Source organism: Sporosarcina sp. 179-K 3D1 HS (assembly GCF_047228905.1).
Lineage (GTDB): Bacteria > Bacillota > Bacilli > Bacillales_A > Planococcaceae > Sporosarcina.
The window spans coordinates 115,344-173,014 of the sequence record NZ_JBFEGI010000008.1; the positions used below are offsets into that span (position 1 = coordinate 115,344).

Annotated in this window: 57 protein-coding genes (1 of these 57 only partly in view); 47 read left to right on the forward strand and 10 right to left on the reverse strand. The window is 43.8% G+C overall.

The window, feature by feature from the left end; translation table 11 throughout:
- Positions 1-1,170, reverse strand: partial view of a sigma-54 interaction domain-containing protein gene (locus AB1K83_RS12000; RefSeq protein ID WP_413058430.1) — the 5' portion only. Its footprint begins 198 nt before the window's first position; 1,170 of the gene's 1,368 nt are visible here — the first part of the coding sequence; its start codon is at positions 1,168-1,170; its stop codon lies off the left edge, out of view.
- A gap of 346 nt (positions 1,171-1,516) precedes the next feature.
- On the opposite strand from AB1K83_RS12000, the gene AB1K83_RS12005 reads away from it, so the two are divergent.
- The 20 genes from AB1K83_RS12005 to AB1K83_RS12100 all read left to right on the forward strand — a co-directional run bounded on the left by AB1K83_RS12005 (position 1,517) and on the right by AB1K83_RS12100 (position 21,002).
- Positions 1,517-2,557, forward strand: coding sequence for an NAD(P)/FAD-dependent oxidoreductase (locus tag AB1K83_RS12005; protein WP_413058431.1), 1,041 nt, complete (start codon positions 1,517-1,519; stop codon positions 2,555-2,557).
- 98 nt (positions 2,558-2,655) lie between these two features.
- The gene (locus AB1K83_RS12010) at positions 2,656-2,904 is read left to right on the forward strand and encodes a ferredoxin (protein WP_413058432.1); all 249 of its coding nucleotides are present in this window, start codon (positions 2,656-2,658) and stop codon (positions 2,902-2,904) included.
- Between the two features lie 43 nt (positions 2,905-2,947).
- Complete coding sequence (locus AB1K83_RS12015) at positions 2,948-4,039, forward strand: aromatic ring-hydroxylating oxygenase subunit alpha (RefSeq protein WP_413058433.1); 1,092 nt, start codon at positions 2,948-2,950, stop codon at positions 4,037-4,039.
- Entirely contained in the window at positions 4,032-5,480 is a 1,449-nt protein-coding gene (locus AB1K83_RS12020) for an aldehyde dehydrogenase family protein (protein ID WP_413058434.1), read from the forward strand. The genes AB1K83_RS12015 and AB1K83_RS12020 overlap by 8 nt, the downstream gene beginning before the upstream one ends.
- Positions 5,481-5,492: 12 nt before the next feature.
- Complete coding sequence (locus AB1K83_RS12025; protein WP_413058435.1) at positions 5,493-6,575, forward strand: tartrate dehydrogenase; 1,083 nt, start codon at positions 5,493-5,495, stop codon at positions 6,573-6,575.
- A 122-nt stretch (positions 6,576-6,697) separates the two neighbouring features.
- Positions 6,698-8,323, forward strand: a complete 1,626-nt coding sequence (locus tag AB1K83_RS12030) for a BCCT family transporter (protein ID WP_413058436.1) — start codon at positions 6,698-6,700, stop codon at positions 8,321-8,323.
- 505 nt (positions 8,324-8,828) lie between these two features.
- Positions 8,829-9,314, forward strand: coding sequence for a dihydrofolate reductase (locus tag AB1K83_RS12035; RefSeq protein WP_413058437.1), 486 nt, complete (start codon positions 8,829-8,831; stop codon positions 9,312-9,314).
- Positions 9,315-9,358: 44 nt separating this feature from the next.
- Positions 9,359-10,201 (forward strand): DegV family protein, encoded by an 843-nt coding sequence (locus AB1K83_RS12040; protein ID WP_413058438.1) that lies wholly within the window; start codon positions 9,359-9,361, stop codon positions 10,199-10,201.
- A 68-nt stretch (positions 10,202-10,269) separates the two neighbouring features.
- Positions 10,270-11,082, forward strand: a complete 813-nt coding sequence (locus AB1K83_RS12045) for a GDSL-type esterase/lipase family protein (protein ID WP_413058439.1) — start codon at positions 10,270-10,272, stop codon at positions 11,080-11,082.
- Between the two features lie 13 nt (positions 11,083-11,095).
- Positions 11,096-11,671 (forward strand): YpmS family protein, encoded by a 576-nt coding sequence (locus AB1K83_RS12050; RefSeq protein ID WP_413058440.1) that lies wholly within the window; start codon positions 11,096-11,098, stop codon positions 11,669-11,671.
- A gap of 22 nt (positions 11,672-11,693) precedes the next feature.
- Positions 11,694-12,224 carry a peptide-methionine (S)-S-oxide reductase MsrA gene (gene msrA / locus AB1K83_RS12055; RefSeq protein ID WP_413058441.1) on the forward strand — a complete coding sequence of 177 codons (531 nt, stop codon included), beginning with the start codon at positions 11,694-11,696 and terminating at the stop codon, positions 12,222-12,224.
- On the forward strand, positions 12,221-12,655 hold the full coding sequence (gene msrB / locus AB1K83_RS12060) for a peptide-methionine (R)-S-oxide reductase MsrB (protein ID WP_413058442.1): 435 nt from the start codon (positions 12,221-12,223) through the stop codon (positions 12,653-12,655). Before msrA ends, msrB begins: the two co-directional genes overlap by 4 nt.
- Before the next feature lie 21 nt (positions 12,656-12,676).
- Entirely contained in the window at positions 12,677-12,898 is a 222-nt protein-coding gene (locus AB1K83_RS12065; protein WP_413058443.1) for a YozE family protein, read from the forward strand.
- Positions 12,899-13,086: 188 nt separating this feature from the next.
- Complete coding sequence (gene deoD, locus AB1K83_RS12070) at positions 13,087-13,791, forward strand: purine-nucleoside phosphorylase (RefSeq protein WP_413058444.1); 705 nt, start codon at positions 13,087-13,089, stop codon at positions 13,789-13,791.
- A 74-nt stretch (positions 13,792-13,865) separates the two neighbouring features.
- On the forward strand, positions 13,866-15,371 hold the full coding sequence (locus AB1K83_RS12075) for a S41 family peptidase (protein WP_413058445.1): 1,506 nt from the start codon (positions 13,866-13,868) through the stop codon (positions 15,369-15,371).
- Positions 15,372-15,425: 54 nt separating this feature from the next.
- A complete protein-coding gene (locus AB1K83_RS12080) occupies positions 15,426-16,349 on the forward strand; it encodes a CobW family GTP-binding protein (RefSeq protein WP_413058446.1) in 924 nt (307 codons plus the stop codon).
- A gap of 147 nt (positions 16,350-16,496) precedes the next feature.
- Entirely contained in the window at positions 16,497-17,369 is an 873-nt protein-coding gene (locus tag AB1K83_RS12085) for a CAP domain-containing protein (RefSeq protein WP_413058447.1), read from the forward strand.
- Positions 17,370-17,473: 104 nt separating this feature from the next.
- Positions 17,474-18,910, forward strand: a complete 1,437-nt coding sequence (locus tag AB1K83_RS12090) for a spore germination protein (RefSeq protein WP_413058448.1) — start codon at positions 17,474-17,476, stop codon at positions 18,908-18,910.
- A complete protein-coding gene (locus AB1K83_RS12095; RefSeq protein WP_413058449.1) occupies positions 18,907-19,926 on the forward strand; it encodes a GerAB/ArcD/ProY family transporter in 1,020 nt (339 codons plus the stop codon). The genes AB1K83_RS12090 and AB1K83_RS12095 overlap by 4 nt, the downstream gene beginning before the upstream one ends.
- On the forward strand, positions 19,923-21,002 hold the full coding sequence (locus AB1K83_RS12100; protein WP_413058450.1) for a Ger(x)C family spore germination protein: 1,080 nt from the start codon (positions 19,923-19,925) through the stop codon (positions 21,000-21,002). The genes AB1K83_RS12095 and AB1K83_RS12100 overlap by 4 nt, the downstream gene beginning before the upstream one ends.
- A gap of 37 nt (positions 21,003-21,039) precedes the next feature.
- Here AB1K83_RS12100 and AB1K83_RS12105 read toward each other — a convergent pair whose 3' ends face one another.
- Positions 21,040-22,386 (reverse strand): MATE family efflux transporter, encoded by a 1,347-nt coding sequence (locus AB1K83_RS12105; protein WP_413058451.1) that lies wholly within the window; start codon positions 22,384-22,386, stop codon positions 21,040-21,042.
- Between the two features lie 275 nt (positions 22,387-22,661).
- Here AB1K83_RS12105 and AB1K83_RS12110 point away from each other — a divergent pair, with 275 nt between their 5' ends.
- The 6 genes from AB1K83_RS12110 (at position 22,662) to AB1K83_RS12135 (ending at position 31,332) form a co-directional block, all read left to right on the forward strand.
- Positions 22,662-23,738: an undecaprenyldiphospho-muramoylpentapeptide beta-N-acetylglucosaminyltransferase gene (locus tag AB1K83_RS12110; RefSeq protein WP_413058452.1), complete on the forward strand. Its 1,077-nt coding sequence runs from the start codon at positions 22,662-22,664 to the stop codon at positions 23,736-23,738.
- A gap of 199 nt (positions 23,739-23,937) precedes the next feature.
- Complete coding sequence (locus tag AB1K83_RS12115) at positions 23,938-26,742, forward strand: 2-oxoglutarate dehydrogenase E1 component (RefSeq protein WP_413058453.1); 2,805 nt, start codon at positions 23,938-23,940, stop codon at positions 26,740-26,742.
- Positions 26,743-26,811: 69 nt separating this feature from the next.
- Positions 26,812-28,029, forward strand: a complete 1,218-nt coding sequence (odhB, locus tag AB1K83_RS12120; RefSeq protein WP_413058454.1) for a 2-oxoglutarate dehydrogenase complex dihydrolipoyllysine-residue succinyltransferase — start codon at positions 26,812-26,814, stop codon at positions 28,027-28,029.
- A gap of 259 nt (positions 28,030-28,288) precedes the next feature.
- Positions 28,289-28,486, forward strand: a complete 198-nt coding sequence (locus AB1K83_RS12125; protein ID WP_413058455.1) for a DUF6501 family protein — start codon at positions 28,289-28,291, stop codon at positions 28,484-28,486.
- A 57-nt stretch (positions 28,487-28,543) separates the two neighbouring features.
- Complete coding sequence (locus AB1K83_RS12130; protein ID WP_413058456.1) at positions 28,544-29,431, forward strand: ATP-binding protein; 888 nt, start codon at positions 28,544-28,546, stop codon at positions 29,429-29,431.
- The gene (locus AB1K83_RS12135; RefSeq protein ID WP_413058457.1) at positions 29,428-31,332 is read left to right on the forward strand and encodes a vWA domain-containing protein; all 1,905 of its coding nucleotides are present in this window, start codon (positions 29,428-29,430) and stop codon (positions 31,330-31,332) included. The genes AB1K83_RS12130 and AB1K83_RS12135 overlap by 4 nt, the downstream gene beginning before the upstream one ends.
- Positions 31,333-31,561: 229 nt before the next feature.
- On the opposite strand, the gene AB1K83_RS12140 is transcribed toward AB1K83_RS12135, so the two are convergent.
- Together AB1K83_RS12140 and AB1K83_RS12145 are read right to left on the reverse strand one after the other, a co-directional pair.
- Entirely contained in the window at positions 31,562-32,752 is a 1,191-nt protein-coding gene (locus tag AB1K83_RS12140) for a toxic anion resistance protein (protein ID WP_413058458.1), read from the reverse strand.
- Complete coding sequence (locus tag AB1K83_RS12145; RefSeq protein WP_413058459.1) at positions 32,739-33,401, reverse strand: 5-bromo-4-chloroindolyl phosphate hydrolysis family protein; 663 nt, start codon at positions 33,399-33,401, stop codon at positions 32,739-32,741. The genes AB1K83_RS12140 and AB1K83_RS12145 overlap by 14 nt, the downstream gene beginning before the upstream one ends.
- 404 nt (positions 33,402-33,805) lie before the next feature.
- On the opposite strand from AB1K83_RS12145, the gene AB1K83_RS12150 reads away from it, so the two are divergent.
- Positions 33,806-34,114, forward strand: a complete 309-nt coding sequence (locus tag AB1K83_RS12150) for a DUF1033 family protein (protein WP_413058460.1) — start codon at positions 33,806-33,808, stop codon at positions 34,112-34,114.
- Positions 34,115-34,312: 198 nt separating this feature from the next.
- Positions 34,313-34,513, forward strand: a complete 201-nt coding sequence (locus AB1K83_RS12155) for a cold-shock protein (protein ID WP_413058461.1) — start codon at positions 34,313-34,315, stop codon at positions 34,511-34,513.
- A gap of 72 nt (positions 34,514-34,585) precedes the next feature.
- Here AB1K83_RS12155 and AB1K83_RS12160 read toward each other — a convergent pair whose 3' ends face one another.
- Positions 34,586-35,266 (reverse strand): hypothetical protein, encoded by a 681-nt coding sequence (locus AB1K83_RS12160; RefSeq protein WP_413058462.1) that lies wholly within the window; start codon positions 35,264-35,266, stop codon positions 34,586-34,588.
- A 125-nt stretch (positions 35,267-35,391) separates the two neighbouring features.
- Complete coding sequence (locus tag AB1K83_RS12165) at positions 35,392-36,999, reverse strand: ABC-F family ATP-binding cassette domain-containing protein (protein ID WP_413058463.1); 1,608 nt, start codon at positions 36,997-36,999, stop codon at positions 35,392-35,394.
- 306 nt (positions 37,000-37,305) lie between these two features.
- Here AB1K83_RS12165 and AB1K83_RS12170 point away from each other — a divergent pair, with 306 nt between their 5' ends.
- The 3 genes from AB1K83_RS12170 to AB1K83_RS12180 all read left to right on the forward strand — a co-directional run bounded on the left by AB1K83_RS12170 (position 37,306) and on the right by AB1K83_RS12180 (position 40,435).
- Positions 37,306-37,623, forward strand: a complete 318-nt coding sequence (locus AB1K83_RS12170; protein WP_413058464.1) for a DMT family transporter — start codon at positions 37,306-37,308, stop codon at positions 37,621-37,623.
- A 9-nt stretch (positions 37,624-37,632) separates the two neighbouring features.
- Entirely contained in the window at positions 37,633-37,974 is a 342-nt protein-coding gene (locus AB1K83_RS12175) for a DMT family transporter (protein WP_413058465.1), read from the forward strand.
- 178 nt (positions 37,975-38,152) lie between these two features.
- A complete protein-coding gene (locus AB1K83_RS12180) occupies positions 38,153-40,435 on the forward strand; it encodes a prolyl oligopeptidase family serine peptidase (RefSeq protein ID WP_413058466.1) in 2,283 nt (760 codons plus the stop codon).
- Between the two features lie 100 nt (positions 40,436-40,535).
- Here the strand turns inward: AB1K83_RS12180 and AB1K83_RS12185 are convergent, their stop codons facing one another.
- Positions 40,536-40,895: a L,D-transpeptidase gene (locus AB1K83_RS12185; protein ID WP_413058467.1), complete on the reverse strand. Its 360-nt coding sequence runs from the start codon at positions 40,893-40,895 to the stop codon at positions 40,536-40,538.
- A gap of 97 nt (positions 40,896-40,992) precedes the next feature.
- On the reverse strand, positions 40,993-41,178 hold the full coding sequence (locus AB1K83_RS12190; RefSeq protein WP_413058468.1) for a hypothetical protein: 186 nt from the start codon (positions 41,176-41,178) through the stop codon (positions 40,993-40,995).
- A gap of 136 nt (positions 41,179-41,314) precedes the next feature.
- Between AB1K83_RS12190 and AB1K83_RS12195 the strand changes: the two genes are divergently transcribed.
- The 10 genes from AB1K83_RS12195 to AB1K83_RS12240 all read left to right on the forward strand — a co-directional run bounded on the left by AB1K83_RS12195 (position 41,315) and on the right by AB1K83_RS12240 (position 49,254).
- Positions 41,315-41,890, forward strand: a complete 576-nt coding sequence (locus AB1K83_RS12195; RefSeq protein ID WP_413058469.1) for a hypothetical protein — start codon at positions 41,315-41,317, stop codon at positions 41,888-41,890.
- A 32-nt stretch (positions 41,891-41,922) separates the two neighbouring features.
- Positions 41,923-42,717: an ATP-binding cassette domain-containing protein gene (locus AB1K83_RS12200; RefSeq protein WP_413058470.1), complete on the forward strand. Its 795-nt coding sequence runs from the start codon at positions 41,923-41,925 to the stop codon at positions 42,715-42,717.
- The gene (locus AB1K83_RS12205; RefSeq protein WP_413058471.1) at positions 42,718-43,419 is read left to right on the forward strand and encodes a hypothetical protein; all 702 of its coding nucleotides are present in this window, start codon (positions 42,718-42,720) and stop codon (positions 43,417-43,419) included.
- A gap of 127 nt (positions 43,420-43,546) precedes the next feature.
- Complete coding sequence (locus AB1K83_RS12210) at positions 43,547-43,900, forward strand: hypothetical protein (protein WP_413058472.1); 354 nt, start codon at positions 43,547-43,549, stop codon at positions 43,898-43,900.
- A gap of 374 nt (positions 43,901-44,274) precedes the next feature.
- Positions 44,275-44,640 carry a hypothetical protein gene (locus tag AB1K83_RS12215; RefSeq protein ID WP_413058473.1) on the forward strand — a complete coding sequence of 122 codons (366 nt, stop codon included), beginning with the start codon at positions 44,275-44,277 and terminating at the stop codon, positions 44,638-44,640.
- Positions 44,641-44,664: 24 nt separating this feature from the next.
- The gene (locus tag AB1K83_RS12220; RefSeq protein WP_413058474.1) at positions 44,665-45,894 is read left to right on the forward strand and encodes a CaiB/BaiF CoA transferase family protein; all 1,230 of its coding nucleotides are present in this window, start codon (positions 44,665-44,667) and stop codon (positions 45,892-45,894) included.
- A 60-nt stretch (positions 45,895-45,954) separates the two neighbouring features.
- Entirely contained in the window at positions 45,955-46,695 is a 741-nt protein-coding gene (locus AB1K83_RS12225; RefSeq protein ID WP_413058475.1) for an enoyl-CoA hydratase/isomerase family protein, read from the forward strand.
- 2 nt (positions 46,696-46,697) lie between these two features.
- Positions 46,698-47,489, forward strand: coding sequence for an enoyl-CoA hydratase/isomerase family protein (locus AB1K83_RS12230; protein ID WP_413058476.1), 792 nt, complete (start codon positions 46,698-46,700; stop codon positions 47,487-47,489).
- On the forward strand, positions 47,473-48,660 hold the full coding sequence (locus tag AB1K83_RS12235) for a CaiB/BaiF CoA transferase family protein (RefSeq protein ID WP_413058477.1): 1,188 nt from the start codon (positions 47,473-47,475) through the stop codon (positions 48,658-48,660). Before AB1K83_RS12230 ends, AB1K83_RS12235 begins: the two co-directional genes overlap by 17 nt.
- A gap of 21 nt (positions 48,661-48,681) precedes the next feature.
- Positions 48,682-49,254: a hypothetical protein gene (locus AB1K83_RS12240; protein WP_413058478.1), complete on the forward strand. Its 573-nt coding sequence runs from the start codon at positions 48,682-48,684 to the stop codon at positions 49,252-49,254.
- Positions 49,255-49,271: 17 nt separating this feature from the next.
- On the opposite strand, the gene AB1K83_RS12245 is transcribed toward AB1K83_RS12240, so the two are convergent.
- On the reverse strand, positions 49,272-50,183 hold the full coding sequence (locus AB1K83_RS12245) for a LysR family transcriptional regulator (protein ID WP_413058479.1): 912 nt from the start codon (positions 50,181-50,183) through the stop codon (positions 49,272-49,274).
- A gap of 230 nt (positions 50,184-50,413) precedes the next feature.
- Here AB1K83_RS12245 and AB1K83_RS12250 point away from each other — a divergent pair, with 230 nt between their 5' ends.
- From AB1K83_RS12250 to AB1K83_RS12270, 5 genes are read left to right on the forward strand one after another with little or no spacing between them, the layout of a single operon-like run.
- Positions 50,414-51,928 (forward strand): ABC transporter substrate-binding protein, encoded by a 1,515-nt coding sequence (locus tag AB1K83_RS12250; protein ID WP_413058480.1) that lies wholly within the window; start codon positions 50,414-50,416, stop codon positions 51,926-51,928.
- A gap of 27 nt (positions 51,929-51,955) precedes the next feature.
- Entirely contained in the window at positions 51,956-52,900 is a 945-nt protein-coding gene (locus AB1K83_RS12255) for an ABC transporter permease (protein ID WP_413058481.1), read from the forward strand.
- A gap of 16 nt (positions 52,901-52,916) precedes the next feature.
- Complete coding sequence (locus tag AB1K83_RS12260; RefSeq protein ID WP_413058482.1) at positions 52,917-53,756, forward strand: ABC transporter permease; 840 nt, start codon at positions 52,917-52,919, stop codon at positions 53,754-53,756.
- A 17-nt stretch (positions 53,757-53,773) separates the two neighbouring features.
- On the forward strand, positions 53,774-54,799 hold the full coding sequence (locus AB1K83_RS12265) for an ABC transporter ATP-binding protein (protein ID WP_413058483.1): 1,026 nt from the start codon (positions 53,774-53,776) through the stop codon (positions 54,797-54,799).
- Complete coding sequence (locus tag AB1K83_RS12270) at positions 54,774-55,850, forward strand: ABC transporter ATP-binding protein (RefSeq protein ID WP_413058484.1); 1,077 nt, start codon at positions 54,774-54,776, stop codon at positions 55,848-55,850. The genes AB1K83_RS12265 and AB1K83_RS12270 overlap by 26 nt, the downstream gene beginning before the upstream one ends.
- 192 nt (positions 55,851-56,042) lie before the next feature.
- Here AB1K83_RS12270 and AB1K83_RS12275 read toward each other — a convergent pair whose 3' ends face one another.
- Positions 56,043-56,291, reverse strand: a complete 249-nt coding sequence (locus AB1K83_RS12275) for a hypothetical protein (RefSeq protein ID WP_413058485.1) — start codon at positions 56,289-56,291, stop codon at positions 56,043-56,045.
- A 78-nt stretch (positions 56,292-56,369) separates the two neighbouring features.
- On the opposite strand from AB1K83_RS12275, the gene AB1K83_RS12280 reads away from it, so the two are divergent.
- Positions 56,370-57,548, forward strand: a complete 1,179-nt coding sequence (locus AB1K83_RS12280; RefSeq protein ID WP_413058486.1) for a CynX/NimT family MFS transporter — start codon at positions 56,370-56,372, stop codon at positions 57,546-57,548.
- Positions 57,549-57,671 lie beyond the last annotated feature (123 nt).

Here is a 57,671-nt window from a genome sequence, read left to right on the forward strand (position 1 = left end):
ATCGAGGATCAATGGAGGCAAATCAGCCATCTGAATGGTGGAACCGCTGACAATCACTAAACGTTCAATCAGATTTTCGAGTTGCCGGATATTCCCAGGCCATGAATAGTGGTAGAGGGCATTCAAGCATTCCGGAGCGATCACTTTATTCGATTCGTATTTCCGGTTGAATTTATTCAAAAAACTATAGGTCAGCGGGATGATATCATCTTGACGTTCACGGAGTGCGGGCATATTGATGTCAATAACGTTCAATCGATAATATAAATCTTCCCGGAAAGTTTTGTTTGTCACCATTTCATGCAGGTTTTGATTCGTGGCCGCGATAATCCGGATGTCCACTTGTTTCCTCTCATTACTTCCAACGGGAATGAACTGCTTATCTTGAATGACTTGCAATACTTTCGCTTGCAAAGGCAAGGCCAGCTCGCCAATTTCGTCCAAGAAAATGGTTCCATTGTTCGCCGCTTCAAACAGACCCACTTTCCCTGTTTTATTCGCCCCTGTAAATGCGCCACCCGTATAACCGAATAATTCGGACTCCATCAGTTCTTCCGGAATGGCCGCACAATTGACGGTCAAGAACGGACCATCTTTTCGTTTGCTCTGTTGATGTAGATAATAAGCGATCACGCCTTTTCCTGTCCCGGATTCCCCTTGGATTAATACAGTGGAATCGGTCGGAGCCACTTTTTTACAGAATTTGAGGATGCCTTTCACGCTGTGGTTATTGGTCACGATGTTGCTATACGGCTCATCCAGATAATTAGGCTCATCCACAGTGTCTTTTTTCTCAATCAACGTCTTGAAGTTTTCAATTTCAGTCGCCGTCATCACGACAAATTCGATTTCCTGCTCATCATTCAGGATGGGGATCGCCGTCGTCATCAATTCATTATGAATGGATGTTTGCTGTATGAGATGGACGGTCTCCTTCTTTGCATATACTTCCGGAACAATCGATGGTTTCCAATATCCACTATTAAACAATTCATCGTTAAACTTCCCAAGTACCTCATTCTGCTTCAAACCATAATGTTTCTCACATTTCCGGTTGACGTAGACGATTCGCTTATGAGCATCCAGTACATAGATCTCGTCGGTTGAGTAATCCAAGATTTTTAAGATGGATTCCAGTGTAATTTCATTCATGGGCGGATTGTTTTGCATCAGGCAATCCCCTTTCTATCGTCTAGTGAGTTGAATTTGAATAAAGTGCCTCATACTGTGAGTCGATTTTAACTCGAAAATAGTAAAAAAAGGTTTTTGAATACTTTGATTTGGCGCCACTATCAAATATTAAAGAGTTGGCACGGTAATTGCATATAAGTTAATAGCAGCCTTGGAGATGGAATTGCTCTAATCGACATATATTCTATCACCAATAAGCTACCTAAGGAAACAGGAGTAAAGAAGGGGGTAATGTCTATCAGGAAAGTCAATGGATACGCTTCCATTTGGGAGGAAACAAATTGAACCGCAATATAGACTGAGGTGAAACAAAGGAGGATCATCTATGGAAAATGAATTGGAACTGTTTGATATCACTATTATCGGCGGCGGTCCAGTGGGCATCTTCACTGCCTTCTATGCGGGCATGCGGCAGGCATCCGTAAAAATAATCGAAAGCTTGCCTCAATTGGGGGGACAGCTATCGGCATTGTATCCGGAAAAGTATATTTATGATATTGCCGGATTTCCCAAAGTGGGAGCCCAGGAACTCGTCGATAACCTCATAGAACAGATGAACCAATTCGATACAACGGTTTGCCTTGGACAATCTGTAGAGACAATCGAGAAAAGCGAAGATGGGTCATTTACATTGACTACGAATAAAGGAGTCCATCGTTCTAAAACTATCATCATCACGTCCGGAAATGGAGCCTTCCAACCAAGAAAAATGAATATTGAAGGAGAAGACAAGTTTTCGGAAAAAAATCTCCACTATTTCGTTACAAATCTCAATCAATTTGCAGGGAGAAAAGTTGTGCTATTCGGTGGAGGAGATTCAGCAGTCGATTGGGCACTCATGCTCGAACCGATCGCCGAGAAAGTCACAATCGTTCATCGGCGCGATAAATTCCGTGCCCACGAGCATAGCGTCGAGCTTTTACAGCAATCGAAGGTCGAGATTTTGACTCCGCATGTACCGGTGGAACTGGTAGGGGATGACAACATAGAAAAAGTTATTGTCCAAGAGACAAAGACGAACGAACTCATTGAGCTTGAAGTAGATGATGTTCTTGTCAATTACGGGTTCGTTTCATCCCTCGGGCCGATCAAAGATTGGGGGCTGACTATCGAGAAGAATTCCCTCGTCGTCAACTCCAAGATGGAAACAAATATAGAAGGTATTTTCGCAGCGGGAGATATTTGTACGTATGAAGGGAAAGTGAAATTGATTGCCAGCGGATTCGGGGAAGCGCCGGTTGCAGTTAGCAATGCCAAAATGATGGTGGACCCGACTGCCAAATTACAACCTCTCCATAGCACAAGTGTCATGGGAGAGAAAGAAAACGAAAGCGCAAAGAAAAGAGAGACCGTCCAAGCGAGATAAACCTTTCTCACAAACGATGGAAAGCGTCTGCCTGAAGCAGAAATCAGTAAGCAAGAATTCATTCCATATACATACCACCAAGGAAAGGAGAAGGAAACATGGCTTGCTTTACAATGATCGACCAGAGTACATGCATCGCTTGCGGAGCATGCGGTGTGACAGCACCAGAAGTTTTTGACTATACGGAAGAAGGCATTGCCTATTCCATCCTGGATGACAACCAAGGGATCACGGAAGTGCCCGAGGACTTGATAGAGGATTTGGAAGACGCAATTGATGGATGCCCTACAAATTCCATCAAGATATCTGACCTGCCTTTCGATTGCGTGGAAGAAAAAGTGAGTTAAAAAAAGGAATCAAATAAAATTTACCTATAGAGGAGAATGAAAAATGGCTTATAATAAAGTAATCAACAAATCAAACAGAACATTCGAAAGAACAATGACATACGACAAGTACACAGATCCGAAAGTATTGGAAAAAGAAATGGAGCTCATATTCTCCAAATCATGGCAATTGGTAGGGCATGTCAGCCAAGTCGAAAAGGCGGGCTCGTTCTTCACGGCCGAAGTTGCCAATGAGCCGCTCATCATCATTAGAGGGACGGATGAAGTAGTTCGAGCATTCTATAATGTCTGCCCTCACAGAGCAACAAAACTTGAGCAAAAGGAAGCGGGAAAAAAGAAGATTCTACAATGTATGTATCATGGCTGGACGTTCAAAACAGACGGCAGCTTGAACAAAGCGCCGAATTTCCGTGGAGAAGATGAAGCTTGCGTAAAAGATGCGTGCCTGCGTGAAGTTCGAATGGAAATCATGGAATCGCTGATCTTCGTCAATCTGGATGATAACGCAAAACCTTTGCACGAGTCCTATGGCGATTTCTTCGACAAATTAGGCGAGTTCCCGTTCCTAGCAGATCTGAAAAGGACTCATCGCAAGACACGAGTCATCAAGGCGAACTGGAAAGCGTTCATTGACAATTACTTGGAATGCGACCATTGCCATGTGGCACACCCGAGCTTCGTGGACACGCTCGACATGGATGACTACCAGATCATCACTTGCGAGAACTATTCCTTCCAGGCTTCCATTGTCAAGCCGGACAAACAATATGGAGAAGTTGACTTGAACACAGCGGAAATGCAAGGTGGATCATTCTTCTGGTTATGGCCAAACTTGATGTTGACCGTGTATCCTGGACCAGGAAACTTGGCATCCATTGAAATGATTCCGATCGATCATGAAAATACATTAGCTGTCTATACGTACTACTTCCGTGAAGATAGCTTGGATAAATTAACCCAAGAAGAGAAGGACTTGATGGCATTTGCAGAGGTCGTCCGTCAGGAAGATGTGGACCTCGTTGAATTGGAGCAAATCGGATTCCGTTCAAGAGCATTCAATAAAGGTCGATATTCCGCGTCAGAACAAGCGATTGTACAATTTCATGAAATGGTATTGGAGGCTCTCGATGAATAAGTTACTTGATAAAAAAACGTTGAGAAAGTTTTTGATCATCAATGGGGAAAACGTAGAAACTGAAAGCTACTCCCCGCTCTATTCCCCGTATTCCGGTGAATTAATCGCAGAAATTGCGATGGGAGACGAAGCAGCGACCAAGAAAGCGATTGCAGCAGCATTCGAGGCGAAAAAGGTGATCGGCAATATGCCTGCCTATGAACGGGCTGAGATCTTGGAAAACGTAGTCCGGATTCTGAAAGAGAGAACGGATGAAATCGCGGAAATCATATCAACTGAAGCCGCAAAGCCGATTGTGTTCGCAAAAGCGGAAGTGGCAAGAACGGTCGAGACATACAAATTTGCTGCGGAAGAAGCGAAAAGGATCCACGGAGAGACATTGCCGTTCGATGCAGCGAGTGGCGGAGTCGGTAGGATCGGTTATACATTAAGGGAGCCACTCGGCGTCATCGGGGCGATCACGCCATTTAACTTTCCGTTGAATTTGGTCGCCCATAAATTGGGTCCTGCGATTGCGGCAGGCAATACAGTCGTCCTGAAGCCCGCATCCCAGACACCATTATCCTCACTCTTCATCGCAGAGGTTTTTGCAGAAGCAGGACTTCCAGCAGGCGTATTGAACGTTGTGACGGGGCCAGGCGGGGTTGTCGGGGAGGCGCTCATCGAAGATGAAAGGGTCAATATGATCACTTTCACCGGTAGTCCTAGCGTAGGAATCGGAATCCGGAACAAAGCTGGGTTAAAAAAGACCACATTGGAATTGGGCTCCAACTCTGCTTTAATAATAGACAAAGATGTAGAAATCTCTGAAATCATCGATCGTTGTACGATGGGGGCTTTCTCAAACCAAGGGCAGGTTTGCATTTCCCTTCAACGCGTCTATGTCCACGAAGACCTTTATGAAGAATTCACTGGAAAATTCGTGGAAGCTACGAAAAAGCTGAAGTTAGGAGACCCGCTCGATCCGGAGACGTACATCTCGTCTTTGATTTCGAAGAAAGAACTTGAACGTACACTTAGCTGGATTGAAGAGACGAAGCAAAGCGAAGCTGTTGTTTTGACCGGCGGCAAAGCACGAGACAATATTCTGGAGCCGACGATTATCGCGAATGCGGACCACTGCTTGAAGGTTTCATGCCAGGAAGTGTTCGCCCCGATTGTTATCGTCAACAAAGTGAAATCGGTAGAAGAAGCGATCGACTATGTCAATGACTCGCGTTTCGGACTGCAGGCCGGCATCTATACGAACAACGTCAAAAATGCTCTATATGCGACGAAAAACCTCCATGTCGGCGGCGTGATTGTCAATGATATCCCGACATTCCGCGTGGATCACATGCCATATGGCGGTGTGAAAGAGAGCGGGACAGGCCGGGAAGGGATCAAATATGCCATTGAAGAAATGACTGAAATGAAATTGGTCGTTTGGAATCAAGGCTGAAGGAGCTTTGCTATGAAAAATTATAAGATTGCAGTCATTGCCGGAGACGGAATCGGTCCCGAAGTAATCGATGAGGGCATTAAAGTATTGAACAAGATAGCAGAAATGGATAAGGGTTTCAAATTCGAATTTACCCACTTTCCATGGGGCTGTGAATATTACACAAAACACGGAAAAATGATGGCATCTGATGGTATAGAGCAGTTGAAGGAGTTCGACGCCATCTACCTCGGAGCGGTTGGCTTCCCGGGAGTGCCTGACCATATCTCCCTGTGGGACTTGCTGCTGATCATCCGAAAGGAATTCGATCAGTACGTCAATATCCGCCCAATTAAATTATTGGATGGGGCACATTGTCCTTTGGCGGATGTGAAGCGTGAGGATGTCGATATGCTCTTCATTCGTGAAAACACGGAAGGCGAATATTCCGGTGCGGGAGACTGGCTCTTCAAAGGGAAAGATAATGAAGTCGTGTTGCAGAATGCTGTATTCTCCCGTACAGGGACTGAAAGGATCATCCGGTACGCATTTGAAACGGCGAGAAAACAAGGCCGGACCTTGACGAGCATCAGCAAAGCAAACGCTTTGAACTATTCCATGGTCTTCTGGGATCAAGTATTTGAAGAAGTAAGTGCTGAATACCCTGATGTGGAAACGGCATCTTATTTGGTGGATGCGGCGGCTATGCTGATGATTACGGATCCGAAGCGCTTTGAAGTCGTCGTCACCTCCAATCTGTTCGGCGATATATTGACGGATGTCGGAGCAGCCCTTGCCGGGGGAATCGGACTGGCGGCGGGTGCGAATGTCAATCCCGAGCGGGAATACCCATCGATGTTCGAGCCGGTGCATGGCTCGGCTCCCGATATCGCAGGCCAAGGGATCGGCAATCCGCTTGCGTCCATCTGGTCGGCAAGTCAAATGCTCGATTATTTCGGGTATGAGCATTACGGAAAGTTGGTCATTGACGCGATTGAACAACTCTTAGTTGAAAATGAGACGCTGACTCCAGACATGAAAGGGACGGCATCCACTTCCCAAGTAGGAGATCGTCTGATTGACATTATCGGAAATTTGCAGACAGTGAAAGCTTAAATCGATTTAATCGGTGTTATCTCGATAACGCCGATTAAAATTTAAACCAACACCCGCTCATTTGGTTGGGTGGGGGAGACCCGATCCATCCAAGAGCGGTGTTTGGAAATAGGAGCGGTAATATGAGAGATAAAAAAACTGTGTTTTATTCTTCATTGGCTGTTAGCTTAGCTTTGATCAGTATCGGTGTATTTGCTCCGAAACAGCTAGAGAACTTCTCCAATTCTTCACTTGGTTTCATCTACAACAATCTCGGTTGGTTTATTCTTGGAAGTGTTTTTATCTTCTTTGCATTCTGTATGTATATCGGGGTGTCTAAGTATGGACATATCCGGTTAGGGGATGACGACGATCGGCCAGAATATAGGACAGCCACTTGGATAGGCATGTTGTTTAGCGCATCTATCGGTATCAGTCTTGTATTCTGGGGGGTTGCGGAACCAGTTTCCTACTATATCAGTCCTCCTTTCGGTACGGGCTCTACGGAAGAATCGGCCAAAACTGCCATGCAGTTCGTTTTCCTACATTGGGGAGTTTCGGCCTGGGCATGTTATGCAGTGGTTGGTGTATCATTAGCGTTTTTCCAGTTCCGAAAAAAGCTCCCGGCATCTCTGAGCTCCGTCTTCTATCCGTTAGTTGGCGATAAGATAAGAGGGACTTTCGGAAAGAGCATTGATGTCATTGTCATTCTTTCCATTGTCATTGGGATTGCAACATCCCTTGGATTTGGGACGTTGCAAGTCAATAGTGGAATGAATTATCTTTGGGGCGTGCCGGTTGGTATTTCTACGCAAGCCATCATCATCGTCATTGTCAGCATCATTTATGTAGCTTCGACAGTATCCGGCTTGCAGGGTGCGATGCGGCATCTATCAAACTTAAATATGCTCCTGGCTTTTGCCTTATTAGGGCTCGTGTTATTCCTCGGTCCGACACAGACGATTTTCAAGATTTTGTTTCAAGGAATCGGCGATTATGCCCAGAACTTTATCAGTATGTCTTTCCGGACGGAACCTTATGGAAATGGTTCGTGGATTGCAAGCTGGACGTTGTTCTATTTTGGCTGGTGGATCGCATGGGCTCCATTGGTTGGCAGCTTTGTTGCCAGGATCTCGAAAGGCCGGACGATTAAAGAGTTCATGTTTGGCGCCATTTTCATTCCTGTGTTAGGCTCCTTTACCTGGTTCTCGGTCATGGGTGGCTCGGCCATTACGTTCATTCAGAATGCGGGTGCTACAGCTTTGGCTTCGGCAGTGGAATCGGACGTCACTTCTGCACTGTTCAAGTTTTTTGAATATTTGCCGATGAGTGTATTTTTGAGTATTTTGGCTATGGTGCTCGTCCTTGTATTCTTTATCACTTCCGCAAACTCCGCGGTATTTGTACTTGGGATGATCAGTGAAAACGGCAATCCGAATCCTTCCCATCTAACTAAGATCATTTGGGGAGTAGTCATTGCCGCCATCTCTGTCGTTTTGATCATGACGGGCGGTTTGGCCGGTTTGCAATCAGCACTTGTTGCTACAGCTATTCCCATTGCAGTATTGATGCTTGTCATGTGTTATTCCACATATGTAGGGCTACGGGAAGAAGCAGCACTTTCTACAGGGAAAGAACCTAAGGAGAAGATGGAAGTTTCCAAATCAAGAAAGTTCAAAGAAACGAAGACAGAAGTGAAAAAAGAGCTAGCGCTTCGGGTGGAAATGGAGGAACCTCGTAAAGAGGATATCATCGTTACGAACAAATAATTTGTCCTGATGTAATGATGACTCCTGTAGAGGTGAATTCAACTTATAACCATAAATGAGCCATAGAATTGTAAGCGTTAACAATAGTTGGTAAATTGAAAACAATCCCGCGGTTTTGAATCGCTTTAAGTATGTGAACAGGCAAGGGTTGTCCCGGAAAATCGACTTCTGGGACAACCCTTTTTGTTGCCTTCGACTTTCATAAAGATATCCAGTAACCCAAGATAGATTGAATTCGAACAGCGGATAAAATGAAATAGAGCAATATGTTTTTAATGAATCACCGTATTTGTATAATGTAGGTAGGTGGTCCGAATGACCGTTTCCTACCAAGAAATTTAGGGAAAGAATTATATGTTACTGATGGAGAATCTTTTTCTATTTACACTTAATTCAACCTTTAAACACTTTTGATGAATAACATTCAAATTTCTTATGTTATACTTTTCATGAATCAGAAGTAGACAAACGCTGGACGTAGTTGAGTATAGAAAGGAAGTTATCAATGATTTCATTACTTGTAGCTCATGACCCGGATCGAGTGATTGGTAAAGATAACCAATTACCGTGGCATATACCCGAAGATCTCGCTTATTTTAAAAGGGTGTCAATGGGAAAAGGCATTGTGATGGGAAGAAAAACATTTGAATCGATCGGCAGGCCCTTGCCAGGACGATTAAACATTGTCGTGACGCGTAATCGCGATTTCCAGGCTGATGGGGTCACGGTCGTCCATACATTAAATGAAGCCATCGAGAAATCGAAAGCCTACCACGAAGAGGTGGTCATTATCGGGGGAGCGGAAATCTTCCGCTTGGCGATTGGAATAGCGGATCGCATGTACATTACATTCATTCAACAACATTTCGAAGGGGACACTTTTTTTCCGCCCTATGGTGATGAATGGAAACTGACTAGCGTATCCGAAGACCTTCAATCGGCTGACGGCACGGTTTACTCCTTCCTTGTTTACGAAAAAAAACCAAATTAAAAAAGCGTCGAGGGAGGCGCATTTGAGAAAGAGGGATTCATCTTATGAGAAAGATTCATATCGTGACGGACTCCACGGCGGACCTGACGGAAGAGGATGTGGAAAAACATGGAATCCATGTCGTTCCATTAACGATTCAAATCGATAATCGGACGTATATCGATGGAGTCGATATTCAACCGGAATCTTTTCTGCGATTGATGAAAGAGGCAACACAATTACCAAAGAGTTCCCAGCCCGCTACCGGCATTTTCAAAGAGCTTTACGATGAACTTGGAAAAAACGGGGATGCAATCATTTCCATACATATGACAGGTGGCATGAGCGGAACCGTTAAATCAGCTCAGGCCGCTGCGGAAATGTCAAGTTCTGATGTGATCGTTATTGATTCGATGTTCATTTCGCATGCATTGACATTCCAAGTGTTGGAAGCGGCCGATATGGTTTCACAAGGAAAGTCGGTAGAGGAAATCGTCGATCATTTGAGAGGGGTCCGGAAAAAGACATCTCTTTTTGTCGTTGTCGATATTCTCGATAATCTCGTAAAGGGCGGCCGTATCGGGAAAGGGAAGGCAATGATTGGCTCCTTGTTGAATATCAAGCCGATCGCTACTCTGCAAGATGGCGTTTATACCCCAATTGCCAAGGCTAGAAGTCATAAGCAAGTTGTTTCGTATTTATTTAAAGCCTTCAAAGAGGAAACTGCCGGAAAAATGGTCCGTAGGGTTGGCATTTCACATGCCAATGGATTGGCGATGGCTGCACCGCTGAAGAAATTACTTGAAGACTCAGGTGTGCAGGACGTCAAGTTGACTTTTACAACGCCGATCATTAGCACGCATACGGGCGAAGGCGCGATCGGATTCATGTACTATACGGAAGAGTAATCAGCAACGTCCCGATGCAGCATGTTCAAATAATAGGATTCGAAAGATAGAAAAGGGGAAGCATTGCTATGAGAAGAGTATTCGTTCTGGTGATCGCCTTCTCATTGATTTTATCCGCCTGCACGAAATCATCGTTCAACACGGAGCCATTTGCGGAACGCGATAGGACAGCATTCACAAAATGGACGATCCCAGGGTACTTTGTTCCGGAACGGATCCGGGTGATTGGGCTCGGTGACTCCCTTACTCAGGGAGTTGGCGATGATAGGAAGAAAGGCGGGTATTTCGGCCGCTTGACGGACCGGATGAACGAATGGAAAGGGGTTAAGGAGATTACTGCAGAAAATCTGGCCAAACGAGGAAGACGGAGCGATCAATTACTTGAGCAATTCGATGAGCAGGATTTTCGTCGCGAAATCAGAAATGCAAACATCATCCTGCTGACAATCGGTGGAAATGACATCATGAAAATCGTAAAAGGCAATCTATTTGATTTGAGAACAGGACCATTTTATAAAGAGCTTGTTCATTTTGAAGAACGACTGGATGAGATTTTCACTTCAATCCGATTGCTAAATGATGATGCGCTGATCGTGGTGGCCGGACTGTATAATCCCTTTTCGATTGTGACAGATGAAGTGAATGAATTTGAAGAAATCATCCATGATTGGAATGAAGCGATTGAAATGCGCACTGTTTTGGATGAGAAGTCTTGCTTTGTACCTGTCACCGATCTGTTCGATTCAAATGTCAACATGGTCTACCATACCGATTTCTTCCATCCAAATGCAAAAGGGTATGAATTAATGACGGAACGCTATTTGGCTTCCATTGAAAAATGTGGCCTGTATGAAATGTCGGATGGAGATTTGGAGATGTAGGAGTTGAGATCGCGTGAATCCATGGAAGATTAGTTTTTTTGCATTGGCGGGCTTAATCATTGCCGCCATTATCGCACTTGTTTTATTTATTGGTAATCCCGGGGAATCAAAACCTCTTCCGGAAGCAAAGTTAATGCAAACTCCCGCAAATGTATTAACCGTCCATTCCACGAAAGAGGATCTGCAAGGGATCGCCAACACATATATCCGGAAAGCGATGAAGGGAGAACCGCTTCCCGTCACGATGGAAGTGCGGGATGATGTCATCCTCTTGTCGGAAATGACGGTGTTTTCTTACACATTGCCGGTCCAGATGCATTTTAATCCGGTTGTACAGGAAGATGGGAACTTGATACTGAAGCAGTCATCTATGGAAATTGGTCAATTAAACGTTCCACCTTCCACCGTCTTGAAAATCTTGCAAGATTCGGTCGCGTTGCCTCCTTGGATGATTGTTCGCCCGAAAGAAGAAGAATTGTTTATTGACCTTTCCAGGATTCCGGTTTCGGGAAATTTGCAAGTGAAGGCGAAAACGTTCAATTTGGCAGAGGATGAAATAATTTTGGAAATTTTTATTCCGAATGAGTGACTGACAGAAGGGAGACGTTCCAATGGCAAAAGCGTTAGCCACTTTTGCAGGTGGCTGTTTTTGGTGTATGGTGAAACCGTTCGATCGATACGAGGGAGTGCATTCCGTCATTTCGGGCTATACAGGGGGAAACATAGCGAACCCGACGTACGAACAAGTTTGCACCAATACGACAGGGCATCGAGAAGCTATTCAAATCACGTATGATGATGAAATCATTTCCTATGGCGAGTTGCTGAACATTTTTTGGCGCCAGATCGATCCGACTGATCCAGGAGGTCAGTTTTATGATCGAGGGGAGTCGTACCAGACTGCTATCTACACTCATTCCCCCGAACAACAGCGGTTGGCGGAGCAATCCAAACAAGCGCTTGAAGAATCGGGGAGATTTGATAAACCGATTGTGACAGACATTATCCCGGCAAACACATTCTATCCTGCAGAAGAGGGACATCAGCATTATTATTTGAAGAATCCAGGCCATTATAATCGCTATGCAGTCGGTTCGGGCAGGGAACGATTCAAATTGGAAACATGGGGTGAAGAGACATGAAAGAGGATTTGAAAAACAAATTAACTCCGATACAGTATCATGTCACACAGGAAAACGGGACGGAGCCGCCTTATCGTAATGAGTATGATCAGCATTTCGAGGAAGGGATCTATGTAGACGTCGTGTCCGGAAAGCCTTTATTCAGCTCCAAAGATAAATATGACGCCGGTTGCGGATGGCCAAGCTTCACGAAGCCGATCGAGCCGGAGGAAGTATCTGAGCATTTTGACACGAGCCATGGCATGCGACGGACGGAAGTGCGTAGCAAAACGGCGGATTCCCATCTGGGTCATGTATTTCCGGACGGTCCACGTGGCCCGGGCCAAACGGGAATGCGTTACTGCATCAATTCCGCGGCCCTACGGTTTATTCCTGTTAGCGAATTAGAAAACGAAGGGTATGGAAACTATTTGAAATTATTCTCAGAATAACCTAAGGAATGGAGTGGTCGAATGGATCGGTCATTTTACCGTTTTGCTCTAGCATACAGGGGTGGACCGAAAGAAGATGCAAAGGCGGTTTTTTCGGAGAGAATGTTCCACGACTCCAGCTTTCCTCGGGATGAAAAGGCATTCGACCCGATCTCACGCTATTTAGAGGAGGCAGCGGACCCCGAAATGCCTTCCGTTGTATTTGACGAGCTATATGCACTGTACGAGGATCGTTTCAGCTGATGGCTGTCCGTTAGTTATATAGTTAAAAATAGCGCTCCTTGTGGGGAACGCTTATAGTGGGCGAGGAGCGCTCAAAACTTCCATGAAGGGCTCTACTAATGCTCTTGACTATTTTGTGTCTTCATTGCATATCCTTCCATTAACCTGTATGATGAGGGAAGAAAAATTGAACGAGGGGCGACGACTATATGAGTATACATATCAATGCGAATAAAGGGGATATCGCTGAAACGATTTTACTTCCGGGCGATCCACTGCGCGCCAAGTATATCGCTGAAAACTTTCTAGAGAACGTTACACAGTACAACGAAGTCCGTAATATGTTCGGTTATACAGGGACTTACAAAGGAAAGCGTATTTCCGTGCAAGGGACGGGCATGGGAGTACCATCGATTTCGATTTACGTGACGGAGTTGATGCAGGAGTATGACGTGAAGAAACTCATCCGTGTCGGCACTTGTGGAGCCATCCAGAAGGACGTGCATGTACGTGACGTGATTTTGGCGCAAAGTGCTTCTACGGATTCGAAAATGAACGAAATCATATTCAATGGAATCAGTTATGCACCGACTGCCGATTTCGACCTCCTGCTGAAAGCCTATGAGGCAGGAAAGGAAAAAGGCCTTGAACTGAAAGTGGGTAATGTCTTTACGGAAGATGTATTTTATAATGAATATGCCCAACATGAAAAATGGGCACAGTATGGTGTGTTGGCTGTCGAAATGGAGGCCGCGGCCTTATATACATTGGCAGCAAAGTTCGGTTGCCAGGCACTTGCGATTCTGACGGTCAGCGATCATATCTTGACGGGTGAAGCGACCTCTGCAGAAGAGCGTCAAACCACATTCAATGAAATGATTGAAGTGGCGCTGGACGCCGCTATCCAAGAATAATTTCGTGGGGACCGCGCGCAAGTGGAGCGGTCCCTTTTTAAGTGGATTGATTTTTACAGAAGGTGGGGAAAGGGATGGAAGAAAAAGAAACGACAGGTGCGGAGCAAACGCCTGAACAGGAGCCGAATCGTCAACCGCCGGCTAAGCGATATATCCGATTGAAGCCCTTCTCCTTTGTCATGCTCATTTTCGGATTGGTCTTGGCATCTGCGGGAATTACCTTTTTTACATTGACCACCGGGGAAGACAAAGTGGTGGAAGTAGTAAATCCCCAAAAAACGATAGATCGGAAAGAGTTTCAAAAATTGTACGATGCCTATGATGAGATGCTTGCCAATTATTATGACAAAATTGATGAATCTGCGGTCATTGACGGTGCCATCAACGGAATGATTGATGCACTTGGAGATCCGTATTCCGACTATCTGAATGAGGAAGAAGCGAAACGGTTGAATGAAAGCATCTCTTCCAGTTTCGAAGGAATTGGGGCGGAAATCCAAGAGCAAAATGGCTATATTAGTGTCGTGTCTCCCATTAAAAATTCTCCTGCTGAACGAGCAGGTTTATTGCCTAATGATCTGATCATCGCAGTTGATGGAGAGAGCATCCAGGGGATGTCCTCTTCTGAAGCGGTGCTGTTGATTCGCGGAGAAAAAGGAACGTCTGTCACTCTTTCGATTCGACGTGGAGATGCTGCGGAACCGTTTGATATGAAAATCACCCGCGATGTGATTCCGATCGAGACGGTCTATGCTGAAATGTTGGAGGATGGCATTGCCCATATCCATATCACCAGCTTCTCTGAACATACGTATGATGAATTGTTGGCTGCGTATGAAGAGATGGAACAGCAAGGCATGAAAGGGCTCATTCTTGACGTCCGTCAAAATCCAGGCGGTAGGTTGGATACGGCCATTGATATTTCAGATTTGTTCGTCGAGAACGGAAAGATATTAATGCAGTATGAAGAAAAAGGGATGAAGCCGGAAGTCTTCCCAGCTTCCGATGGCAAAAAAATCGATCTTCCGATAGCGGTTGTTATTGATGATGGCAGTGCATCGGCTTCGGAGATTTTAGCAGCTGCGTTGAAGGAATCAGCCGATATCCCGTTGATTGGCGTCAAAACGTTCGGCAAAGGAACGGTTCAATCGCCCAAAGACTTGTCAGACGGATCCAATCTCAAGTTGACTACGGCCAAATGGCTGACGCCGGATGGCAATTGGATTCATAAAAAAGGGATCGAACCGGATTTTGAAGTTCCATACCCTCCTTACGCATCGCTCCCTTATCTCGATCCTTCGATTGAAATGAAGGAAGGCATGCTGGCACCTACCGTGAAATCAGCAGAAGAGATGCTGGAAGCGGTCGGTTATGAACCGGGTGAGATCGATGGATTATTTGATGAAAAGACGGAGCGGGCTGTCCAACAACTTCAACAAGACTTGAAATTGGAGGCGAACGGCATTCTCTCCGGCGATACGACTTATGGATTAATGGGGAAATTGCGTGATAAGATTCAGAAAGATGATCCGCAATTGGTGAAAGCGCAAGAAGTGTTGAAAGAAAACATAGCAAAATAATTAATAAGCGTCCAGTCCATCCAGGACAGGACGCTTTTTAGCGAGGTGCCTATCATGATTGATGTATATCTATTCAGCGGATTTTTAGGGAGCGGGAAAACATCGTTGTTGCTCCATATCATCCGACAGTTGAAAGAGCAAGGGAAAAAACCAGCCGTGCTCATGAATGAGTTCGGAAATCTGTCATTTGATTCCGACCAAGTACAGGGAGCAGGCGAGGTTCCATTGAAAGAATTATTGGATGGTTGTATTTGCTGTACCGGTTCGGAACAGACGGAGGCACAGCTCCAAGGATTGCTGGCAGAAAATGACGACATTGATGTCATCCTGATTGAAACGACTGGGGCAGCCCATCCAGTGGAAGCACTTGATGCCGTTTATTCACCGTTGTTCGCCGAGCGAATCCAAATCAAGGGGATTGTAACCGTCGTGGACTCCAGGCGATGGATCGATCGCAATCAATTATCTCCGCAAATGAAGGTCCTGTTCCTCGAGCAGATCCTGCATGCGCACTTGCTGCTAGCCAATAAAGCCGATTTGCTGACGGAAGGGGAGCTGGCGAGCGTTACGATGCAGCTAGCTGATTTAAATCCGAATGCGCCTATCATCCAAACCGTCAATGCGGAAATCGGGTTTGATTTGATCGAAAAAATGTTGGCGCAACAACAGCAACCTGCGTTGCCTATCCAATCGGCGAAGAATTTGCCTTTGTCTTCTAAACTTCTTACGTTTACCGAAGAGGTACAGAAAGAGAGCTTTGAAGAATGGGTCCGCTCCCTACCGGAAACCATTTATCGGATGAAGGGATATGTTCCTATCCAGGGAGTCAAAAATCCGATGCTCTTTCAATACGCCTATGGGATGGTTAATTGGCTGCCCGAATATGTCAAGATGGAACCACGTCTTGTGATCATCGGAGAAGACCTAGAGAATGTAGCCGATTTCAGGAGCGTCAACCCCGATTTGGATGAAATATAAGACGACACCGCCAAAAGTATCCAAAACCTAGTTTCCTTACTTCCTAGTGTGAAGCCTTTCTCTAGTAAAATGGAGGAAGTGGCAATGATTTCCGATATTCCGACTCTCTCGCACGTTATGATAGTTTGCGAAGGGAGGAGTAATGAGATGAAAAAATCGATTGCAGTCATCTTGCTCGGTTCGGCGCTCTTACTGCCGAACAACAATAGTGCAGAAGCTTCCGGCTTTGACGCACAAGTGAAAGTGAAAAATGCACCATATGTTCAAGTTGTGAAATGGGAGGATCTTTCATACATTCCGACTCAATTCCAAACAGGAGATTTTGGCAAAGTGCAAGCTATTCTAAATAAACTTTGCATCAACCTCCCGGAATTCCAAAAAGAATTCCCATCAACAACGACAACAGCAAAACCGGTTGAAAAAGCACCAACTAATACAACTGCAAAACCAGCACCAACAAAACCGGCTGCAGAAAAACCAGCTGAACAAGCTGCTCCTAGCAAACCAGCGGCAGCAGCACCGGTAGCAAAACCGCAACCGGCTCCAGCAACACCACAACCGGCTCCAGCAGCACCAACGCCAGCAAAACCGGTTGAACAACCTGCGAAACAAGAAACAGCAGCGCCTGCTCAAAACGCATCCGTTTCAGCAGTTGAGCAAGCTGTGCTTGACCTTACCAATGCAGAAAGACAAAAAGCGGGTCTCAAACCGTTGCAAATTGACAGCAAATTGATGAACTCAGCCCGTCAAAAATCAAATGACATGGCTTCAAATAATTACTTCTCACACACAAGCCCAACGTATGGCTCACCATTCGATCAAATGAAAGCGAACGGCGTTACATACCGTTCAGCAGCTGAAAACATTGCAATGGGTCAACGTACAGCAGAAGAAGTGGTCAAAGCATGGATGGAATCACCGGGTCACCGTCAAAACATCCTTACACCTGAATTCACACATATCGGAATCGGGTATGACCAAAACGGAAACTATTGGACACAACAGTTCATCCAAAAATAATAATCTATAGTCAAAAACACGATTGGCGCCAAGCAATGGCCCAATCGTGTTTTTTGAATAAATCCCCGCATAATCGTTGATACTTCGCCTATGAGGTGAACAGGGTGAAGGAGCAATCGAAAGAGCAGAAAATAGACGTAGTTTACATAAAAAAATTATTTCATGAATCTGTAGATTTATTCGTGCAGGAAGTCGATTGGCCGACTGGTAAAGGGATTGTTTGCTACTACTATTCTTTAGCGGACGGCAATGAAGTGAATAAACAAATTGATATCATCAGGAACCGCGCTCAATTAGAAATGCCCAATTGGGGAAAGACGGCCGTTTCAGAAATTAAGTCGTATTCAAAGGAAGAACTGTTAAAGATCGTTTGCACGGGTTCGACCGCGGTCATTTTTCCCGATTCCAAGCTGATTTTAACCATCACTGCCCAAAAAGTAGCGACCCGATCCCCTGATGAGCCGGGGAATGAACAAATTGTTCGTGGGAGTCATGAGGGTTTTGTTGAAAATATGCAGCAAAATTTATCACTCATCCGGAATAAATTGAACTCTCCCGACCTCGTCGTAAAATCAATACAAACGGGGCATAAAACCAATACGACGATAACGTATTTATACTTTGACTCTATTGTAGATCACAATGTGGTGTCGGATTTGGAAGCTCGTTTGAAAGCGATTGACGAAGATATTATTTTGAGCATTGGTCAAATCGAGGATTACTTGGAGGACTCGATCTGGTCACCATTTCCTCAATTCATGAACACGGAAAGACCTGACCGTGTCGTGCAAAATTTGGTTGAAGGGAAAATAGCAGTTTTCACAGATGCCTCATCGACCGCCTTAATTGCTCCCATCACTTTCTTTTCTTTTTACCAGTCACCTGATGATTTCAATGGGAGGGTGCTCGTCGGTTCCTTTTACCGCTTGTTGCGGTTATTTAGTCTAGTTACAGCGATTTTCCTGCCTTCCTTTTATATTTCTGTCGTTAGTTTCCATTCTGAAATCCTACCGATTGAGATCAGTAAAAAGGTGAAGCTCGCCATTAATGAAATACCATATCGGCCTGTCATAGAAGCATTAATACTCGAGTTTTTTATTGAATTGATCCGGGAGGCGAGTATCCGCCTGCCAAAACCGATTGGTCAGACGATTGGCATTGTCGGCGGATTGGTGGTCGGGGATGCGATAGTCAGTGCAGGCATCGTATCGAATTTAATGGTGATTGTCGTAGCGATGACCGCCATTTCCAGTTTCGTCGTCCCTTCCGTCGAAATGAATATGACGATCCGCCTTCTGCGTTTTCCATTCATGTTGGCGGCTGCCACTTTCGGTTTTTTTGGGATGGCCATTGGAACGCTTATTCTATTCATTCATTTATTAAATCAGACTTCCTTGAATCAACCCTATTTTTCACCTGTCATCCCTTTCGACCCGTCACGGTTCAAGCAAATTTTTGTTCGTCTCCCATTTTCCAAGTCGCATAAACAGCAGAGGACATTTTCGTTTGGAAAAACGAGAAAGGGACGAAATCGCAAATGATTACATTAACGAGAACCCAATTTTTCCTGATCTTATTTATCATTCAAACAGGAACCGTCTATATTGCGTTTCAAACGCGCTTAATCCGGGCAGCGGAGACCAACGCCTGGGTCGTGTTCTTAGTGGCGGGAGCTATTCATTATTTGCAATTGGTTTTATATGAAAAGGTATATGAACGGATCAACCCAGGGCCTTTCATCTCTTGGTTGTATATCGGGTATTGGTTTGTCATAGTCGTCACATTTCTCGCTTATATCGATTATGCATTGGCTGTCTGGATATTTCCCGATACTCCACAAATCATCATCATTGGAGTGATGGTTGGCGTTTCTCTATATGCCAATTTAAGCAGGGCAGCCACAGCCATCAATTTGCCGGTTCTTCTAGTTCCGCTGATTCCACTGCTAATTCTGGCATTACTATTTGCAATTCCCGACCTGGAATGGACCCGATTGTTTCCCATCACTTTTTCAGATGAGAAGGATTGGTTCAAAGGTCTGTTTGCCGCCCAGACTACATTTATTGGTGTGGAGATCTATTTGTTTTTGCGCAAATATGTGAAAAAGGATAGTGCTATCAAAGGTATCCCGCTTTTTATTTATCAGAACATATGGCTTTTCATTTTTTTAACCGGCCTTCTCTTCGTTCAAATGTTTTTTCCGGTGAGGGATGCCAAGATCATTGAGGAACCGATTATCTATATTTTGAAATCCCAGAAGGTGACATTCGTTGAGAGGTTGGATTTGTTTTTCCTCTTTGTCTGGATGACGTGGAGTATCGTTACGATCACGCTCTATTCGTTCATCAGCATACATGTTCATCAACTTCATGCGAAAAAAAAGAATAGCAAGCGATCTACCATCATCTATCATGTGCTTATCTGTCTGGTCCCATTGTTTTTTCTTACAAAAGAAAGAGTTGATTTCATTAGAAGTGCCATCATTTACTTCCATTTATTTTTTTCGATTGTCTTACCGGTAGTTGTCGTACTGATGAATCGGAGGAAAGCTTCATGAAAAAAAGAAGATTTTTTTTATTCATCCTGCCTATTTTACTCGTAAGCGGTTGTTGGGATGAGGAGCAATATAAAGACGTGACGATCGTGCCCCTTGTCGGATTGGAAGCGCAATCGGAAGGGGTGAAATCGATGTATGCCTTTCCGATTTTCCTCAATGGAAAGATCACGTATGCACAATCGGAAGGGGAAGGTCTGTCAACTCGGGCATCAAGGTCCGATGCCAATCACAGTTCAATGGAAGGTTTGGATTTGGCGCATCTGGAAGTGGTCTTACTCGATGGTGAATTGGCGAAAAAGGAGTTGTATACGTACATAGATATGTTTTTTCGAACGCCCCGGCATCGGTTGGGAAGCTACATCGCCATTATAGAAGGTGAGATGAAAGACTATTTCAATCCGACTGGAGTGGAAGGTGAAGTGTCGGACTATTATCCGGAACTTTTGCGTACGGGTGTGATTTTCAATATTATTCCCGACATTACGCTTCAAGGCACCGCGACCTTGTTATTTGATGATCAAATCGACCTTAGCTTACCCTATATAATAATTGAGGAGGAGAGTGGGGCTCCGAAGTTAAATGGCGTAGCCCTGTTCAGTAATCATCGGTATACAGGGAAGACATTATCCTCCAAAGAATCGATGCTTGCTAATTTGATGCGTAAAAAGAAAGGGAAATATACCCGTCTTTCATATATGTGGAAAAAAGGTGAGGAGGAAAGCCCGATTACAATCGATGTATCGAAAGTCAAACGGAAATGGGATATCACAACAAAAAAAATCGACGCTTCCTACACTCTGGAAGTAAACCTTGAGGAGTTTCCTCATGATCAACTGGATAAGAAGAAAACGATTAGTGAAATCGAGTCATTTTTGAGTAAGGAAATAGAGAAAGAATTCAATGAGGTCATTAAAAAAACACAGGAAGCGAAAAGCGATATCGTCGGATTTGGACGTCATGTACACGCTTTTCATAGGGAGCTATGGAAAAAAGGGGATTGGCAGGAAACGTATGCAACGCTCCCGATTGAGGTGAAAGTGAAAGTGAAGGTAACCAGAACTGGAATCACTAATTAAGAAAATCCCGCACCGTAGGGAATACGGGCGGGATTTTTCATTTTTCGTATTTTTTTTGAATAAAAATCAGTCGGAAGGTCAGCGTGATAGCACCAACAAGCAGGCCGGCGATCAATCCAATCCAGTAGCCGAAAGGGCCAAAGTCTGTATAAGATGCGATGACATGGCCGACCGGCAAACCGATCACCCAAAACGAGATGACCCCGACAATAAAGGTCATATTAACATCCTTGTATCCGCGGAGCGCACCTTGGATCGGAGCTTGAATCGCATCTGATAGTTGGAAGAATGCGGCATAGAAGAAAAATTGGACAGCTAAAGCGATCATTCCTTGATCGGTCGTGTATAGGGACGCTATCTGTTCTTTGAAAATCAGCAGAATCGCGATGGACAAAAAACTAAATCCGATCGCAAACGATACACCGAGAAAGCTATAATGTTTGGCATCCCGAAATCGAGCTCCGCCGACCGCTTGTCCGACGAGGATCGTAGCCCCCATTGAAATACTGAGTGGGATCATATAAAGCAACGAAGCAAAATTCAACGCGATCTGATGGGCTGAAATGACTTCGGTCGTATATTTGGCCATGAGCAATGTCACAACCGAAAAAATGCTTGTCTCGACAAAGATGGAAAGGCCGATTGGAATGCCAATCAATAAAATCTCTTTCCAACGCTTCAATGAAACACGGTCCCATTGTGAAAACAGAGTGAATGACTGGAACGGCCTTCGCTTCCATGCAATCAGGATGGCGATACAGAACACGATCCAATATGTGATCCCGGAGGCATAACCGGCTCCGACACCTCCCAGTTCAGGGAAGCCGAAACGCCCGAAAATCAGCAAATAATTGAGCACAACGTTGATAGGGGCCGATAATAAAATGATGAACATTGAAACACGTGTTGCCCCAAGTGCATCAAAGAAAGAACGCAAGACTGTGTAGGCGAAGAGGGGAAACAGGCCGATGCTCAACCCTTTCAAATAATGGGACGCAACGGATTGGACTTGTATCTCCAGAGGCATCTTGTACACAAAATAGGAGCCTATCAAGAGAAGAATTGAAAAAACGATTGCCGAAAGCAGAATAGATACGTATAATCCTTGCTGGACAGATGGTCGGACCTCTTTATGACGCTTGCCTCCAATCTGTTGAGCAATAATGGGCGTCAAACCCATCAAGATGCCTGATAGTCCGGTATAAACCGGAACCCAAAAGGAAGAACCGATTGTCACTCCTGCCAAATGGTATGTATCATATCGCGCTGTCATAAGAATATCGAAGAACGACATTAAATAGAGAGCCACTTGCGTGATTAAGATCGGTAATACGATTTTTCCAAAATGGAGTGATTTTTTTTTAAAGGGAAGTGTTGCTTCCAAAAGAGATCCCTCCTTTTTTATGAAACCAACCCCCATTGTAACACGAAACGTTTGATATAATGAGTTGGAAGAGCGGAAAACGAGGTGAGTTTTCCCATCAATTACGCCTCGGCGTAATTGCGAATCGAACAGCGAAGGGTTCGATTTGCCATATTTCTGCGTTCTTTGCAGAAATAAAGGCACCCGCTGAATTAGAGAACACTAGCATTCTTCCCTTCACTTTTAGAAGTGGAGGTCTTCGGCTGAATTCAGATAAAAATGAGGTGAATAACCTGGTGAAACGACCAGCAATCCTGTTGACGGGCGGCGGAACAGCAGGCCACGTGTCTGTGAACGAAGCGCTGATCCCGGTATTCAGTGAAAAAGGATATGACATCCATTATATAGGGTCCTATGAGGGCATTGAAAAAGAATTGATCAGCGAAGGATATCCTGAAGTGACGTACCATGCTATCCAAAGCGGGAAGCTGAGGAGATATTTTTCCATGAAAAATGTTACGGATCCTTTTCGTATTGGGGCAGGCGTTATGCAGGCTTTCTCCATAATACGCAAGATCAAACCGGAAATCATTTTTTCCAAAGGGGGATTTGTTTCGGTTCCTGTTGTCCTGGCAGCTAAACTGGCTAGAGTGCCTGTAGTCATTCATGAATCGGACGTCACGCCAGGCTTGGCAAATAAATTGGCATTGCCTTTTTCCAAGCATATCTTCACAGTGTTTGAAAAAACATTGGAGTACGTACCTGCTGGAAAAGCGACCTGCACAGGGGCTGTCATCCGACCAGAGCTTTTCAATGGTGTCCGGGAAGAGGGGCTTCGGTATATGGGCCTTAGCGGAGAAAAGCCTGTCCTGCTTATCATGGGAGGGAGCCAAGGGTCCGCCGTCATTAACGATGCAGTCCGGAATGAACTGCCCGCTATTCTTAACCGGTTTGATGTGATTCATTTATGCGGAAAAGGGAATATTGATGAAGAGCTTGAATGTATTCCTGGTTATACACAATTCGAGTATGTCACGGAAGGATTGCCCCATCTACTTGCAGCCGCAGACTATGCAGTATCGAGAGCCGGTTCGAATGCCATTTTTGAACTGTTGGCGTTGCAAAAGCCGATGCTGCTCATTCCGTTATCAGCTGCAAAAAGCAGAGGCGATCAGATTCTGAATGCATCTTTGTTCGAATCATTGGGAATTGCCCTTGTACTTAATGAAGAGGAAATCGGCACACGCCCGTTACTGGATGAATTTGTTATGTTGGAGAAGGAAAAGGAACGCTTATTGGTAAATATGAGAAAAACTGAGCAGCCCAAAATACCGGAAGACATGGCGGATATGATACTAATGTACCGAAATTAGCCCTGTTCGGCAGAACCGTATTTTTGCTTGGGATTTAAACTGTTGCATTATGGGGAAAGGAGGTGTAAGGTAATTCGGGACAAAAAGTTCAAGACTTGACGCTAAACCCTTTTAGTTCTTAGGTTTGCATGGTAATATGGATACGGATAAAAAATAATATTACACAATATGCCGAATGGCAATGTGGAGGTCATTTTAAATGTCGAACAATGTTGGCTCCTCCCCGTACGCAGAATTTACGGGTCCTAACCTTGGATATGTTATGGAGATGTACGAGGTCTTCAAAACAGATCCTGAAGCAGTCGATGCTGGACTTGCCGAGATGTTTAGACGTTTCGGTGCACCGGATCTTGGCACCACCCAACTAGACGCAGCTGTCGTAGAAGTGGCGCCGGGGAATTTTGGAAAAGTGTTGTCCGCTTATAAGTTGCTCGATGCAATACGTACATACGGACATCTGGCAGCGGATATTTATCCATTGAACGATCGTCCAAAGGATTCATCCCGCCTCGAGCTATCTTATTATGGATTAACCGAAAATGATTTGAGGGATATGCCCGCAACATTATTTTTCAAGCAAACTCCGGTAGGTATCGATAATGGACTGGACGCAGTAAATCACCTGAAATCGCTGTATACGGGGAAAATTGCCTATGAGTTTGCACATATTATCGACGAAGAGGAACGGAATTGGATTCAATCTAAAATTGAAAACGGAGAAATGGCTATCAATCTTTCCGTTGATGAGAAAAAAGATCTTTTAGAACGTTTGACGAAAATCGAAGGCTTTGAGAAATTTATTCACCGCACATTTGTCGGCGCGAAACGGTTCTCAATTGAAGGCCTTGATACGCTTGTCGTTCTGCTGGATGAACTCGTTCGCCGTTCAGAAGAAGAAAATACAAAGAAAATGTTGATAGGCATGGCTCACCGTGGCCGTTTGAACGTCCTTACACATATCTTGAATAAATCGTATGAAATGATGTTTGCACAGTTCGCCGGTGTACCGGATGAACCTTACCTCCCTGAAGATGGCTCACTTGAAGTGACCCGCGGTTGGTTTGGCGATGTGAAATATCATATGGGTGCCCTCTATAAAGGGAAATCGGGCATGAACCGTTTCTTGGCATACAACCCGTCCCACTTGGAGGTTGTCAACCCGGTTATTGCCGGACAGACAAGAGCGGCGCAAGAAATAACAGATAATCCGGGCATCCCGGAACAGGATACAAACGCAGCATATGCGATCATGATCCATGGAGATGCCGCATTCCCAGGTCAAGGAATTGTAACGGAGACATTCAACTTCAGCCGTGTCCGTGGATTCCAAACAGGCGGATCCATCCATGTGATCGCCAATAATATGATCGGATTTACAACTGAATACTATGATTCAAGATCGACTCATTACTCTTCTGACCCTGCAAAAGGTTTTGAAGTGCCTGTATTGCACGTCAATGCAGATTGCCCGGAGTCGGTAATTGCAACGGCTGCCTTTGCATTCGAATACCGGAGTAAATTCGGCAAAGATATTTTAATCGATTTAATTGGGTATCGACGCTACGGTCATAACGAAATGGATGAGCCGCTAGTCACCAACCCATTAATGTACCATGATATTCATAAGCATCCGACTGTCCGTGAATTGTATGGAGAGAAGCTTGTTTCTGAAAACATCATGACAAATGAGGAAGTAACGAAGCTTGACTCGGACGTGTACGCCGTCATGCAGAAAGCCTACGATACCGTAAAAGAGCAATCTCCGAAAGCGGAACTGATTTCGAACGAGACGCCGGACTATGTTCTAGCAGGATATCCGAGAGATTTGGAGACCGGAGTTGAAGAAGCGACAATCCGCCGGATGAACGAAGAACTGCTTACGTATCCGGAAGATTTCCACGTATTCGGTAAATTGGAGCGTATCCTGAAACGTCGGGAAGATCCGTTCAACGGAAAAGGGAAAATCGATTGGGCTCATGCAGAAGTGCTTGCATTCGGCAGCATCCTCCAAGAAGGAAATCCAATCCGCATGTCGGGACAAGATGTCCAGCGTGGGACTTTCGCCCACCGCCACCTCGTTCTACATGATGAGAAAACAGGTGAGGAGTACGTACCTCTTCACCATATTAGCGGATCGAAAGCATCCTTTGTTGCCTACAACAGCCCGCTGACAGAAGCTGGAATTGTTGGCTATGAGTTCGGGTACAATTTGGAAGACCCGCAAGCCCTATCTATCTGGGAAGCGCAATATGGAGACTTCTCCAACATGGCGCAAGCGATGTTCGACCAATTCGTCTCAGCAAGCTATTCGAAATGGGGCCAACAATCGGGATTGGTCATGCTCTTGCCACACGCATATGAAGGCCAAGGTCCTGAGCACTCTAGTGCCCGCATTGAGCGGTATTTGCAATTATGTGCGGAGAATAACTGGACCGTTGCAAACCTTTCTAGTGCAGCAAACTATTTCCATATTTTACGCCGTCAAGCGAAAATGCTCGGTGATAAGTCGATGCGTCCACTGGTTATCGCATCTCCTAAATCCCTACTTCGCCATCCATTAGTTGGGGCAGATGTGACTGACTTGACTGAAGGGCACTTCCAGACCGTCTTGGAACAACCAGGTACAGGAAAAGACGTCGATAAAGTCAAGAAGATATTGTTCGCTAGCGGTAAAATGGCGATTGATCTTGCAGAGCGGGTAAAGGATGGAAAAGGTTATGAACACTTGCACATCGTTCGCGTGGAACAATTGTATCCATTCCCATCTGAAAAGATTGCGGAAATCATTGCACGTTATCCGAAAGCGAAAGAGCTTGTTTGGGTGCAGGAAGAACCGAAAAACATGGGGACTTGGGGCTTTGCCAATAATTATATCCGCGAATTGGCAGGCAACAAGAAGATTTCCTATGTAGGACGGATCCATCGTTCCAGCCCTTCCGAAGGGGACGGGGAATCACATAAAATCGAACAGAACCGAATTATTGAAGAAGCATTGAAAAAGTGAGTCGGGCATCCGCTCGGAGAATGAAAGCTTGTGCACCGTCCAAACGGTAGATCAGAGGAGGAATATATTGTGGCAGAAATTATAGTACCGGAACTTGCAGAGTCGATTACGGAAGGAACAATCGCGCGTTGGTTGAAACAACCTGGCGAAATGGTTGAAAAGGGCGAGTTCATTGTTGAGCTTGAAACAGATAAAGTAAACGTGGAAGTCATTTCGGAAGAAGCAGGAGTAGTCCAAGCCCACTTGGCGGCGGAAGGCGACACGGTTGAAGTGGGCCAAGTCATCGCGACAGTCGGAGCGGGTTCAGGAGCTCCGGCTGCAGAATCGGCACCAGCAGCGCAAGAAACAGCTGCCCCGGCAGCTCAACCTGCAGCAGCGGCTGCTTCCGAGGAAGGAACTGCTGATCGTACAATTGCAAGCCCGGCTGCACGTAAATTGGCTCGGGAAAAAGGAATCGACCTTGCGGCAGTATCGCCAGTTGATCCAATGGGCCGTATTCGTGTGCAAGACGTGGAAGCGCATGGTACTGCACCGAAAGCCCCTGCAGCTCCAGCAGCTTCTGCACCAAAAGCAGCAGCTCAAGATGATGGCCGGATCACTCGCGAAAAAATGACGCGCCGTCGTCAAACAATTGCAAAACGTCTTTTGGAAGTCAAACAATCGACAGCTATGTTGACGACATTCAATGAGATCGACATGACGAACGTCATGGCACTCCGTTCACGCAAGAAAGACCAATTCTTTGAGCAGAACGATGTTCGCCTCGGTTTCATGTCATTCTTCACGAAAGCGGTCGTCGCGGCACTTAAAAAGTATCCTTATGTCAACTCCGAAATTGACGGAGATGAAATCCTGTTGAAAAACTACTATGACATCGGAATTGCGGTATCGACAGAGGGTGGACTCGTTGTACCTAACGTTGTCGATGCGGATCGTAAAAACTTTGCGGAAATCGAAGCATCGATCGGTGAACTTGCTGCAAAAGCACGTGACAACAAGTTGACGATTGCTGATATGACAGGTGGTTCCTTCACGATTACAAACGGCGGTGTGTTTGGTTCCTTGATGTCCACTCCAATCCTAAACGGTACGCAAGTTGGAATCCTCGGCATGCACACCATCCAAAAACGTCCGGTTGCCGTTGGCGATCAAATTGAAATCCGTCCGATGATGTATGTGGCGCTTTCATATGATCACCGCGTCATCGATGGAAAAGATTCTGTAGGATTCTTGAAGATGGTCAAAGAATTGATTGAAAATCCGGAAGATCTTCTCCTCGGATCATAAGACAAAAGCGAAGGGCGCCTGCCTAGAGGCGACAGGCATAAGGCGAAGATGTGGCGTGGCGATTTTTGCCAATCGAGCAGCGAAGGGCTCGATTTGCCGAATTTCTGCACAATAAGCAGAAATTCAGGCACGGTTTTTAGCAGCTTTGACTTATGACCCCGAGCCTCTGGCGCCCGGAGCTAGATGATACCAAAAAATCGGTCCATTTAGCTAGATGGGCCGATTTTTCCCTATTCCATATGATTGGAGGATATGCTCTATGAACTTCACCAACTGGGCAGAGGCACCAACCCTGCGAAAAGTCGTTTGCCAACACGCAGATGCAGAAAAATACGTAGTGACGAATGTACTAACCCCTGGTAAAGAATACGAAGTGAAAAACGAGACGGATGAATTCGTTTTTATCATCGATAACAGCGGGAAAGTCGGCGGTTTTTATAAAAGATATTTTGAATAATCATCTCCCGACACGGTTTGTCCGCGTCGGTTTTTTTGATAAGCGGGAGGAAAGTATATGGAGTCTATCATTGAAATCGAAAAGCAGCAACGCACGTCCCGGAAATTTGAGGAAGTAGATCGGAAGTTGATTCAAGAGGGGGGGTATGTCTCGCCAGACCCTCATCTATGGGAAGATGTTTTAATCGGCATTATATTACAAAACCCGGTTCTGTTGAAAGGGCCATCCGGAGCGGGGAAAACCAAGCTTGCACAAACCGTTTCGGACTTTTTCCAACAGCCGATGCAGAGCATTAACTGTTCGGTCGATCTGGATGCAGAAGCCTTGCTCGGATTCAAGACAATAGTCCGGCAAAATGGTGAAATGATGATTGATTTTGTAGAAGGACCGGTCGTACAAGCGATGAAAAAAGGGCATATCCTCTATATTGATGAAATCAATATGGCGAGACCCGAAACATTACCGATTCTTCATAGTGTTCTGGACCATCGAAGAATGCTGACCAATCCATTTACGGGAGAAGTGATCTACGCGCATGACAATTTCACCGTCATTGCCGCTATAAACGAAGGCTATGTCGGGACATCCCCTATGAATGAAGCCTTGAAAAACCGCTTCGTCTCGTATTCCGTTCCTTATATCGCTGGCGAACAATTGGTCCAAGTTATCCGACAAGCTCATCCTTCGGCATCCGAAAAGCAAATTTCACTGTTTTTACAAATTGCAAATGATCTGAAAAACCAAGTAGTCAATGGCTTGTTATCTGATGAAGCTGCATCGATCCGGAGTTTGCTCGATGCTCTAGGATTGGCCGCCCATATGCCGGTCGATCGGGCAATCCGTTATGCTATTGCTGAAAAACTGGAAGATCCGATTGAACGAGACCTTGTTTTGGAGTTGGTGGAGACTTGGGTGCCTGCCAGCCGAGCGGAGAAAACCGAATGACCAAAATAAATCGGTTTATTCAATTCAATGATGAGACCGTAGACGCCAAAACGTATCTATTATATGAGCGACTGGCCAGAGCATTGGCCGACGCTCCTTTTTTGGAATTGACGGAGCGCAAGCTGTTGGAGTTCCAGCCGCAAGAAGGGATCGTTTCCATAAGCGTCTTCTGGCGGCACCGGGAAGATAGGGTCGTTCATGCCGGGCGACTGTCGGATATTTATTTATTGACGTTAGGTTTTTGGAAGGAATTTGACGTAGGCGTCTGGCTCCAATTTATGAAGGATTTTCAACACCATCCTTTGCGGAAATTGGCATCGGAGCTATTGCTCATGCTGGAGGAGTTCCGGTTCATTGAATTGATCCAAAAAGAACGTCCCGGGACAAGGGCTGCATTCCAAGTGCGGGTTGAAGCGTACCGTAATTTTCATCATGACCAACTGGTAGCAAACATTCAGAAAGGTTTTTTAGCTGATGCTTTGCTTAATGAACTTTTTCTAGCGCTCTATGAAGGAATGGTTACCGAATCCGTTATTGATTGGATGGAATATGACCTAGATAGGGGACGGATTCTATCTTTATGGCAACTCGCTTATGATGCAAAAAGCACAGAAGCCCAAATTGTCTTGGTTCACCGAATGGTGGATATGGTCGAGGAATCGATCGACAAGGACTTGCTTCATCAATATTATGCGCTCGGGGATGCCATTACCGAAGAGACTGTCCGGTTTTATTACCATCAAGGAATGGCCGAGGCAGAAGAGGGCGAGCCAGGGAAGAAAGAGACGATCGAGGAAGTTTTTCGTTCGTGGCATCGAGAAAGTGAAGATGAGTCGGGCGTCCATTTGGAATATGAGCTGGAGCACGGCCGATCGGGTGCAAGTGATGCAACAGGAGCGGCACCAGGTGATGACGAGGCAGAAATTGAAGAAGTAGGATTTGGTGGATCGAAAGGCGATATGAAGGATTGGTTGGATGAAGAAGACGAGAAACCGGAGAAACGTGAAAAAGGCCAGTCTGCGGGTACGATGTTCGGCAAAGAGCACGTGAACGTCGTCTATGAAGAGAAACGAATTCATGTTGTGAATGAAACGGAGAATCGTAAACGGCTAGACATATGGCGGGAAGAGCAAAAGCCCTTTGTCCGGGCATTCGTTCAGGAAATGAAAAAGCGGATGGAGTTAAAACGAAACGCTTCACGGGAACGGCTTATGATGGGAAGGTTGTCCAACCACTTGATGACGTTGTTTTTGGACGAGCGACCGAGGCCTTTTTATCGAAAAAACGCCCCATCCACAAAATTGGACGCCGTTTTCGGTTTGTTGGTTGATGGGTCTGCATCGATGATTGATAAATTGGATGAAACGAAAAAAGCGGTCCTACTCTTTCATGACGTACTGCGGCAACTGGACATTCCCCATGAAATATCTTTGTATTATGAAGATGCGTATAATGTGACGAACGAACGACAGCCGAATGTGTTCGAACGTATGCACACATTTCACGACCGTAGCCGGGACAACGGGCTTGCCATCCTCTCATTTGACGCAAATGAAGACAATCGGGATGGCTTTGCTATTCGATGGATGGCCAACCAACTTGCGGGGAGGCCGGAGAAGCATAAATTTCTGCTCGTATTCTCTGACGGCGAACCGTCCGCATTCGGCTACGACCGAAATGGCATTGTCGACACGGCGGAGGCTGTCATGGAAACCGAAAAACGAGGAATTTCTGTTATTCATCTTTTTTTATCGACAGAGGAACCGACCGAAGACCAGAAAGCCGTATTCACTATGATGTTTGGCAATAAAACCGCAGCTTCTCACTCAGTGGAAAGCTTCACCGACCAAACACTGCGAATTCTTCGGAAATTGTTAGCGATCGTTATCCGGACGGCTTGAGGTAGGGTAGAGGCTCATCTTACGGTCAAACCAGCTCATAAGTTCGGCTAGGCGCTTATAACTCGTGAGAACCGCTCATAAGTTCGACTGGACGCTTATAACTCGTGAGAATCGCTCATACGTTCGAACTCGCTTATGTATATCAGTAGAAACGCCCACGCCTTATTTGTCGCCTGGCAAATAGAAAATCCGCACTAACTATGCATTGAATCCATGAAAAAACCGCCCATCAGATTGGGCGGTTTTGCGTTTTATCGTGGACGGCAAGGAGACGTTGTTTTAATTCCTCTTCCATCCTACCGATTTCTACTTCGGCTGCTTTCCGTTTCGCACGGCCATCTGCTTGGATGACGAGTGTTTCTTCTATCGTCTGGATTAAATTCTCTTGTGTTTTCTTCAATGTCTCAATTTCGATAATGCCGCGTTCGTTTTCTTTTGCCGTTTCAATGGAATTGATTTTCAACATTTCCGAGTTTTTCAGTAACAGATCGTTTGTCGTTTTTGTTACGAGTTTTTGCGACTCGACCGCTTTCGCTTGGCGGTTCAACGTCAAGGCAATGGCGATCTGGTTTTTCCATAGCGGTATGGAGGTCATGATGGAAGCTTGGATCTTTTCCGCCAATGTTTGGTTAGTCTGCTGAATCATCCGGATTTGCGGGGCACTCTGGATGGTGATCTGTCTGGATAATTGAAGATCATATGTCCGTTTCTCCAACCGATCCAAAAACTGGGCCATATCGTTCACTTCTTGGAAATCCATCTGATCATTGGACAATTCCGCTTTCCGGCGGAGTTCCGGAAGAATGACATTGGCAATTTCATCACGTTTCAACTCGGCAGCAGCGATATAGACGTTCAGCGCCTGGAAATAAGTCTTGTTTTGCTCATATAAATTATCGAGCATTTGCACGTCTTCCAGTAAACCGCGTTTTGAGTGCTCCAACTGTATTCCGATCCGGTCGATTTGTGTGCTCAATTTCTGATATTTGGTCATCATTTCCTGGATGGATTTGGATACTTTGCCGAACAGCCTACCAAGAGGGGACTTTTTCTTTTCGCTCAGATCATCCGGGTCAATCTCAGAGAGCTTATCCATCAAATCTTTCAGCACATCGCCGACAGGTCCAATATCCTTACTTTGAACGTGATCGAGCATTTGATGGGAGAAGCGCGACAATTCGCCTTGTGCATTGGCACCGTAGGTCAAGATCGCTTCATAGTTTCCAACTGGGATCTGCTCCGCCAGCTGCTTTGCCTTCTCCCTCTCTTCAACAGATAGCCGATCGATCAACTTCGTACTTGTGCCGACTTCCTTGGTCTGCATTTCCTTCGGCAGTAAAGGCTCCTGCAAATCAAACGGATTGTCCAATAAGTCATCGAATGTCTTGACATCATGTTTTGTCGCATTATTTTCTGTCATGGTTTGGATCTCCTTTCATCTCCAGAATCGGCTTTTTCTTATTGATGGATACATCGACAAAATCGATTTCCATCTGAAGCCTTTCGATATCCGAGGCAAGGGCGCCGCGAAGATCTTGTTCTAATTGCCGATTCACGTCTCCAAGCGTTTCACGTGTGTTTTGTAATGCAATGCGAAGATCTTTGTCTTTTAAAGGCTGGTTGACCAGCATCGCGTATTTCGAAGTCAATTCGACTGCGGAATCAAGATGGGCATAGAAAAATTGTTCAACTTGATAGAATTTCCTCGGATTGGTCCGAACAATATTCAATATCTTCCGGGAAAGATTATTCATTTCATAGAGTTGCTTGAATGCTTGGACGGACCTCACCTGTCCGTATAAACTGTTTAATTTCTTTATTTTCATTCGAGCTTCTGCAATTTGCCCTTTTATATGATTATACTCAGACCGCGACATCCCGAGTTTTTTAATATTGGATGAATGTTGCAGCTGTTTGACCGAGAATGTTCCGCCGAGATAAATGGCGATCAATAAGGCAGTCGCTGCCACGATATTCAAGCCTGCACCCATAATAAAATAGAGCCATGACCCAAAGCTAATTGGTGCGACAATGAAATGCCGTGTGAAAAATTGTTTAATCTCATTCATGATGTGCCGGGCCTCCTTTACCTATCAATTATACGTTTCATCATGGATAAAGTTTCAATTCTATATTCAATTATAACCGATTCTGCCCAGTAACACATGTATTTCATTTGGAAAAGGCGCCTGGGCACCATAAAAGCAATAGAAGGCACCTATAGCCAAGTCCTCTAATTACAATTAGGAAAAACATCATAACAAAAACCACTTTAATAAACCTTTAATTGAAGTTTTTACAAGAAATATACCGTTAATATAACAGTCCTTTTTACCTGTTAGACATAATAATGTAAGGAATACGAGCGGAAGAAAGCAATTTATCGCAAACTTGTAAGCGTCTTCACTTGGACTTTTTAAGGTTTTTTGTTAAAATTAAAAGCATTCACCGCTGTTTGGATGGAGGCAAGACGATGTACGAAGTACTTTATATAAAAGCGGATTATGAGCCGTGGTGGATGTTCGAGGGATGGGAAGAGAAAGTCCAACTGCGTCATACGTTTCATAATGAGGAAGAAGCTACTGTTTTTTTTCATCAATTATTGGATGAATTCAGAAGTCAATATGAACATGAGGCGGTAAAAAAAGAATTTTTCTATGCATTCTGGACTGACCAAGAAAAAGTCTTTTGCGAAGGATGCGATGAAGATTTACAAGTATATCATGGAGTTATGCTTTTATTACAAGATAGCGGGGGCTATTCAATAATTCGAAATATTTAAAATTCCGGTTGACATTAAACTTGAATATGATATAGTTGTTTTAATCGGAAACAATATCCAAATGTATAAGAAACACCGAAATGAGCGTATTCACATATTACAAAAAGTGATCGGCATCGTCGGTACTTTTTGTAATATGTGAATTTTTCTTTTGGAAAAAATCATGTATTAAAGAATTAACATTTTGGAGGTTTTGGTATGAAACAAGGTACAGTAAAATGGTTTAACGCAGAAAAAGGCTTCGGTTTCATCGAAGTAGAAGGCGAGGATGACGTATTCGTACACTTCTCAGCAATCGAGGGTGAAGGATTCAAGTCATTGGACGAAGGTCAACAAGTAGAGTTCGAAGTGGTGGAAGGAAACCGCGGACTACAAGCTGCTAATGTTGTAAAACTTTAATTCGTCAAATCGAAGAGGCACTCATGAGCGAGTGCCTCTTTTTTCAATGGTGTGACGGAATAGAACTTTATTTTAAATATCATCAATCAATTCCAAAGAGGAAGTGACGGTAAATTCCTCGCCATCGGTCGTCTGCATGACGGACTCGCGTTTTACCTCGCCAATTCCTTCGACAAAGTATTTTCGATTAACGTAGTCTTTCCCTTTCTCTTCAATGACTAACGCATGGTCAAATTTCTTGTACGGGGTGTCGACAGAGGCATCTGTATCGACGATGGTCCAGAAATCGAAGGTGGCGCCTTCCTTAAAAGGCTTTTTCAAATAGACCCCGATCGGTGTCATCGCTTCCATCGCGGGCAAGTCAGGGAAATCCTCTTTATTTTCAACGACTTTTTCCTCTAAAATATTGATGGAATCCGGCTCCAGTCTAAATATCCGCCGAACGATTGCACCTCCGTTGTTTTCATGAATGATGACATACTGATCGAAAGGGTGAGCAACTTCGATTTCGAATTCTGCAAATTCATTTCCCATACCTTGAAACCTTGCTTGCGTTCCATCCGGTGGGAAATAATCGCTCATCGCAATCGCTTTCTCACGTTCTTTTCCTTTGCCTGGCTGGGTTGTACCGTCCTCCGAAGTCGCTGGGCCTTTGGACGAACCTGAATTATCCATTGTTGTGGAATTCCGCTCCCCGCAACCCGCTAAGAGAAACATTATCATACATAGCATAACAACACGATGTTTACCCATTTCAAACACTCCTTTGCCATTGGTATACCCAATTTTGCGGAATCCATAGGGTGAACGAATTTTTTTAGATGAAAATTCGATAAGAAACGAAAAAACCGCTCCCCGTTCAGGGAAGCGGCATTGCATCATTTTACAGCCTGTTGTTTGTCTTTCCACTCCAAGTATTCGTCGTAGTTCATCAGTTTATCAAAAATCGTTCCATCTTCGTGGATTTCGATGATGCGGTTGGCTACCGTCTGGATGAATTGCTGGTCATGTGAAGTGAACACCATCGCTCCTTTAAATGCCATCAAGCCGTTGTTGAGTGCTTGGATGGATTCCAGATCCAAGTGGTTCATCGGTTCGTCAAGAAGTAAGACATTAGCAGACGTCAACATCATTTTTGACAGCATGCAGCGGACTTTTTCGCCTCCAGATAGGACGGAAGGCTTTTTATTGACTTCTTCACCGGAGAATAGCATGCGTCCGAGGAATCCGCGAAGGAACGTCTCGGTTTGGTCTTCCGGAGAGTATTGGCGAAGCCATTCCACAAGCGATTGTTCATCGCCTTCGAAATACTTGCTATTGTCGAGAGGGAAGTAGGCACGTGACGTAGTGACGCCCCATTTGATGCTTCCTTCATCCGGTTGGTCCTCTTCAGCCAGGATTTGAAGGAGAGCCGTTTTTTGCAATGGGTTTCCGAGAAGGATAATTTTGTCTTCTTTCCCCATCGTGAATGTTGCATTTTTCAACATCACTTTTCCTTCGACTGTTTTCGATACGTTTTGGACACTTAGCACATCATTCCCGATTTCACGTCCCATCGTAAAGTTGACGAAAGGATAGCGGCGTGAGGAAGGGCGGATATCATCCAATTGAATTTTTTCCAATGTCTTTTTACGCGATGTCGCTTGTTTTGATTTAGATGCGTTCGCACTGAAACGGGCGACGAAAGCTTGTAGTTCTTTAATTTTCTCTTCTTTTTTCTTATTCTGGTCTTGCGCCATTTTTAAAGCGAGTTGGCTAGATTCATACCAGAAATCATAGTTCCCTGGGTAAAGCTGAATTTTCGAGAAGTCGAGGTCCGCAATTTGCGTACATACTTTATTCAAAAAGTGTCGGTCGTGGGAGACGACGATGACGGTGTTGTCGAATTCAATTAAAAACTCTTCCAGCCATTGGATTGCTTTCAAGTCCAAGTGGTTAGTCGGCTCGTCTAACAGAAGGACATCCGGTTTGCCGAACAAAGATTGTGCCAGCAACACTTTTACTTTTTCAGAACCGGTTAATTCCGCCATTTTCATATGGTGAAGAGACTCTGGAATGCCAAGTCCTTGCAAAAGAATCGCAGCTTCCGATTCTGCTTCCCAACCGTTCAACTCTGCGAATTCGCCTTCCAGTTCGGCAGCACGCATGCCGTCCTCATCCGAAAAGTCTTCTTTCATATAGATGGCATTCTTTTCTGCCATGATGTCATACAACCGTTTATGTCCCATAATAACCGTGTCGAGCACTTCGTTTTCTTCGTACTCGAAGTGGTTTTGTTTCAAAACGGCAAGCCGCGCTTCTTTGTCTAAAATGACGTTGCCCGTTTGCGGCTCGATTTCACCGGATAAAATTTTCAAAAATGTTGATTTACCTGCTCCGTTCGCACCGATCAAACCATAACAATGACCGGGGTTAAACTGTATATTGACGTCTTCAAACAGCTTGCGGTCACCGAATTGAAGACTTACATTAGAAACTGCTATCATTCAAAATCCTCCTAAATTCACAATGCTCCTATTATAGCACGGAATAATTCCCTGTAGCAATTTTCCTGAAAGGGAATATCAGGTGGGAATTTTCATTCAACTAACAGGAACAGTCAATTGCAGTTAGATTTATAATCTTTTGTAATCCAACCGTCCGGACGGTACAGTGAAATAGGAGGTATGATATTTAATTGGCATTGGATGGGTTGTATTACACACAACTATTTCCAATCGCACCGATTGACGAAAGACTGCAACTGCATGTCTCACTACTTATTTAAATTCAGTAGTATTGGAGGATGTTGAATGAATGCCTATTTATTATTAAGCATTGCTGTGGTCGCTGAAGTTTGTGGTAGTTCCATGTTGAAACTGACAGAAGGATTCAAGAAAATATGGCCTACAATGGGGGTAATTGCGGGATATTCCATTGCTTTTTATACATTATCCCTATCGCTTCAAACATTACCACTCGGCCTTGCCTATGCGATTTGGTCTGGTGTTGGCACAGCGTTAACGGCATTGGCGGGGATTATTTTTTATAAAGAGGAAATAAATCTAAAAAAGTCGATGGGCATATTGCTGATTATCGGTGGGGTAGCACTACTGAACAGTGGTTTATAGGAGGTACATATGAAAGGGTATATATACTTGGGTATTGCGATTGTTACAGAAATTGTGGCGACAATGTTTTTAAAGCTGTCTGAAGGTTTCACAGTCCTTGTCCCTTCTTTAATTGTTATCATAGGGTACGGATTTTCTTTTTATTGTCTAGGTAAAACGCTAGCCTTCTTACCGCTTAGTTTGGCCTATGCAATTTGGTCCGGTGTAGGCACAGCTTTGACGGCAATCCTCGGCGTATTATTGTTCGATGACCCTGTCAGTTTTGCTGTAATTGTAGGGATTATACTCATTATTGGTGGTGTTGTTTTACTCAATTACTCCCCTCGTGTGAAGGTGGAAAAGACGATATGAGATCTTTGTCTTTACTGAAAATAATTTTATTCAATTCAGTATGAGAACACCTGCGTTGCCCATCTTAAAATGAATTAGGGCGGCACTATCGATTCCTGTTTTACTTCCCGGAATTATTTGACAATATAAACTGTGTTCGTGTACTATTTAAATAGTACACGAAAGGGAGGAATGAGAAGTGAGGAAAAGATTTTTACTGACCGTCTTCACGGCAGCGCTTATTGGATCCTATCCATTAAGTGCAATGGCAACGGATGGGCACACTACGGTAGAAGGTCAAAAAGTAGAGCAACAGGTAAATGTGGAAATGGCCGTTTCCGTCGAAGATTTTATTGACACTGCTTTACGGGAGTTCACGTATCAACACGCTTCCAAAGAAATGCGCGAAGCCATCGTAACACGTTGGGTGCTTCCAGGTGAATTGGAGGACCGTCAAGCCTCCATTTCGAAAGGGGAAGCTGCACGTATTGTCATTCGGTCGCTCGGTATAGAGGAAGATGAGAAGACTTTGGATGATTACTTACAATCTGCGAAAGCCCAACGACTCTTTACACTTCAAGCCAAGGCAGATGCTCTGATGACCATCGATGATCTAGAGACACTCGTGGCGGGTTACAACAAAGCGCCTGCCCATGGGATCACGGATCGCGGTGTAGAAGAGATCTCCGTCGAAGACTTCATGAAAAACCCTGGAGATTTTGGTTATGATCTATCTCCAGATGGAGAATATATTTCTTATTCTTCTTCATGGGAAAACCGTTTTAATGTCTTTTTCAAGAAGATGGGGGAAGACAGCGAACCGGTACGGGTGACCAGCTCCAAAGATCACGATATCGTCGCCTCCTTCTGGAAAGATGATCAAATCCTCTATTTGAAAGATGATGGCGGAGATGAGAATTATCATATTTATTCCTCCAGCTTCAATGGTCAGGAGGAAAGGGATTTAACTCCTTATGCTGGAGTCCGGGTAGAAATGGTCAGTGGTTTGCAGGGGATCAAAGATGAAATCCTTATTATGATGAACAAGGAAGACCCGACCGCTTTTGATGTCTATAAATTGAACATCAAGACGGGTGAAACGACACATGTAGCTAAAAATCCAGGGAATATCGTTAGTTGGCTAGCGGATCATGATGGGAAAATAAGGATTGCCGTAGAATCGGACGGCGTCGATAGCACGGTTTTGTACAGGAATTCCGAAAAGGACGAGTTCAGGCCTTTTGTCCAGACTGAAGCGGGAGATTCGATTACACCGATCGCTTTTACGAAGGACAACCAATCCATTTACGCCTTGTCCAATAAAGAACGGGATAAGATTGAATTAGTGGAATTTGACTTGAACGCAAATGAAAAGGTCATTTATACCAACAAACAAGTGGATGTGCTAAATACTGCCTATGATCGAACACAAGATAAAATCCTGTATAGCCTTTACATGACGGACAAACTGCATTATCAATTTCATGACGAAAAATTTGAGGCGTTATTCAATGAACTGAAAGACAAATTGAACGTCAGTGAAAGTGAACTGATGATTAATGATTACAATAAAGAAATGACGAAATTCATTGTCGCTGTATCGAGTGATAAAGTATATGGCACCTATTATTATTACGATTCAACGACGAAGGAATTGACGAAATTAGCGGAATTGGGTTCTTGGTTGGATCCGGACCAATTAGCAGACATGCATCCGATATCTTATAAGAGCCGAGATGGCTTAACGATTCATGGTTATTTAACATTGCCGAAGAATAAAAAACCTGAGAATCTGCCACTGATTGTCAATCCGCATGGGGGCCCTTGGGCAAGGGATATGTGGGGCTTCAATCCGGAAGTTCAACTTCTCGCAAACCGGGGATATGCGGTCCTGCAGGTGAACTTCAGGTCTTCAGCCGGTTACGGAAAAGAGTTCCTCGATGCGGGCAATAAACAGTGGGGATTAAAAATCCAAGATGATATAACAGACGGAGTCCAATGGGCTATTGAACAAGGGATTGCAGATCAGGACCGTATCGGAATTTATGGCGCATCCTTTGGTGGCTATGCAACGTTAGCCGGCATCACATTCACCCCTGATTTGTATGCCGCTGCCGTAGACTATGTAGGCGTATCTAACATTTTCACTTTATTGGAAACCATCCCTCCATATTGGGAAACGATCCGCAATGATTTGTACAAACGGGTCGGACATCCGGTCGAGGATAAGGAACTTCTCGAAGCGGTCTCCCCAGTCTTCCATGTGGATAAAATCAAAACGCCATTATTCGTTGCCCAAGGAGCCAATGATCCTCGGGTCAATCAAGCGGAATCCGACCAAATCGTCGAGGCGTTGAGGGCAAGAGGGGTAGACGTGGAGTATATGCTGAAAGAGAATGAAGGACATGGCTTTCAAAAGGAAGAAAACCGGATTGAATTTTACAATGCGATGATCCGGTTTTTGGACACACATCTGAAGTAAAATAGAAAGAGGTTGTCCGGACAGTCAGTGAATTGATTGTTCGGGACAACCTTTTCTTTTATTCACCAATCACCATCTCATACTTGAGATGGAGAAAGGGTCATTTATGGATTACTACCCGCGTGCCCACTGGAACAAGAGCCTGCAATTCCATGACATCCCGGTTGTGCATCCGGATACATCCTTTTGAAACATCCTTACCGATGGAAGACGGGTTATTCGTTCCATGGATGCCGTAATGTGGTTTCGATAAGCCCATCCAAAAAACCCCGAAAGGACCGCCGGGATTCCGTTGCTTATTAATGATTGTATAAGTGCCTGTGGGTGTAGGGGTGACGATTCTTCCGACGCCAATCGGATAGGTTTTAATTAACCTGCCGTCCTCGAATAATTTCAATTGATGTTTTGACGTGGAAATATCAATCGATTTGACTATGAGAATCCACTCCGTTTTTAACATTCTATGAACGGCAGTTGAACTTATGAACCCTCTATAGATCAATGAAGAAATGTGAAAATCTAAAAACCCTGCTATATGTCAAGCAGGGTTCCTGTACTTATAGCTCCAAATACTGCTGTTGGTTGATCCACCAGTCGACGTGATCCAAGTTAAAGTGGCTTGCCCGGTTATCAGAGGAGACGTCCATGTCTGCCAAAAGGGCTTGAATGTCTTCTTCCGTCACAGGGTAATCGACCGATTCGAGATAAGCAATGACGCTGGAAATCCCTTGGACTGTCCTCAACTGAACCACCTCCTGTCGGGTTTCATTTGTGGCAAGGCAAATAACTACATACGATTCGATAAAATCCCTTTACCCCCTTTTTTACCGAATTAAACCTATTTCTGGTAAACTGTTTGTAGGAATAGGGGGATGGAAATTGGATAATTATGATGAACGGATACGTCAGTTGGATGAGCAATTTTGTTCTTTATTAAAAGAACGGAAGGCACTTACAGAAAATCGAATGGTGGAATTACCGGAAGAAGTGATGATCGAATGGGCGGAGGCCTATGGTTTGCATGTTGACTATGTAAAGTCTTTATTCAATATCATTCAAATGGAGGACCAGTTTCGTCCGCGCGTGGAACCTCTGAATTTCAGGAAGTATGTCCCTGTCATGCAATCCGTGGAAACGGAAGATTATTTATATTCAGTTACGTTTATCCGACAGTATGAGAACGCCAGCGTTGTCCAATTACATGTCAATTGGGATGGTACTGACGATCGACGGGGCGAAGGACCAAATTATCCTTACTTCAGCTTAGCTATCGGGGAGGGGTATGATTGCCGGGAGGAAGGCGGGAGCGGTACAACCGGGCATGCCACTCAAGAATTCGTCGTATCGCCAGCACTGCCTGACGACTTATCCGGAACCGAATTTAAGTTCTCCACAGTTGGAAGTCCCTTTTTTAATCAGTCCCACGTCGTCGAATTTAATATCCGTACAAAGTGAAATCAAAAACAGATAGGGAAGGGAGTGGCCCTATGCCCATACTTGAAGTCAGAGAGGTTGGTAAAGTGATTGATGGGGTTCCCATCCTGGAATCTATTTCTTTTGCTTGCGATGTAGGGGATTCGATTGCAGTTATCGGAAAAAATGGATCGGGGAAGAGTACATTGCTTAAAATTTTGGCAGGAATCCATGAACCCAGCCATGGACTCATCCTACGACATGCGAAAAGAATTGGATATGTCCCTGAACAATTTCCGCAAAACTTGCGTTTCAAGGTGGGGGAGTATTTACGTAAGATCTCTACTTTCCATAAGAAATCTAATGACAAGTTCAGTCCGGAACTGGAAGAATATGCACGTATCTTTGGAATCGACTCGTATCTCCACTCACCTCTTCATCTCGTATCCAAGGGGACAAGGCAGAAAGTGGGCATAATCCAGGCATTATTAGCAAAACCGGATCTTCTTTTACTAGACGAGCCACTCACCGGCCTGGACCAATCATCACAAGAACTCTTGATTAATATTTTGGGCAACTTACAGACAGCCATTATCTTTACAGCCCACGAGGAATGGTTTGTCAGTAAACTGGCAACGCATATCCTCCAAATTGAAACGGGCGAGATGGTGACGAATCGTACTATCGCTCAAATGGTGATTCGGACATGGTTTCCTAACAAAGAGGCGTTGGCTGGCCTTCCAATTCGACAGTTTGAAATCAGTGGAAAAATTGCCCAACTGGTAGTTGAGATGGAGCAGAGTGACCGAATCTTGAGAGAGTTGTTGCACAGAGGCTGTTCCATACTTGAAGTGAAGGAGCGGAAATGAATGCAGGGATTTATCCAATACCAAGTTCTAAGTTATTTTCGCTCTTTGAGATTCATTCCGCCGATTACCGTGTTTGGTTCATGGGTTTTCGTATTTTACGCTTATTCGGGTGTCCCCGTCATGAGCAGTTTTGCCGTAACCTGTTTGGCAGTCTATATGACGATGACATGGATTGCGATGTCCGTATTTTCTTTGGAGACACAAAATGAGAGACATTTGTTGTTTGTCCAATTGCGTCGAAAATCCATTTACTTTTGGGGGAAATGGTTTGTCTGCCTCCTCGCGGCAATTTTATTGATTGGATTTGCGATTGGGTACCCGATCATCATTGGCAGCTTTAAAGAGGCTGTGCAGCCGCTCCACTTAGCCCTTTCCATCTATGGCCATGTCATTTTAGCATTCTTCGGTATGTTGGTCGGTGCTTTTTTTGCGACTACACCGGCCTCCTCTCAGAAATTTGCTTGGTTGTCTGCCATGCTAATAACCGTCGTTTCAATTGCTGCAGAAGGGATGATCGAGGAAGTCGGAATGTTACGATGGGTTCTAGTCCTTGTTCCTCCTGTTTCAAGGGTCATTGGCTATTTCGGAGATGCTACGCTTTTATTGGGCCGGGACTTTTGGATAGATACTCTTTGGGCAACGGCTTATTTTGTTTTGGGGCTATTGGTTGTATATCGGATGTTTCGACGAAAGGACAAATGAGGAATACAGCAGGGCAACAACCCGACACGTTGTTGTTGTAGTTCTAAACTCTTTAGGTTATTATATAAATTAGTGAATTTAGACCTAAAATAAAAAGTGTGAGCTTAGTGCAATAGGAGTGTTCAGCGTGAAAATTCAAGAATTGTTAACTGCCGTCAATACAAGTATGGAAGCTTTAGACCTCGTATCCGCCAGACGGTATATCGAGGACAATATGGAGCTGTTGAATGAAAATAAACATCATCTTCGTGCCAATGCACGTGCGTTGCTCGATTTCTTAAACGATCAAACGGAGAGCCCTTTAAACCGTCAAGAATTGAATGTCATCCATTCCATTAATACATACGCTTCCCGTTTTGATATCCGCGGGTTAAAATTATCGGTTAAAAATAATTTCGATCTATTGGTACGAGATGACGTAAAACCGTATTTCACAGAAGATGCGAAAGTGATTTTGGAAGGGATGAATGTAATTCATTGAGAAGAGGGCATAACTCCTACAAGAGCGATTCTATATTGATTAGAATATATTTCAAAGAAAAAACAGAAGCTTCTAGAAACTGACATTTAGTCTGAAAGGAGAGAATGTTCTATCCACTTTACTGGGTAGGATATTCTCTTCTTTCTTTTTATTTGTTATGTCCTTAAAGTATTTAAATGCAGGGATTAAAAGAGAGTTCAGGAATGTTTTAATTGTAACAACCCAAGCATTCTGGTAGATGAGGAACCATCCAATCGTGCGTCCTTAATATAAAGACTCATGTGATTGATAGTCAAAAGCTATCAATCATTTATAACTTTCGAATATTCAAAAATATAAAACTAGTCTATATTTTTACTAGGAGGGTGATATATATGTTAATTGGAATGGTATTGGCGGAAGACCATGAAACAATCGTTCCTATTGTAGAGGGTTTAATTGCTCGAACGTACAATATGGAAAATAACGAGACTGTCGATATCCCTAATCCGGCTCTCACAGTTGAAACCGGAAAGAGAGGGACTACAGTAAAGTGGATGGTGGAGCAAGGGGTAAAGATTTTGTGCTCCCCTCCCATTAATTTGTGTGAATTGTCTTATAATCGGGCGCGAGAAGAAGAATTGAGCTTTTATAGGGTACCTCCAAATACGACATTCAAGAAACTAATTCAAGATCTTGAGAATGGGAAATTACAGCCGGAGAACATATTACCAATGGAGGAAGTGGAGCCTAGCAAATAATATCGGAGAAGGAGGAAATGAATAATGGAAAATACAAAAGAAATGAACGTTCAGGAATTTGGTCCATTAAGAGGATTAAAGGTTCTCGATATTGGAACGCTGATTGCTGGGCCATTCTCTGCGGGTCTGTTTGCAGACTTTGGTGCAGATGTAATAAAAGTGGAGATGCCTGGAGTCGGTGATTCCACGCGCAATATGGGGAAAAAAACGAAAAAAGGCGGCTCCCTGGCATGGGCAAATGGCGGAAGGAACAAACGAAGCATCACGTTAGATATGCGTACTGAAGAAGGTCAAAAACTAATCTATAAATTAGTGGAGTGGGCCGATGTTCTCATAGAAAATTTTTCTCCAGGTACATTAGAGAAGTGGAATATGGATTATGCCACCTTGTCAGAAATCAATCCACGTCTCATAATGGCGCGTGTCTCTGCATATGGACAGACAGGACCCAACTCGTATAAACCTGGACTTGATCGCATCGCATTGGCTTATAGTGGAGTCAGCTATGTGACGGGACATCCGGACAGGCCTCCGGTACGAATGGGAATTTCAATTGCAGACTACCTGACAGGAGCCTTTAATGCACTTGGAGTCTTGATGGCGGTCTATTATCGGGACGTTGTCGGATATGGAAAGGGGCAACAGATTGATTTGGGATTATATGAAGCGCCTTTCCGGATTACAGAAGATATTGTTTCACAATATGCCGCCTATGGAGAAATACGGGAAAGAGCTGGAAACGGTCATCCCTTCCTTGCGCCAGCAGAAGTTTTCGAGACGGAAGATGGCAAGTGGATAACTATTCACGCGGGACTTGACAACGCTTTCAAGAGACTTGCGAAAGCTATGGGACAAGAAGAATTAGCGACGAATCCGCGATTTTCCGGAATTCGCGAAAGAGCGGAAAATGCAGATGAGATTCATGCCATTGTTGGCAATTGGGTGAAGCGACACCCAAGTCATGTGGTGTTGGAAAAACTGGACAAGGCTGGTGTACCCGTTGCTCCGGTTAATAACATAGCAGATATTTTTGAAGATCAACATTTCCACGAACGCGAAAATATTGTAGAAATAGGAACTCCTGAATTGGGTCAAATAAAAGTTCCGGGAGTGGTACCGAAGTTTTCTGAGTCCCCAGGAAAAATTGCGTGGGCGGGTAAATCTTTGGGAGAAGATAATCAGGCTGTGTATATGGGATTGCTAGGACTGGAGCAAGAAGAATTTGAGAGTCTGCGAGAAAAGCAAGTCATTTAAATTTGGATAAGGAATACGAGATTACCTGATAACAATTTAAAAATGAGGAGGAAGATCATAATGAAAGCTATGACTGAAAAATTTGTGAGTTACGAAAAAGAGGGTCATATTGTCAAGATTACATTAAATCGACCTGATAAGCTCAATGCGTTAAACAAAGACATGGTGGATTCACTTTACACTGCGTGGCAGGAATTTGAGCAAGACAAAGATGCAAGAGTTGCGGTCATCACAGGTGAAGGAAAAGCTTTTTCAGCTGGAGTGGATATTATGAATCCCACGCCAGTGGTACGCTCAGTACCTGGAATCGGTGTTGAAGTTACAAAACCGATTATCGCAGCAGTAAACGGCCATTGCGTGGGGGTCGGTCTAGTTATCGCTTTTATGGCTGACATTCGGATTGCTTCTGAAGATGCAATATTTATGTATCCTGAAGCTAAACTGGGCATAACAGGGGGGATGGGTTCATTGCTAGCCCAGACAATCCCATTAGGTATTGCATTAGAAATGTTACTGGTCGGAGATGGAATCAGTGCACAACGTGGATATGAAATAGGACTTGCTAACCACGTTGTGCCAAATGGGACTGTATTAAAGGAAGCAATGCAAATGGCCGAAAAGATTGCAAATAATGCGCCATTGCCTGTACAGGCTTTGAAAAAATTAGCGCGGGATACGAATATTATGCAATCTACAGGAGTCGGAATGCTAGTCACTTCGGCAATCTCCGAAAGCGCAGATTCACAAGAAGGCATTCAGGCGTTTAGAGAAAAAAGAAAGCCAGTATTTATAGGGAAATAACAATGACTGATGCGCCAATCTTAGTGAATGAGGAAATAGTTAATGGAAAAACACTGGTTACTGTTATCTTAAATCGTCCACAACAATTAAATGCAGTGGATGGAAGTTTACTTCACAAGCTTTGCGAAATAATAAATGGGCTTTCACGGAACCCAAACATCGGGGCGTTACTAATAAAAAGTAACAATGCTAGCTCATTCTGTACAGGTATAGATGTAAAATATGTGAACTCATTATCCAATGAGCAATCAGCTCGATTCTTTGAGAAATTGTCTTGTTTGCTACAAAGGATAATTGATTTTCCATATCCGACGGTCGCTTCCATTGATGGATATGCTTTCGGAGCAGGCGCTGACATCGCATTAGCATGTGACATTCGAATTGGGAACCGAGATGCAACGTTTCGGTTCCCAGGACCACAATTTGGTTTACTCTTAGGCACACAGAGGTTAATTCAAGAGGTAGGACCTTCAAAGGCACGCTATTTGACGTTAACAAACAGTAAGCTGGATGCCACTCAAGCCCTTCAATATGGTTTACTCCATGAGGTGGATCAAAATGAAAGCGCTTTTATTGGCGCTTACTCCTACGCGAAGATGGTAACGGGCATCACAAATTATACATTTTCAATGATTGACAATCTCTGTAGTGAGGACCGGTCCGGGAAACGATGTCCGATTGCTCTGGCAAAACAATCAGTTGAACATGATGATTTTAAAATGAGATTCTTGCACTATCTAAGCGAGGTTCGTGTTATGAAAAAGGGAGGTACTTCAAATGAAACCCCATCCTAACGGAGGCCCTTTATCGGGGATACGGATTGTAGAACTTGGTCAAATTGCAGCTGGTCCTTTTGCTGGAATGCTCCTTGCCGATCTTGGAGCGGATGTCGTGAAGATTGAAAGGCCTGATGGGGGGGATGGCATGAGGTCCTGGCCCCCCTTACTCAAGAATGAAAATGGGGAAGTGTTCAGCGGAAACTTCGCATCGTTAAATAGAAATAAACGAAGTGTCACGGTTGACTTTACGAATGAATCCGAAGTAAGGGATTTAAGAAAAATGATCGCGAATGCGGATGTATTGATTGAAAACTACAGGCCGGGGATCCTGAAGAAATTTAATTTGGATTATGAAAGTCTTAGAGAAGTCAATCCAAAATTAGTATATTGCTCCATATCGGGATTTGGACAACAAGGTCCATATTCAAAAAAAGGGGCTTTTGACGTGACAATTCAAGCGATGAGCGGACTAATGAGTGTTACAGGAGAGGACGGGGGGCCTGCTGTTAAGGCAGGTGTACCAGTAGGAGATTTTGTAACAGCTTTATACGGAGCGTACTGCATCTTAGCAGGCCTTTCTAACGTGAATCGAACGAATGAAGGAACGTACATTGATTGTTCAATGCTAGGAAGTTTGCTTGGAATCTCTGCTCTTCAGACAAGTGAATATTATGGCACCGGGCGATCACCAAAAGCGTTAGGATCTGCACATCCACGAAATGCTCCCTATCAAGGCTTCTATGCAATGGACAAACCTTTTGTTATAGCCGCCGGGAATGATAAATTGTGGAATAGCGTCTGCATGGTTGTTGGAAAGCCGGATTTAGTCTATGATGAACGTTTTATAACCCAGGAAAAGCGGGCGGATAACCAAAAAGAACTGGCTAATATACTACAGCCTATTTTCAGGACAGCTACAAGCGCGGTATGGTTGGAACAGCTTGATAAGGAAGGTGTGCCGTGCGCACCAATAAACACGTTCGAAGAGATCTTGAAAGATCCTCATGTTGTTGAAATGGACTGGATAAAAGAAGTACAACTTCCTAACGGGACAATGACAAAGGATATCGGTTTTCCGGTAGGGTTGAGCAATTTTAACTTCCAAATTTATAGAAATGCGCCTCGATTAGGTGAACATAATCGGGAGGTATTTGAAGAATGGCTCGGAGTCAAACAAAATAATTAAAAACATGAGGAGAGTGAAATCATGTTACTTCAGGAACAAATGCACCCTAAACTTAGAAGTTTTATTGAAGATATTGAAAGTATAATTAATGAAAATAATACCGAACAAGTGACGACTCAAAAAGTTTCAGACTTCATGAAGGTTTTATTGGAAGATGATAGTATAATTCCACCGAATTATAAGATTCCTAATCCGAATAAATATACTCTTTTTCCGGTGTATATTGACCCTCGAAACAGGTTTTGTATCGCTTCGGCCGTATGGGATGTCGGCCAATCCACCCCGATCCACGATCATGGTACATGGGGTGTAATCGGCATCGTGCAAGGGGAGGAATTGGAAATCCATTACGAAATGGATTCGGATAATAAGTTGGTTCCTGTCTCAGAACGGATATTCGCTAAAGGAGACACAGCCGTTTGCTGTACTTCTGACCGCGATTTACACAAAGTTCAATGTATTTCTCCTATTCCATGTGTGGGGATACATGTATATGGTGGAAACATTGGTGTAATCGAAAGACATATGTACGATACCCAAACGGGCGAAAAAATGACGGTCGTCACTTCTTGGGATGCGATACCGACAAGCTAAATCCTTATCAATCATAATTAAAAGATTTCTTTAGCTGTCTTTGTTAATACGTCAATCACTTTCTCTGTGAATTTTGGAATATATTTAGCTTCATTGTAAATACAGTACATCTTGAGTGAGAAATCGTAATCTTCAAGGTGAATTGTATGTAATTCTTTCCTGAGTACAATAGGCAGTCTATTTATATAAGATTCTGCTAATATGGATACACCCATTCCAGCAATAACTAAATCACGGATTGTATCATAGCTATCGAAAGATCCGTTTATGTTATTGTTGAAGTCTTTCCCGAAATAGGAAATTAACATTTCCATTACTGAAGTATTGTGGTAAAGGAGAAAGGATTCATTTGAAAACTCGTTTATGGACATCCGTTCGTTATTGCTAAAGGGATGGTCTCGGGAAACTGTTGCAACATAATTTATATCAGATAACTCAACCCATCCAATTTGCTCGTTTTTGAATTTCTTTTGGAAGGATTGACTACAGCTAACAATTCCAACATCGATTTTATTGCTTTTCAGCATATTGATCAATTCAAGAGACCCTTCTTGGAAGACGTCGAATTTGATATGAGAATGGATATCTTTTAAGTTTTCGAAAAATACTGGCAGCAACCAAGAGGCTGTGATAGGTCCCAATCCCAACCGAACATGTCCGCCAAAAGGATTTCGGATTTCTTCAATCTGTTTTTCAGCATCCTTGATTGCATCAAGTAACTTTCTAGTTACCGGCACCAGTTTTTCACCTTCCGGTGTAAGCATTATATTTCTTCCCACCTTGTGAAAAACTGGAAATCCAAGATTTTGTTCCAATGCACGGATTTGCTGACTGATTGTTGGCTCTGAAACAAAAAGTTGTCTTGCAGCTTCACGCATAGTGCCATATGTAATAATACTATTAAAATATTTGAAGTGGTTAATATTCATATTTTTACACCTCATCAGTTTAATCTACCTACTCCATTGTAAAGCAAAAAACGTTTAATTTCAAAATGGTGATAATTAGAACAAGTCAAAACAATCATTGATTATAAGTTTGTGTTAGTTAAAATGTTAAGTAATGAGTATTAATCTATTTTCTCTAATCTACTATCTAGGGGGTATTCGATATGCGCTGTAGTCCTACAATAATTTCTACGCGATTCCTGGTCGTCCTCATGTTCCTATTACTACTAGGGGCATGTACATCCAATTCAAATGAAACAACGCAAAGCAATCCAACGGGCGAGGAGGAAACAAGCCAACCAAAACAGGGCGGAGAAATTCTGATTGCGTACGAAGCGGATGCCAGTAGTTTTGATCCGATTAAAGCTAATAATACAATCAATCACCCGCTCCTATCCCCAATCTATGATACGTTAATCACTTATACGACCGGCTTGGAGCCTAGACCCGGTTTGGCGGAGTCTTGGGAAATTGTAGATGAGAAAACGATAGTCTTATCCTTAAGGGAAAATGTTGTTTTTCACGACGGAACACCGTTTAACGCTGAAGCTGTCAAATTTAATATTGAACGTGTGAACTCAGAAGAATCTCTTGTGACCGATTTAAAGAGCATCGAAAGTGTAGAGGTTTTAGATGAATTTAAAGTTCAACTTAACTTGGCAACACCCGATTCTTCCCTAATATTAGCACTTGCAGACGTAGGCGGAATGATGGCTTCACCGAAAGCTCTGCAAGAGAGCGGTGAGGATTTTTCCCAACATCCTATCGGGGCTGGGCCTTTCCGGTTTGTAAGTCGAGTACCAAATGGTGAAATCGTTTATGAAGCAAACAAAGAGTATTGGCAAGAAGGAAAACCTTACCTCGATAAAATGACAATTAAAGTGATGGCAGATGAAAATACTAGGATAAATGCTCTTAAATCTGGGGAAGTCGACTACGTAGAATATATTTCGCAAGCTAATATTCAAAATGTTTCGGCTGACTCAAGTATAAAATTAAGTGAAATTATGCCGCTTCGCTTTGAAGGAATGCTATTAAATTCGGCCCTCCCGCCATTTGATGAGAAAGCTGTTCGATTAGCCGTATTACACGGAATTGATAGGGAAGGATTGATCAATGCTCTTAACTTCGGAAAAGGCGAACCGGCAACCCAACTTTTTCCTAAAGATTATTGGGCAGCTGACCCGGACTTGAAAATTGCCTATGATCCTGAAAAATCCAAGCAACTGTTGAAAGATGCTGGACTTGATCAAGTTTCTTTTGAATTGGTTCATTATACAACAGCCTTTGAACAAAGATTGGCAGAAGCGATCAAGAGCCAATTAAGCGAGGTAGGAATTCAAGTTGACTTACAGCCTATGGAGGCTCAGGCAGCCATTGCAAGTTTTTCAAAAGAGAAACAACCAATCCTCTTAACAAGATGGAATGGTCGCCCGGACCCGTTAATGTCTATCAAGGCGTTGTTTTCAAAAGATGGATATTATAATAAGGGCAAGAAATCGACTGATGAAATTGAAAACCTAATCAATCTTTCGGCAGCTACCTATGAACAGGCAGAGCTGGCAAAGTTGTATGGAGAAATTAATGAGAAAGCATTGTTGGGGGAAGGAATGGTGATTCCGCTTTTCTTCTCACCACGCGTGTCTGCAATGAAAAATACGGTACATGGATATGAGCCTAATAAGCAAGGGAAGCCTATATACACAACAATATGGAGATCGGAATAAACACCTTAACATGGGGAGGGAGGCATTATGTTTTTAAAATTTTTAGCTCGACGATTGCTTTATGTATTTCCAATGCTATTTATTACAACGCTTATCGTATTCTCGTTAATTCTACTGATTCCTGGGGATCCTACCCTTGCTTTGCTTGGTGATAATGCGACTCCTGAGAAGATTGCTCAATTGAGACAACAACTAGGACTCGATCGCAATATTTTTATACAATATTTCGACTGGTTACGGAATGCCGTACAAGGAGATTTGGGGCGTTCAATTTTTACGGGGCAATATGTCCATGAGGCTGTAACAACACGTTTGTCGGTAACTATACAATTAGTAGTTTTTGCGTTAATTCTCTCGATTCTAGGTGGTTTGTTCTTTGCAGTGCTATCCATTGCATATCCAAATCGCTGGATTGATTATGTTGCCCGTTTTTTTGGCACATTCGGTTCCGCAATTCCAAACTTTTGGTTAGGATTAATTCTCGTTTTAATCTTTAGTTTGACATTTGGATGGTTCCCGGCAACTGGATTTACAAGTTTTTTTGAAAATCCTGTCCAATTTTTGCATGGAATCTTTCTGCCGGCTTTTTGTCTCGCTACTGCTGGGACAGCCCAAATTACTAGACATTTACGTTCCTCATTATTGGAAGTTATGAGTGCAGATTATGTCAGAACTGCCTATTCGAAAGGAGTAAATCGTTGGTATGCAATTTTCAAGCATGGTTTGCAGAATGCCATGCTCCCTGTCATAACAACGATTGGAATCCTGTTTGGTAATTTGTTGGGGTCTACTGTTGTCATTGAAACGATTTTTGCAATTCCAGGTATGGGGCAGCTTGCAGTCAATTCAATCTTGCAACGAGATTTTACAATGCTGCAAGGCGTAGTACTCGTCATGATTGTAATGATCATTCTAATTAATTTGATTACAGATATTGTATATGCTGCTTTAGATCCTCGAATTGAGTACTAAGAAAGAGGGTGAACCTATGAGCATAAGAACAATTTTTGCACGTTTAATGGCCGAGCGTTTAGCCTTTGGCAGTTTTATCTTTTTAGCATTAATCGTAATTCTATCTTTGGTAGCTGGTTATATTGTGCCTCATGATCCATTAAAACAAGATTTCACGAATGTTATGCATAAACCGAGTTTTCAGTATTGGCTGGGTACAGACGAACTTGGACGTGATATATTCAGCCGATTGCTCATGGGCACAAGAGCTGCGATTCAAGCTGCACTGTTTGCTATACTAATTCCACTTTTGATAGGTGTGCCTATGGGGATTTTATCCGGGTATTTAGGTGGTATTATTGACGATATTTTTATGCGGATTGTGGATGGTATCATAGCAATTCCTGCTATTCTACTAGCACTGGGAATCACGGGTGCATTAGGAATCAGCCTCTGGAATGCTATGATTGCAATAGGGATCGTATTTACACCTCAATTTGCAAGGTTGGCAAGGGGACAAACGCTACAAGTCCGGTCTGAACCTTATGTCGAAGCGGCTAAAATCTCGGGGGCAGGCCCCCTATGGATAATGGGGAAGCATATTATTCCGAATATTGCTCCCCCCATCATTGTACAAGCATCCTTTAATTTTAGTTATGCAATTCTCATTGAAGCATCCCTCAGCTTCCTTGGAATGGGGGCCCAGTCTCCTCAAATCAGTTGGGGAAATATGATTCAGCAAGCGTATAGCATGATAAACATGAATTCTTCAATGATTTTTTATCCGGGCATTGCAATCATCTTGACAGTACTCGCGGGTAATTTTCTAGGAGATGGACTTCGCTTAGCGTTGGATCCGAAATACCGAAAGGCATGACTAGGGAGGGAAGAATAATGAAAGATCAAGATATTCCATTACTTGAAGTGAAAAATCTCGAGTCATATATTTCAACACCTAAAGGGGAAATGAAACCGGTAAATGGGGTGTCATTTTCGATTCAAAAAGGTGAAATTGTCGCATTGGTCGGTGAATCAGGAAGTGGAAAAAGTGTTACTTCCCTATCCATCATGCAACTAAATGATAGCGCGATTAAATATAAGTCCGGAAGTATTATCTCTCTCAATGAAGTTAATTTACTTGACTTGAATGAAAAAGAAATGAGGAAAATACGCGGCAATCGAATCGCAATGGTTTTCCAAGATCCGATGTTTTCATTGAACCCTCTCCATCCTATTGGCGAACAAATCGCGGAATCCATCGTCTTACAGAAAAAAGTGAAGTATAAAGAGGCTTTAAAAACGGCGTTGGATTTGTTGAAAAAAGTTGGGATTCCTGATGCGGAAAGACGGTTAAAGGATTATCCTCATCAATTATCAGGTGGGATGCGACAGAGAATCATGATTGCCATTGCGCTTGCTTGCAAACCGGATCTTCTAATTGCAGACGAACCGACAACAGCACTTGATGTTACCATTCAGGCGCAGGTCTTAAACTTATTGCGTAATCTGCAACAAGAGTTCGGGCTTTCTATTTTGCTGATTACGCATGACCTTGGGGTTGTAGCTGAAACTGCCGATCGAGTTCTTGTCATGTACTGCGGAAAAATCGTGGAAGAAGGGTCTGTTAATGATATTTTTGAATCACCTCGTCATCCATACACAAAGGGATTAATGGAAAGCATTCCGGCAATTCACGGTACGTCAGAAGAGACTTTAGCCGCGATTCCAGGCGTAGTTCCGAACTTATTAGAGTTGCCGGCCGGTTGTAACTTCGTTAAAAGATGTGCGTATGCGACAGAAAAATGTAAAACAGATGAACCTTCGTTATTGCAGCATCCATCAGGGAACAAAGTTGCTTGTTGGCATCCATTAAAAGAAGGCGAGGTGATCCGTCATGCAGCAGCCGTTAGTTACTCTTAGAGGGATAAAAAAACATTTTCCGGTAGGGAGCGGACTCTTTGGTAAAAAAAGCAGTTTTGTAAAAGCTGTTGACGGTGTCTCGCTTGATATTTATCCTGGTGAAACTGTGGGATTGGTAGGTGAGTCTGGATGTGGAAAATCTACTACAGGCAGAATGGTGGTCGGACTTACCGAACCGACTGAAGGGGAAATTTACTTTGAAGGTAGAAAATTGAGCGACTACAAAAAGAAAAAAGAAATCGGGAAAAATTTGCAAATGATTTTTCAGGACCCTTATTCATCGCTAAATCCTAGAATGACGGCTTCAGATATTATTGAAGAACCACTTGTCCTTCATAAGATGGGTACAAAATCCGAAAGAAGAAAAAGAGTGGATGAATTGTTAGAAAGAGTGGGATTGTCATCGGATCACGGTAACCGCTATCCGATCGAGTTTTCAGGTGGACAAAGGCAAAGGTTAGGTATTGCACGTGCACTTGCATTGCAACCGAAACTCATTGTCTGTGATGAGCCTGTCTCGGCTCTAGATGTATCTATCCAAGCACAAATTTTAAATTTGTTAAAGGAAATTCAAAAAGATATGGGGTTGTCCTATCTATTTATCGCACATGGTATTCAGGCGGTTAAACATATTAGCGATAAAATTGCCGTTATGTATTTAGGGAAAATAATCGAGTTTTCCGAAAAGGAAGAAATGTTCATTACGCCAAAACATCCTTATACAAAAGCCTTATTGTCTGCTGTTCCGCATCCAGATCCAAAACAAAGGGATAGGGAACGAATAATTCTTAAAGGAGATTTGCCTAGCCCATCCAATCCTCCTGAAGGTTGTAGTTTTCATACCCGTTGCCCAGTCGCCATTGAGCAATGCAAAAAGGTTATCCCTACTTTGCTGCAAACTTCAGAGCATAGTTTTACTGCTTGCATACAGTATGAAAATGTCGGAAATCAAGTCGAAATAATTGCAGAGCAAGAAATAAATGAGAATTATGATAAACTATATACGGAAAGTAATGATAAGCGGAAAATGGAATCCGTGCTTCCTAATTAAGTGAGGATGCAATGTGGGAAAATTGTATTTCAAAAAAATGTAAAAAACAGGGAGTTGTATTTTGGAGAAAATAGGAAGGGAATGCAGTTTCGTATAGGTGCCAATTATACACCGGTAATATTATTGAATTGGATTCGTTTTCACTTTCATATAAAATAAAAGGCCGGAGTCCACTTATGGGCTCCGGCCGATTTATTGTGCAGTCGTCCGTCTTCGTTTCCGACGTTTATATGCCTGCAGCGTACCTAGTTCTTTATTTAACAAATATTCCATCCGAACATAGTCTTTTCGTGTAGGTAACAGGGTTTCATCCACCCCAGACATGGAAAAGATGAAATAGTAGTCAGAAATTTTACGGAAGAGGACGACTGTCGTTGGGAATGTATCAAAGACAGCTTTGATTTGATATTTTCTCGTGTAGGCCCAGTGGATCAGCTTCATGGCCACCATCCTTTCCTCAAAAACTAGTATACGTTGATAGACTGGCAAACGCAAGTTCGATAGAAAGAGGGGTACATCATGAAACATCAGCAGTTAGAACCCAAAAACATTATACTTTTATTCGCTATCTTCGCCATTTCACTGAATATGCGACCCGCCATTACTTCAATCGGTCCCATGTTAGAAACGATACGTGATGAGCTTTCATTAACGAATACTCAAGTGAGTCTGTTGACAGCCTTGCCCGTCATAGGCATGGGCGTGTTTGCGTCCCTCGCTCCTATATTGAACCGGAGGCTTGGCCTGCGCAAGACAATGTATCTGATGATTTTGCTCGTCGGAATGATGACAGCGCTTCGAGGGTTTCTGGAAGGTTATTTTATCTTGCTCGGGACGGCATTGGTCATCGGGATTGCGATTGCGGTGATCGGGCCTCTGCTATCTGCCATGATTAAGCAGAATTTTCCGGAGCGGGCGGCCTCCGTCATCGGTTTGTATTCTTTTGGGATGGGGATGGGCGCTACGATTAGCGCAGGGTTGACGGCCGTGTTTTTTGAAGCGACCGATTCCTATCGATTCGCCTTATCCATATGGGGTCTGTTGGCGCTTATCGGATGGACCGCATGGTTTTTCGTCGGCAAGGGGAAGTGGACCGTTCGGCAACAAGAAGCGAGGGAGCGGAAGGGACGAGGGAGATCTCCTTGGAAAGTGAGACAAGCATGGCTCTTTCTTCTGTTCTTTGGTTTACAGTCGTCTGCTTTCTTTTCCATCATGACTTGGATGGTCCCACTTGCGATGGCATCTGGGATGTCTTTATTGCAAGCAGGGACGCTTCTGAGCGTGATGACGACGTTTCAAATCGTGTTGAATATCGCCTTGCCGCTATTGATGCAACGGTATCCGGCGAGACGAAACTGGATCTGGTTTCTTGCCGGATCCGGAATGGCTGCAACTGCATTGCTTTGGACTGGGTTGCAACCTGCCATGTGGTTCGGGGCTTTCCTTATGGGGTTCCCGCTCGGCGGCTTGTTTCCGATTGCGCTATTACTGCCTTTGGATGAAACGGAAACTGGGGAAGAGACCAATTCATGGACAGCGATGATGCAAACGGGTGGATTTATCATAGGCGGACTCCTGCCGCTCTTGATTGCGATGGTGTATGACTGGACAGTAAATCATCATTTCACATATGCCATTATCCTTTCCTTATATACCACCATGGCCGTCATTGCCTTTTTGATCGGTGACAGGGACTGAAACAATCGTGTTTGTTCTAACAGACGCGATTGTTTCAACTGTCAAGTTTGTTTGGGTGCCTGGCACCATAGTTGCAGATATCTGACTTTTCCGATAAAATAAAGATTGGTAGATTCACTTTAC

Excerpts from the sequence above, each read along its gene's own strand:
- AB1K83_RS12075 (WP_413058445.1), top strand. The coding sequence starts at position 13,866 with ATGGAAGAAAAAGAAACGACAGGTGCGGAGCAAACGCCTGAACAGGAG.
- AB1K83_RS12215 (WP_413058473.1), top strand. The coding sequence starts at position 44,275 with ATGTTAATTGGAATGGTATTGGCGGAAGACCATGAAACAATCGTTCCT.
- AB1K83_RS12175 (WP_413058465.1), top strand. The coding sequence starts at position 37,633 with ATGAAAGGGTATATATACTTGGGTATTGCGATTGTTACAGAAATTGTG.
- AB1K83_RS12010 (WP_413058432.1), top strand. The coding sequence starts at position 2,656 with ATGGCTTGCTTTACAATGATCGACCAGAGTACATGCATCGCTTGCGGA.
- AB1K83_RS12065 (WP_413058443.1), top strand. The coding sequence starts at position 12,677 with ATGGATCGGTCATTTTACCGTTTTGCTCTAGCATACAGGGGTGGACCG.
- AB1K83_RS12125 (WP_413058455.1), top strand. The coding sequence starts at position 28,289 with ATGAACTTCACCAACTGGGCAGAGGCACCAACCCTGCGAAAAGTCGTT.
- AB1K83_RS12185 (WP_413058467.1), bottom strand. The coding sequence starts at position 40,895 with ATGTTAAAAACGGAGTGGATTCTCATAGTCAAATCGATTGATATTTCC.
- AB1K83_RS12265 (WP_413058483.1), top strand. The coding sequence starts at position 53,774 with ATGAAAGATCAAGATATTCCATTACTTGAAGTGAAAAATCTCGAGTCA.
- AB1K83_RS12005 (WP_413058431.1), top strand. The coding sequence starts at position 1,517 with ATGGAAAATGAATTGGAACTGTTTGATATCACTATTATCGGCGGCGGT.
- AB1K83_RS12040 (WP_413058438.1), top strand. The coding sequence starts at position 9,359 with ATGAGAAAGATTCATATCGTGACGGACTCCACGGCGGACCTGACGGAA.
- AB1K83_RS12045 (WP_413058439.1), top strand. The coding sequence starts at position 10,270 with ATGAGAAGAGTATTCGTTCTGGTGATCGCCTTCTCATTGATTTTATCC.
- AB1K83_RS12085 (WP_413058447.1), top strand. The coding sequence starts at position 16,497 with ATGAAAAAATCGATTGCAGTCATCTTGCTCGGTTCGGCGCTCTTACTG.
- msrB (WP_413058442.1), top strand. The coding sequence starts at position 12,221 with ATGAAAGAGGATTTGAAAAACAAATTAACTCCGATACAGTATCATGTC.
- AB1K83_RS12100 (WP_413058450.1), top strand. The coding sequence starts at position 19,923 with ATGAAAAAAAGAAGATTTTTTTTATTCATCCTGCCTATTTTACTCGTA.
- AB1K83_RS12240 (WP_413058478.1), top strand. The coding sequence starts at position 48,682 with ATGTTACTTCAGGAACAAATGCACCCTAAACTTAGAAGTTTTATTGAA.
- AB1K83_RS12245 (WP_413058479.1), bottom strand. The coding sequence starts at position 50,183 with ATGAATATTAACCACTTCAAATATTTTAATAGTATTATTACATATGGC.
- AB1K83_RS12255 (WP_413058481.1), top strand. The coding sequence starts at position 51,956 with ATGTTTTTAAAATTTTTAGCTCGACGATTGCTTTATGTATTTCCAATG.
- deoD (WP_413058444.1), top strand. The coding sequence starts at position 13,087 with ATGAGTATACATATCAATGCGAATAAAGGGGATATCGCTGAAACGATT.
- msrA (WP_413058441.1), top strand. The coding sequence starts at position 11,694 with ATGGCAAAAGCGTTAGCCACTTTTGCAGGTGGCTGTTTTTGGTGTATG.
- AB1K83_RS12135 (WP_413058457.1), top strand. The coding sequence starts at position 29,428 with ATGACCAAAATAAATCGGTTTATTCAATTCAATGATGAGACCGTAGAC.
- AB1K83_RS12270 (WP_413058484.1), top strand. The coding sequence starts at position 54,774 with ATGCAGCAGCCGTTAGTTACTCTTAGAGGGATAAAAAAACATTTTCCG.
- AB1K83_RS12140 (WP_413058458.1), bottom strand. The coding sequence starts at position 32,752 with ATGACAGAAAATAATGCGACAAAACATGATGTCAAGACATTCGATGAC.
- AB1K83_RS12015 (WP_413058433.1), top strand. The coding sequence starts at position 2,948 with ATGGCTTATAATAAAGTAATCAACAAATCAAACAGAACATTCGAAAGA.
- AB1K83_RS12260 (WP_413058482.1), top strand. The coding sequence starts at position 52,917 with ATGAGCATAAGAACAATTTTTGCACGTTTAATGGCCGAGCGTTTAGCC.
- AB1K83_RS12220 (WP_413058474.1), top strand. The coding sequence starts at position 44,665 with ATGGAAAATACAAAAGAAATGAACGTTCAGGAATTTGGTCCATTAAGA.
- AB1K83_RS12160 (WP_413058462.1), bottom strand. The coding sequence starts at position 35,266 with ATGGGTAAACATCGTGTTGTTATGCTATGTATGATAATGTTTCTCTTA.
- AB1K83_RS12025 (WP_413058435.1), top strand. The coding sequence starts at position 5,493 with ATGAAAAATTATAAGATTGCAGTCATTGCCGGAGACGGAATCGGTCCC.
- AB1K83_RS12280 (WP_413058486.1), top strand. The coding sequence starts at position 56,370 with ATGAAACATCAGCAGTTAGAACCCAAAAACATTATACTTTTATTCGCT.
- AB1K83_RS12250 (WP_413058480.1), top strand. The coding sequence starts at position 50,414 with ATGTTCCTATTACTACTAGGGGCATGTACATCCAATTCAAATGAAACA.
- AB1K83_RS12130 (WP_413058456.1), top strand. The coding sequence starts at position 28,544 with ATGGAGTCTATCATTGAAATCGAAAAGCAGCAACGCACGTCCCGGAAA.
- AB1K83_RS12030 (WP_413058436.1), top strand. The coding sequence starts at position 6,698 with ATGAGAGATAAAAAAACTGTGTTTTATTCTTCATTGGCTGTTAGCTTA.
- AB1K83_RS12155 (WP_413058461.1), top strand. The coding sequence starts at position 34,313 with ATGAAACAAGGTACAGTAAAATGGTTTAACGCAGAAAAAGGCTTCGGT.
- AB1K83_RS12150 (WP_413058460.1), top strand. The coding sequence starts at position 33,806 with ATGTACGAAGTACTTTATATAAAAGCGGATTATGAGCCGTGGTGGATG.
- AB1K83_RS12035 (WP_413058437.1), top strand. The coding sequence starts at position 8,829 with ATGATTTCATTACTTGTAGCTCATGACCCGGATCGAGTGATTGGTAAA.
- AB1K83_RS12230 (WP_413058476.1), top strand. The coding sequence starts at position 46,698 with ATGACTGATGCGCCAATCTTAGTGAATGAGGAAATAGTTAATGGAAAA.
- AB1K83_RS12170 (WP_413058464.1), top strand. The coding sequence starts at position 37,306 with ATGAATGCCTATTTATTATTAAGCATTGCTGTGGTCGCTGAAGTTTGT.
- AB1K83_RS12235 (WP_413058477.1), top strand. The coding sequence starts at position 47,473 with ATGAAACCCCATCCTAACGGAGGCCCTTTATCGGGGATACGGATTGTA.
- AB1K83_RS12145 (WP_413058459.1), bottom strand. The coding sequence starts at position 33,401 with ATGAATGAGATTAAACAATTTTTCACACGGCATTTCATTGTCGCACCA.
- AB1K83_RS12275 (WP_413058485.1), bottom strand. The coding sequence starts at position 56,291 with ATGAAGCTGATCCACTGGGCCTACACGAGAAAATATCAAATCAAAGCT.
- AB1K83_RS12200 (WP_413058470.1), top strand. The coding sequence starts at position 41,923 with ATGCCCATACTTGAAGTCAGAGAGGTTGGTAAAGTGATTGATGGGGTT.
- AB1K83_RS12205 (WP_413058471.1), top strand. The coding sequence starts at position 42,718 with ATGCAGGGATTTATCCAATACCAAGTTCTAAGTTATTTTCGCTCTTTG.
- AB1K83_RS12165 (WP_413058463.1), bottom strand. The coding sequence starts at position 36,999 with ATGATAGCAGTTTCTAATGTAAGTCTTCAATTCGGTGACCGCAAGCTG.
- AB1K83_RS12020 (WP_413058434.1), top strand. The coding sequence starts at position 4,032 with ATGAATAAGTTACTTGATAAAAAAACGTTGAGAAAGTTTTTGATCATC.
- AB1K83_RS12095 (WP_413058449.1), top strand. The coding sequence starts at position 18,907 with ATGATTACATTAACGAGAACCCAATTTTTCCTGATCTTATTTATCATT.
- AB1K83_RS12225 (WP_413058475.1), top strand. The coding sequence starts at position 45,955 with ATGAAAGCTATGACTGAAAAATTTGTGAGTTACGAAAAAGAGGGTCAT.
- AB1K83_RS12080 (WP_413058446.1), top strand. The coding sequence starts at position 15,426 with ATGATTGATGTATATCTATTCAGCGGATTTTTAGGGAGCGGGAAAACA.
- AB1K83_RS12115 (WP_413058453.1), top strand. The coding sequence starts at position 23,938 with ATGTCGAACAATGTTGGCTCCTCCCCGTACGCAGAATTTACGGGTCCT.